This is a genomic window from Agarivorans sp. 1_MG-2023 (genome assembly GCF_030548385.1).
Classification (GTDB): domain Bacteria; phylum Pseudomonadota; class Gammaproteobacteria; order Enterobacterales; family Celerinatantimonadaceae; genus Agarivorans.
The window spans coordinates 115,343-160,103 of record NZ_JAUOSJ010000012.1 but is presented as its reverse complement, the minus strand read 5'-3'; the positions used below and the strand labels follow the sequence as shown (position 1 = coordinate 160,103).

Sequence of the window (44,761 nt, the reverse complement as noted above, 5' to 3'; positions counted from 1 at the left end):
GCCTGCGATTTATCACGTTTGGCAATTTACTCTGCGTTTTTACAAGAGCTTTATTCTACCCTTTCCCGCTTATCACTTTCTTGAACATACAAGGTAGACCAATGGTTTTTTTGGCTTGCTTCTTAGCAAGGCTGGCACCCTCACTTGTACCCACTGAGCCTATTCGCTATTTTCTGATGATGGACTACACGGGATGTTGCGCTTCCTTTCTAGCGTAGCTAGCTGCTTATTTAGGGAGTTGTTTTGTGAGATATAGAAAAGCGATTAGTAAAATAAGATTATTACTAGTAGAGAGTAAGTTCTTATAGAAAAGAAGGGTTATTCATAATTTGAATTGTGGTAGGGCTAAATGTTGGGGAGGGCTTTCAAAGCGCTAGTTAAGCGCTTTGAAGTGTTGTAGCTTAAAGCTTAAGTTCAGATAGGTATTTAGTGAATCTATCCCTTAGTTCAGGATGGCGTAATCCGAACTCAACGATGGCTTTCATATAGCCAAACTTGCTACCACAGTCATGGCTTTTTCCTACCATGTAATAGGCTTGGGTAGCTTCTTTAGTCATTAGACTGTCGATTGCATCGGTAAGTTGAATTTCATCGCCAGCGCCTGGAGCGGTTCTTTCTAGTTCATTCCAGATTTGTGCAGAGAGTACATAACGACCGACAACCGCTAAATTTGAAGGTGCGTCCTCAATAGCTGGTTTTTCCACAGAGCCTATCATGTCTGCTGATTCACCTGGCGTAAGCTTCTTGCCGTCAATATCGACAATACCAAACTTACTTACATCCTCTTTAGCAACAGCTTCAACCATTACTTGGCTAGAACCCGTTTGATTAAACTTAGCAACCATATCCGCCAAGTTTTCAGTACGAAGATCTGAAGTGGAGTCATCAAGTACAACGTCTGGTAGTAACACGGCAAAAGGTTCATCGCCAATAAGGGGGTGAGCACAGAGAATGGCATGCCCCAGTCCTTTTGCGACACCTTGGCGTATGTGCATGATAGTTACGTCTTTAGGGCAAATCGAACGCACTTCTTCAAGCAATTGGCGTTTGACGCGTTTTTCAAGTGTGGCTTCTAACTCAAAGCTGGTATCGAAATGGTTTTCGATTGAATTTTTACTTGAGTGGGTCACTAAGATGATTTCTTTGATGCCAGCGGCGATTGCCTCTTGAACCACATACTGAATCAACGGTTTGTCTACTATCGGCAACATTTCTTTGGGAATAGCTTTCGTTGCTGGCAACATCCTTGTGCCAAGTCCAGCCACTGGCAGTACAGCTTTTCGTACTCTTATGGTCATTTTCAGTCTCTTGAAAAGTAATGGTAAATGCTGGGCTAATGTAACATGTGAAAGTGACATTTTAAATTGTGATAAATCAGATCTGTGGGGATATATAATTAAAGACTTACGAGAAGAAGAGCAGTCGCCCTAGTTTATGCAACTAGCTGCGGACGATGCTTGTTTAGGAGTTAGTCGACATACATTCGATCTTTATTATCTAGGTAAATTTTCTCACCTATGCCTGGAACTAATACAATTTGCTCTACGTTTTTGAAGTTTCCATTTTGCTGACGATATTTAACAATGGCCGCTGATTTTGATATTCCTACTCCTTTTAGCCCATCAAGTTGCTCAGCGCTGGCGGTATTTAGGTTAAGTTGGGCAGTGGGTTCATTGGCGAAAGCATTGCCTAGGCCAATTGCACTGAATACTATAGCGATGAGTAGTTGTTTGAATTTCATGGTTATTCTCCTTTTTGATAAAACCATGAATAAATGTAGGGCAACAACCAAATAGGTGAATCACTCATTTGAGTGAAATTGCTAGAAAATCGAAGTGAAAGTGAAGAAAAGGCGAGAGAGACTCGCCTTTTAATAGACTAGGGAAGTACTTTTTTGAAGGGTTTAACAGTTACTTTGGCATAAACCCCTGCATCAACATATGGGTCTGCATCTGCCCAGCTCTGTGCCTCTTCGAGACTGGCAAATTCGGCGATCACTGTTGAGCCAGTAAAGCCAGCTTCAGCTGGGTCTTCAGCGTCAATCGCTGGCATTGGTCCTGCGACTAATAAGCGCCCTTCATTAAGCAAACTATTCAGTCTTTCTAAGTGAGCCGGACGAGCTTGTTTGCGCATCTCTAAACTGTTATCAACGTCTTGGGCATAAATTACGTACCACATGCTAACTATCCTTTTTCTGAGATAAAGACTCTTGCTGATCTTTAGGTAAGTGTTTATACAAATAAACAACAGTTCCTACGGTAAATACTAGTGTTAACCCGAGTAAACCAAACACCTTGAAGTTTACCCAAAACTCTTCTGAATAAGTAAATGCAATATAGAGGTTCAAGGTACCGCAGGCGATAAAAAACAATGCCCAGGCAACGTTTACTTTTGACCAAACTTGATCGGGAAGGGTCATCTCTTTACCTAACATTTTTTTAATCAATGGGCTGCCGAAAGCAAATTGACTCACTAATAAAACCAGTCCAAAAATCCAGTTGATGACCGTTGGTTTCCACTTGATAAAGTCGTCATCGCGTAAAATTAGGGTTAAGCCACCAAAAACCAAAATCAGAATAAAAGAGATGAGATGCATTTTCTCAACTTTCTTATTTTTAATGTAAGAAATAGCCAGCAATATCGCAGTTGAAATTATTAGTGCCAGGGTAGCGGCATAAATGTCCTGCATTTTGTAGACAGCAAAAAAGATAATTAGGGGAATAAACTCGAAAAACTGTTTCATAATTCCTCAGTAGTCGCGGTTAATAAAAAAGCCGCTAAAAAGCGGCTTTTGATAGTATCAAGAAGCGTGCTTAAACGGTAGCCGCTTTCATTGAGCTAGCGAAACCACGCAGGGTTTCTAGCATTAGCGGTTTGTTATCTAGGTTATTCTCGATAATTTTTACCACTGCCGAACCAGAGATTGCTCCCGCAGCGCCTGCTTCTATCGTTTCAGCAACCTGCTCGGGTGTAGCGATACCAAACCCAAGTAAGGCTGGGGGGGCATTGAATTGCTTCAATTTACTAAGCAGTTTGCCAACAGGCACGCCAGCTTTGGTTTCTGCACCAGTGACACCAGCACGACTAACTAGATAAGTATAACCTTGGCCGTACTCAGCTACTTTCGCTAAGGTTTCATCATCAGCATTTGGCGGTGCAATAAAAATGCTTTGCAAACCGTGTTTGTTAGCTGCTTCTCTAAATGGCGCAGATTCACGTATTGGTACATCGGCGACTAACACCGAATCTACGCCAGCTGCCGCTAATTTTTGGTAAAAGGTTTCAATACCGGTTGAATAGACTAGGTTCGCGTAAAGCAGCAGGCCAATAGGTACTTCTGGGTATTTTGCACGAATTGCTGTGAGCATTTCTAGGCACTTTGGCGGGGTAACATTCGAGGCTAAAGCGCGTACGTTTGCACCTTGAATGGTTGGTCCATCAGCTACTGGATCTGAAAAGGGAATTCCGAGTTCCAGCGCATCAGCACCGCCTTCCATCAGAGCATCAACAATCGCTAGGGATTGTTCCACATCAGGGTCGCCCAACGTAACAAAAGGAACAAAGGCACCTTGTTTTTCAGCGCTTAAACGCTGGAATAGATTAGCGTAACGTTGAGTCATTATAGGCTTCCTCGTTCTTCGAAAATTTCAGCCACGGTGAAAATGTCTTTATCACCACGACCCGATAAGTTCACCAGTAGAATCTGTTCTTTGTCTTTATCTTGCTCCGCCAATTTAAGGGCATAAGCTAACGCGTGGGCAGACTCTAGGGCTGGGATAATACCTTCGCTCTCTGCTAAGGCTTGAAAGGCTGCTAATGCTTCTTCGTCGGTGGCTGACTCATAACTTGCACGACCAATCGCATTAAGATGGGCATGTTGAGGACCAACCGATGGGAAATCTAAACCTGCTGAAATTGAGTATGACTCTTCAATTTGGCCGTTAGGATCTTGCATCAATAACGAGTGCATTCCAAAAAACATGCCTTTTCGACCATGTTTAAGTGGTGCACCATGCTGGTCGGTATCAATACCTTTGCCGGCAGGCTCAACGCCAATCAATTGAACGTCTTCCTCTTTAATAAAGTCGGCAAACATACCAATAGCATTGGAACCGCCCCCTACGCAGGCGATAACCGCATCGGGTAAACGACCTTCTGCTTTAATAATCTGCTGTTTGGCTTCTTCGCCAATCATCTTTTGAAATTCGCGTACAATGGTTGGGAAAGGGTGAGGCCCTGCCGCAGTGCCTAATAAATAATGGGCAGTGTCGTAACTGCCAGCCCAGTCTCGCAAGGCTTCGTTACAGGCATCTTTAAGCGTAGAAGAGCCGCTATGAACGGGAATAACTTCTGCGCCCATGAGTTTCATGCGAAACACATTGGGTTTTTGGCGCTCACAGTCAATCGCACCCATGTAAACGCGGCATTTTAACCCCAGTAACGCACAGGCTAACGCTGTAGCAACGCCATGCTGGCCAGCGCCAGTCTCAGCAATAATTTCTTTTTTCCCCATGCGTTTTGCGAGTAGAGCTTGGCCCAATACTTGGTTGGTTTTATGGGCACCACCGTGAAGTAAGTCTTCACGTTTAAGGTAAATTTTGGTTTTTGTTCCGGCAGCTAAGTTGCGACATAGCGTTAACGGGGTAGGTCGGCCAGCATATTCACTGAGCAAACCATTAAACTCTTCCAAAAACTCTGGGTCTTGCTGGGCATCAATAAATGCTTGCTCTAATTGATCGAGAGCAGGCACTAAAATTTGTGGTACAAACTGGCCACCAAATTCGCCAAAATAGGGATCTAATTTATTCATTGTTGATTCTTACTCTTAATAATTGGCTAACGTGTCCTAATCTTTGGCAGATTAGTACTGTCTAATTTTCTCAAATGCCGCTTCAATTTTTGCAGGGTCTTTTATTCCCGGAGATTGCTCTACTCCTGAGTTTAAATCTAACCCGGCGGCAGCAAACGCTAATGCGTCTTGAATGTTCGCTGGGCTTATACCGCCAGCTAACATCGCACCTTGACTGTGCTCACCTAATAATTGCCAATCAAAGGTTTGGCCTGTGCCGCCACTTTGCCCTGCGACCTTACTGTCGAACAGTATTTTGTCGGCATTGTTAGGTGCACTAGGCAGTTGTTCACTTACGCCCAGCGCTTTCCATACCAAGCTGCTATCAAGTTGCGCTTTTAGTTGTTCAATGTAGCTTTCATCTTCATCGCCGTGTAATTGCACCGCGTGAAGTTGTAACTGATTGGCTATCGTTGCTACGTTATTTACTGAGCTATTTACAAACACACCCACAAAATTAAGCGGAGCGGCTTTCACTAGCTGTTCGGCTTGCGCTAAATCTACACAGCGTGGAGATTTTTCGGCAAAAATTAAACCACCGTATACCGCACCAGCTTGGTAAACCGCTTGTACATCTTGCTCACGGGTTAAACCACATACTTTGTTTTCGCCTAAAATGAGCCTACGGCAGGCCATATCCACATCATTTTTGCTCATTAGCGAACTACCCACTAAAAAGCCGTTAGCATATTTAGCCAACTCGCGAACTTGTTGATGTTGGTAGATGCCTGATTCTGAAATAATGATTCTATCTTCAGGGATCTGCTTCGCTAGTTCAGGAGTACGGTCTAAAGTAATCGAAAGATCGCGCAAATTACGATTATTTATTCCAATCACTTTGGCATTTAACTCTACGGCACGCTCTAGCTCTTGTTGGTTACTCACTTCTGTGAGTACACCTAAGTTGAGTTTATGGGCCACGTTAGCCAATAGGCGATATTCGTTGTCATCCAATACCGACAACATCAACAAAATGGCATCAGCTTTGTAGTAACGCGCAAGGTAAATTTGGTACTCGTCAATGAAGAAGTCTTTACACAATACCGGTTGCTCAACCTGCTCACGAACTTGCGTAACGTAGTCAAATTCTCCTTGAAAATACTTGGTATCGGTAAGCACTGAAATGGCCGCTGCGTAGTTTTTGTATACGCCAGCAATTAAATCCAAATCAAATTCAGGGCGAATCAAACCTTTCGAAGGAGAGGCTTTTTTACATTCCAAAATAAACTTAGCTGGGCTGCCGCTCAAGGCTTGATAAAAGTTGCGCTCGGTGGGCTCAACTTGGTCAATAAAGCTGGCTAAAGGTTGCTGTTGCATACGCTCGGCTAACCAAATTTCTTTATCTGCCACAATCTTGTCGAGAATGGTGGCTTGTTTTTCTAGTTGTTGGCTCACTGGCTCATCTCCGCCAATTGGTTTGCTAGGGTCAATGGTCGACCAGAGGCCATTTCATCTATGGCCATTTGAACGCCTTGGGCGACGCTATCAGCTTTACCCGCTAGTTTTAGAAGCATTGCCACGTTTACTGCTACAGCGGCTTGCTGAGCGGCGGTGGCTTTACCTTGCAATAGGTCTAGGGTAATCGCTTTGTTTTCTTCTGGGGTTCCGCCTTTAATCGCCGCTAAGTCTGCTTGCTCAACCCCAAAGTCAGCAGGGTTTAAGGTATATTGGCTAATCTCACTACCATTAATCTCTGCAATTTGAGTGGGGCCATGTATTGCCACCTCATCTAGGCCAGCGCCATGCACCACCATGGCTTTTTTCATGCCCAGCTGTTGCAGGGTTAGGGCAATAGGTGAAACAAGCGCTGGATCATAAACGCCCATGACTTCCATAGTAGGGTGAGCTGGATTAATTAGCGGGCCAAGCACGTTAAAAATGGTTCGCGTTTTTAGGGTTTGGCGAACCGGCATGGCATGGCGTACCCCTGCGTGGTATTGCGGCGCAAACAAGAAACACAAACCTAATTCGTCTAAACAGCGGCGTGCTGTTTCTGGTGTCATCTGAATATTGATACCCAGTGCGGCTAATAAATCAGACGAACCTGATTTACTGGATACACTGCGGTTACCATGTTTTGCCACTTTTACCCCAAGGCTGGCTGCCACAAATGCTGAGGTGGTGGATATGTTAATGGTGTTATGGCCATCACCGCCAGTGCCTACAATATCGGCAAAGTCGTAATCAGGACTAGGAAACGGCGCTGCATTGTCTAACAAGGCTTTAGCCGCGCCAGCAATTTCTTGTGGTTGCTCGCCTTTAATTTTTAAAGCGGTAAGTAGTGATGACAATACAATAGGGTCTACTTCACCTTGAATCACTTGACTAAACACTTGCTGTGCTTGCTCGGTGCTAAGGTTTTGTCCTTGATATAGCTGCTCTAAAATAGCCTGCATTACGTTTGCTCCTGCTGTGTTGCCCAGTCTAGGCTGCGGGCTAACAACGTTGCCCCTTCGCTGGTTAAAATGGATTCTGGGTGGAACTGAAAGCCCACGACTTTATCGGCTTCATTAATTATTGCCATTGGCATCTTTTGGTAATGCGCGCTTACTGTTAAACCCTCTGGCATAGAGGTGGCGACGAGAGAGTGATAACGTGCCACCGGCAGTGGGTTGGTAAGCCCTTCAAACATGAGTTTGTTGTCGTGGTCAATGGCCGACGATTTACCGTGAACAATTTCATCGGCTTTACCTACCACGCCGCCGTAGCTTTCTACTAGCGCTTGATGACCCAAGCAAATGCCAATAATGGGCACTTGGCCTTTACACAAATCAATCAGCTCTAACATGCAGCCAGCTTGTTGTGGGTTACCGGGGCCTGGAGAAAGCACTAATACCGGTGGAGTCGGACTGTCGTCTATATGCTGTTTGATTTCACTGGCGCTCAAATGATTACGGTAAATTCGCACATCTAAACCTTGGCTACGAAACTGATCCACTAAGTTGTAAGTGAATGAGTCAAAGTTATCGAGTAAAAATACACTATGAGTCATGGCTAACGTCCTTCAAAGTAGAGCCGTGGGCGCGGGCAATGGCATTTAATACAGCAGCGGCTTTACTGCGGGTTTCGTCTGCTTCTGCTTGTGGCAATGAATCATACACGACACCTGCGCCAGCTTGAACATGGGCGACCTGATCTTTTACAAAGGCTGAACGAATAACAATACAGCTATCCATGTCACCATTACCTGCAAGATAACCTACCGCGCCACCATAACTGCCTCGGCGTTGCTGTTCTACCGAGCGAATCAGCTCAGCTGCTCTAATTTTTGGCGCACCCACTAAGGTGCCCATATTCATACATGCTTGATAAGCATGCAGTGCATCTAAATCGCTGCGTAAAGTACCAATGACTCGAGATACTAAGTGCATAACGTGGCTATAGCGGTCTACCTTAAGCAAATCGGCTACATGGCGAGTACCAGGTTCACTGATTCTGGCTACGTCGTTGCGTGCTAAATCAACCAGCATGATGTGTTCAGCGGTTTCTTTTTTGTCTAAGCGCAGCTCTAGCTCCAAGCGGCCATCTAAATCACGGTTAATTGAACCATCGTCATTAAAACCGCGTTTGCGGGTGCCGGCAATGGGGTAAATTTCTACATCTCGGCTGTTTGCAGAATATTTAATGGCGCTTTCAGGGGAGGCGCCAAACAATACAAATTCGCTATCTTGCAAATAGAACATGTATGGGCTTGGATTAGTGATTTTAAGTTCTCTATAAGCGGCTAAGCTGTCTGGGCAAGAGAGTTTGAAACTGCGAGAGGGAACCACTTGAAAGATGTCGCCTTGGCGAATGTAGTCTTTCATGGTTTCAACATTTTGGCAGAAATCACGGTCGCTAATATCTGCTTCAATTTTACCTTGGTAGCCACTAAAGTCGGGCTCAGCTTGTTGGTGATTCTCATGTTCACACAGCTCAACCAAATGCGCTAAGCGTTGGTTGATACGCGCTTGTTCATCGTCATGATAGAGTGAACCAATCAAATGGGTTACTTGTTCTTGATGATCAATGAGCAATAAGGTTTCAGCTAGATAAAATTGGTAATCTGGGCAGATGTTAGTGCTTTCGGCTACGTCTTGAAGTTGCTCGAAGCTGGCAATAAAGTCATAGGCAAATACCCCTCCGATAAATACACCCTTGTCGTGCTCGGTAAGATCGCCATAAAGGGCAATTATTAATCGCAAAGCATCGACCGGAGAATTTGCTTTTAAGCGAGAATCTTCATCTAGATTAGTGGCTGGGAGAGGGTAGTGTAGAACCAGTTGAGTGGCAGATTGTTGGGTAATAAGAGAAGCGTCGGTTTTGCTCGCTATTGCGGCTATTACTGCTTCACCATTCAGCGAAATAGCAGAGAAGTTTACTTGCCGCCCGGTGCACGTAATCTTTAGCGCCGCATCGGCCAAAATCAAACTCTGTAAATTCTCTTTACTGTCAATTTCTGAAGACTCTAGCAATACGTTGTGCTGGCTTTCTTTACACAATTCTTGATAGAGGCTTAGCGGATCGTGCACATAGCTAGCATCTATCACTTGGTTGTTTAGCTGCACCCTAGGGTGATTACTCATGGTTCGTTACTCCTGGATAAGGCCGTAGCGTAAATATAAAAAAAGCCCGCGTTAAGCGGGCTTTTTGTTGTTCTGTAAAATGTATTGGAAATACAACAACTCACACCCGTTTATTTCGGAGTGCGCCACCACCAAGATTTGTTGGTAAGAAGAAAAGTTGTCATGTTTATCCTAAGTCATTCTGATAAACTAAGTTAACTGTAAATGACATAACCAAGTCAAGAAAAATATTAGGAAATTTAATGCGATTTGATTTGCATTGCCATACTACTGCCTCCGACGGCGGCTTAACGCCAACGGAAATAGTAATGCGTGCTGAAAACATGCAAGTCGACGTTTTGGCTATTACTGACCACGATACAACCGATGGCGTGGCCGAAGCAAAAGCGAGCGCAAAACACCTACAAATTATCGCCGGTACTGAAATCTCTACAGCTTGGCATGCCTTTGACATTCACGTAGTAGGTTTAAATCTGGATACCTCAAATTCACTACTTCAACAGCATTTGCTTGAGCAAAGAGATAAGCGTGAAATAAGGGCTCAAGAGATGAGCCGCCGTTTAGAAAAGGCCGGTATCGATGATGTTTATAGTGAGGCTAAAAGCTTGGCAGGTACTGCGCCTATCACTCGCTCACATTTTGCTAAGGTATTGATAGAGCGGGGCATAGCCAGCAGTTTCAATAAGGTATTCGATAAGTATTTAAGCCGCGGTAATACCGGCTATGTGCCGAATAACTGGATGAGCATTGCCGAGGCAGTAGCGGTTATTCATCAAGCGGGTGGAATGGCAGTATTAGCGCATCCTACTCATTATGACTTATCGAATAAGTGGATCCGTAAACTGGTCGCCGAGTTTGCTGATGCAGGCGGAGACGGTATGGAAATAGCCATGCCGCAAATCTCCAAAGACCAGTTGAAGTGGCTTGCCGAATTAGCGGAACAACATGGCCTAAGTGCTTCGCAGGGTTCAGATTTTCATCATCCTTCTCCTTGGCGAGAACTGGGTAGAGGTTTACACTTACCCGAGAAATGTCAGCCTATTTGGCAGCGCTGGCAAAATCAATAATCTGCAAATGCCAATGGGGCATTCGTAATAGCAGGGATCGTTATGAGTCAATTTTTCTATGTGCATCCAGACAACCCTCAGCAGCGTTTAATGAAACAAGCTGCTAGCCTTATTAAGCAGGGTGGTGTGGTGATTTATCCCACGGATTCAGGCTATGCCATTGGTTGCCATATTGGTGACAAGGCTGCGTTAGAGCGCATTTGTCGAATTCGTCAGTTAGATAAAAGCCACCATTTCACTTTAATGTGCCGCGATTTGTCAGAATTATCGGAATACGCGCGAGTGGGCAATCAGGCTTACCGCTTATTGCGTAATAATACTCCTGGGCCATATACCTTTATTTTTAAGGGAACCAAAGAAGTACCGCGCCGTTTACTAAACCCTAAACGTAAAACTATCGGTATTCGAGTGCCCGACAACAAAATTGCCTTAGCCATGCTAGAAGAGCTTGGCGAGCCGTTAATGTCTTCGAGCTTAATTCTTCCGGGTAATGACTTGACTGAGTCTGATCCGGAGCAAATCCGTGATGACTTAGAACACCAAGTTGATCTCATTATTAATGGCGGCTATCTAGGAGAGCAACCTACAACGGTGGTTGATTTATCGGAAGATGAACCTGAAGTGCTTCGTAGCGGCGCGGGCGACACCAGCCCCTTCGAATAAATGCAAGATAAGCTTTCGCCTACTCAACAGCTAACGCTTGCCAGTGTAAATGGCGAGCCTTGGCTGGATATTCCCGATGACTTGTTTATCCCACCCGATGCTATGGAGGTTATTCTTGAGCAGTTTGAAGGGCCTCTAGATTTATTGCTGTACCTTATTCGCAAGCAAAAACTCGATATAGAACGCTTGCCAGTATTGGCCATTACCCAACAATACATGGAATACATTGAAGCCATGCGTATGCTGAAACTAGAGCTGGCGGCAGAGTACTTGGTAATGGCAGCCTTACTGACAGAAATAAAATCGCGTACTTTGCTGCCGGTTCAAGAGCATGAACAAGAAGAGCTTGATCCGCGTGCTGAGTTAATTAGGCGCTTGCAAGAATACGAACTGTACAAAGACGCGACCGAAAAGCTAGACACACTGCCGCGGCAACAACGAGATACTTTTGATGCTTTGGTGGCTAAACCCGATGAGCTACCGGTGAATGTTATCTACCCAGAAGTAACCATGGATGAATTGCTGCAAGCTATGCGAGGGATTGCTCAGCGAGTGGTTAATTTTGAGCACCACGAGATAAAGCGTGAGAAATTATCAACACGACAACGTATGAGTGACATTCTTGCTAAATTACAAGCGCATCAATTTGTTGAATTTACTCAACTGTTCTCTTTAGATGAAGGGCGTAGCGGTTTAGTGGTGAGTTTCCTGGCGATTCTTGAGTTGATTAAGGAAGGCTATATTAAGTGCGTACAAAGCCAGCCATTGATGGCGATTCAAGTCATACTTGTTAGTGCGGAAGAAGTATAGATGACAGTAAAACCCAATTTAGTGAAACTAGTCGAAGCTGCTTTGTTTGTTGCTGGCCGGCCACTTAGTGTTAAGGAACTACAAGCAACGGTATTGGCCGAGGTGGGTTTAGCTCGTACCCAGGTTAACATGATTTTGGAAGAATTAGTGCAACGTTACCAAGATTCTGGCATTGAATTAGTTGAAACAGCTTCCGGATTTCAGTTTAAAGCTCGGCAACAGTATGCTCCGCATTTGGCTAATTTATGGGCCGAAAAAGCCCCCAAGTTTAGCCGCGCCATGTTAGAAACACTGACCTTAATTGCTTATCGGCAACCTATTACTCGCGGTGAGATTGAAGCTATTCGTGGGGTTGCGGTGAGTAGCCATATCATTAGCGTGCTTAAAGAACGTCATTGGATCCGCAGTGTTGGCCATAAAGAAATACCCGGCAGACCTACCTTGTTTGCTACCACTAACAACTTCTTAGATTACTTTGGTTTGAAAGATCTGGCTGATTTGCCAGAATTAGATCAATCTTTACTTGAAAAACTGCCGCAAGACTTTCAGACTTAGCGCACTTTATCATTCGGATAAGAAAAATGAGTGAAAAACTTCAAAAAGTCCTGGCCCGTAGCGGTTTAGGCTCACGTCGTGAGATGGAAGCTGTAATAGACGCAGGGAGAGTTAGCGTAGATGGGGCTATCGCCAAGTTAGGTGACCGCATCGAAGAAGGGGCAGAAGTTAGAGTGGATGGTCGAGTTATCGACATTCAGAAAGTGGAAGATACTATTTGTCGAGTACTGGCTTACCACAAATCAGAAGGTGAGATCTGTTCTCGAAGCGACCCTGAAGGTCGTGAGACGGTATTTGACCGCTTGCCACGCTTACAACATGGTCGCTGGATTGCAGTAGGTCGTTTAGATATTAATACCTCTGGTCTGTTGTTGTTTACAACCGATGGTGAATTAGCTAATCGCTTAATGCACCCAAGCTTTGAAGTTGAGCGTGAATATGCCGTGCGTGTATTTGGCGATGTAAATGACGAAGTCATTCAAACGTTACGCAGTGGTGTGGAGCTAGAAGATGGTCGTGCTGCGTTTACCACGGTAAGGCGTCAAGGCGGTGAAGGTATCAATCAGTGGTACTCAGTAACCTTAAGTGAAGGCCGAAACCGCGAAGTGCGTAGAATGTGGGAATCACAAGGCATGCAGGTTAGCCGTTTGATTCGTGTACGCTATGGTTTAATTCCATTACCTAAAGGTTTGCCTCGCAGCGGCTGGCAGGAAATGCCTTTAGAGCAAGTTAACTACTTGCGTGGTTTGGTGCAGTTAAGCAAAGAAGAGAATACTGTTATTAAGATTGATGACAGAGTGCGTAGTAGCCAACGTATTAGAAAGTCAGTACGAAAGCATCGCTCACGTACCCAAAGCCAAGCGGCAAAAAGAAGACGATTAAAATAACAGCATATGTAAAAAAGCTCGCTAATTAGCGAGCTTTTTTATTGCAGAAGGAGTTAGTTAGCAAATATGGGCCCAGCCCCGCTAGACCACAGAATTACCGTTGAGATAAGTACTGTCACTAACATCACTAAGCCTACGGTAACTAAACTACTGGCGAAGATGAATCCGCGCTCTTCAGGGATATGCATAATAATTGGTACTCCCGTGTAGAGTAAGTAGATAGCGTAAGTAACGCCTACTAAGCCTGCCACCATAACAAACCAAGGTTCAGGATAGAGCGCTGCAAAGCCCACCATATACACTGGTGTAGCAACGTAAGCTGATAGTTCTAGAGTTTGTTGGTAAGTGGTATCGGTATTAAAGGTTTTTGCCATCCATAACGCGGCGTAGGCTAAGCACAATACCACCGTAACCAATGCTGCATACATCGCAACAGACATAAACACCGCACTTTCACTGGTGAGTGAGAAGCTATTTGCTCCTACTTTCCAGCCAATATGTACCGTAGAAAAGTAACCACAAATGGCAGGAATTAATGCCATTAATAATAAGTGAGATAAGCTCGCTCCGATCCCTTCGTGGTGCTTATCAATGTCTTGCCATTCTTCTTTTGTATGTGAAGCTAGTCCCCAAACATGACTAAATAACATAGGCGCATCCTCGCAAAATTAACATTAGTGCAACATTAATAATTAAGTTATGCGTGATGACTGCTAAGTCGTCAAGTAGTTTATAAAATAAACAAATCGGCTTTGGCGGTGCTTAATGATTGATTAGGCTAGATTTTGCGCTATTTTTATAACAAATGGCAATAGCAAAGCGCTAATGCTTAATGTTGATTTTATTGACCAAGCTCAAGCTTCTGAGCCTGACCATTCGCCGTTAAAACTAAACCGTTGTTATCAACGCTTAATATGCTCATTTGTTGATACCAATCGCCTAATACTACACGGTATTTGGTACCGCTTAATGCTAGCTGGTGGATCTCTGGGCGGTGGGTATGCCCATGAATCATGTAGTCAATTGGCTGCTCGGCAAAACGTTGCTCAACTGCTTGTTGGTTAACATCCATAATACCCAATGATTTACTGGTATTCGCTTGCTTACTTTTACTGCGAATTTTATTGGCAATGCGTTGCCGAACAAACAAGGGCAGTAGTAAAAACAGTCTTCTTAACCAAAGCTTTTGAGTGACTTCGCGGTATTCTTGATAACCTACATCGTCTGTACACAGTGTATCACCGTGAAGAATGAGTACTTTTTTGCCGTATAAATCAACAAGCTTCTCTTCTTCGAGCAATGTCATGCCGCAGCGTTTAGCGTAGGCTTTGCCAACCATAAAGTCTCGATTACCATGAATAAAGTAGCTAGGTACGCCAGAATCGCTTAGGGCTTTTAAGGCTAATTCTACTTGTTTAGCAACGGGCGTTTTATCATCGTCACCAATCCAAAACTCAAACAAGTCGCCTAGTATGTACAGCGCGTCAGCTTTTGGGGCTTGTTGCTCAATAAAGTCTAGAAAGGCCCGAATGATATCGGGCCGATCGTCACTAAGATGTAAATCCGCAATAAAATAGGTTAGCACCTAGGCTTATTCCGCAACACTTACAGATTTAATAACCACTTCTTCTAGTGGCACATCAGAGTGAACGTAACCAAAGTTGCCGGTATCTACACCTTTAATTTTGTTTACTACGTCCATGCCTTCAACCACTTCTGCAAATACGCAGTAACCCCAACCTTCGGTAGTTTCTGCTTTAAAGTCCAAAAAGGTATTGTCATTCACGTTAATGAAAAACTGAGCAGAAGCCGAATGAGGATCCATGGTGCGTGCCATTGCTAAAGTACCGGTTTTGTTTGATAAACCGTTGTTCGCTTCGTTTTTAATTGGCGCATTGGTTTCTTTTTCTTCCATGCCAGCAGCAAAACCACCGCCCTGAACCATGAAACCGTCAATAACACGGTGGAAGATAGTGTCAGTGTAAAAACCGTCGTTTGCATAAGCTAAGAAGTTTTTAGATGTTTCAGGCGCTTCTGCAGTGTTTAATTTAACAACGATATCGCCAAAGTTTGTGTGTAAAGTAACCATTTTTTCAGCCTTTTTTGGTAAGTGAACCGATTCTAAACTTTCCCATGCGCAGTGACTAGTCACAGTGCTTAAATCGGCTGTTTTTCCTTATCGGCGATGGTAGAATAGCCAGCTTAAGAATTTACCCGTAGATGGAACAGGAAAACAATTAGATGTTACAGATATACAATACCTTAACCCGCAAGAAACAAGCTTTTAAACCTTTAGAAGAAGGGAAAGTGGGTATGTATGTTTGTGGAGTGACCATTTACGACTACTGCCATATTGGCCATGCTCGCACCTTCGCCGCTTTCGATACCGTAGCACGTTACTTACGTTGGTCAGGTTATGAATTAAATTTTGTACGTAATATCACTGATGTTGACGACAAGATTATCAAACGTGCGGCTGAAAATGGCGAAAGTTGTGAAGCGCTGACTGAGCGTTTTACCGATGCTATGCATGCCGACTTTGACGCTCTAAATATGCTACGCCCAGATATAGAGCCACGTGTAACCACTCACATGCCTGAGATCATTGAGGTAATCGAGAAGCTGATAGCTAATGGTCACGCATATGTAGCCAATAGTGGTGACGTATTGTTTGAAGTGAATACTTTTGCTGACTATGGAAAGCTGAGCTTGCAGAACCTTGAAATGCTGCAAGCGGGCGCGCGGGTAGAAGTAGAAGAAGATAAACGTAACCCTTTAGACTTTGTGTTGTGGAAAAGCGCTAAGCCGGGCGAACCAATGTGGGAATCGCCTTGGGGAAACGGTCGCCCAGGTTGGCACATTGAATGTTCTGCAATGAACATGAAGCACCTTGGTGATGTTTTCGATATTCATGGTGGTGGCTCAGATTTAGCCTTTCCTCATCACGAGAATGAAATCGCCCAGTCTTGCTGTGCCCATAAAACCAATTATGTGAACTATTGGATGCACTCAGGCATGGTGCAAGTAGACAAAGAAAAAATGTCGAAATCTTTGGGGAACTTCTTCACCATTAAAGACGTGCTAGAAGTGTACGACCCGGAAACCGTGCGTTACTTCTTATTGTCTGGCCACTACCGCAGCCAATTGAACTACTCAGAAGATAATCTTAAGCAATCTCGCTCAGCACTAGAGCGTTTATATACCGCTATACGCGGAGTTGAACTGCAAGATATTGCGGGAGAAAAGGCCGAAGTTTACCGAGCGCAATTTAAAGTGGCGATGGACGATGACTTTAATACGCCAGAAGCCTTACCGGTATTGTTTGAGTTAGCCAAAGAGATTAACCGTGTTAAAGAAAGCGATCTGAAGTTGGCTGGGCAATATGCCAGTTTGTTACTTGAGTTAAGCAGCGTACTAGGTGTTCTTAATCAAGACGTAGATAGCTTTTTACAAGGTGAACACGATAGCGAAGTAGCTGAGATTGAAGCACTGATTGTTGCCCGTAATGAAGCCCGAGCTAACAAAGATTGGGCCGCGGCAGACATTGCGCGTAATCGCTTAAGTGAAATGGGCATTGTGCTAGAAGATGGAGCGGGCGGAACTACTTGGCGTAAGGCTTAGATAAAGTATTCAAACTAACAAAAGGGCAGCTTAGGCTGCCTTTTTTACATCTGGTATTTATCTAGCAGGCGTTGATATTGCTCGGTGGCTGTGACTTTTGACAGTGCTCGGCGAAATCGTTCTAAATACTCAGGGTCTGTGCCTTGACTAAAGGCGTAACAACCTTCAAGTTTTCCAAGTGGATAAACTGATTCAAACAACTCTTCTTCAAAACCTAAAGCTGCAGCGGTTTGGTTAATTACTTCTGGTTCAGACGCTATCACGTCAACTCGCTCACGCTTTAACATTCGTAGGGCTTTCTCAAGATCATCAGTTAACGATATCTGTTCAAACTCTACACCTTTATAGAGCAACAACTGTTCACCAACACCGGCTTTCATTGCGCCATATAAAATTTTTGAGTCAGAGCCAACTTCGTCTATTTCTATGGCGCGTGACTTTAAGGCAATTAACTCGATATCAGAGGTGGTGATTGGGCAGGCCCAATGAAACATGTGTTCTCTACGCGGGCTGCGCATAGTCAAAAACAAGGCCATATTAGGCCGATGTTGCAGTAAGTAGTAGGCCTTTTCCCAGGTTTTTACTTTAATCGGTTGTGGGTCTTCGCCCATTTCCTGCCAAACTAAGCGCAGTAATTCAACCGAAATACCGGTTAGGTGAGCGTCTTCAACGTAGTTAAATGGGCGGAGGTTTTCCGTTACAAAATTAATTGTGGTCGCCTTAGAGGCTAAGGGCAGTAACAAACAAATTGCCAATAAGTAACGGCCGAACATAAGCTATCCTAGTCAAGTTCCTTGTTTAAAATTAGCTTACTTTTGATTAAGTTGCATTAGAAAAGGCGAATACTTTGAGTAAAGTACTCGCCAGTTTTAACTATTGGTCGTGGAACTCTTCGCAGGCTTCTAAGGTATTTTGAATCAAGGTGGCTACTGTCATTGGGCCAACGCCGCCCGGTACAGGCGTAATAAACGCTGCGTTTTGACGCGCTACTTCGTACTCAACATCGCCGGCTAGTTTTCCGCTATCTAAGCGATTAATACCTACATCGATAACCATCGCTCCTGGTTTAATCCACTCACCAGGAATAAATTGCGGCTTGCCAACGGCAACTACCACTAAATCAGCGCGGCGCACGTGTGCTTCTAAGTCTTTAGTGAAGCGGTGACATGTGGTGGTGGTGCAACCCGCAAGTAGCAACTCTAAGGTCATTGGTCGACCCACAATGTTCGATGCACCAACCACTACGGCTTCTAAGCCATAAGGGCTTACACCGGTAGATTCGATTAGTGTGATAATGCCTTTAGGGGTGCATGGACGCAAAGCGGGAATGCGCTGGGCTAAGCGGCCAATATTGTAGGGGTGAAAGCCATCAACGTCCTTATCTGGACGGATACGCTCAACCACTTTGGTTTCATCGATGCCTTTTGGTAGCGGTAGTTGAACTAAAATACCGTCTATTAGTGGGTCATCGTTTAGTTTGTCAATCTCTGCTAATAGCGTTAGCTCATCAGTATTGTCATCTAAATCGATTGATTTAGAAATAAAGCCAACGGCCTCACATACTCGGCGCTTACTGCCTACATATACTTGAGAGGCGGGATTATCACCCACCAAAATTACCGCGAGTCCAGGAGCACGTTTTCCTTCAGCGACTCTTTGCTTTACCCGTTCAGCAACCTTATCTTGAACTTGCTGGGCTATTTTTTTTCCATCAATTATTTGTGCAGACATTGATTCTTCTTTAACGAATGATTGGCGATGTTAGAGGGCGCTATTTTGGCATGATAGGCGAAAAAATGTCAGATTTTTTTGAAGAGAATTGTGGCTTTATTAGTCACGGAATGAAAAAGCCCGCTTTAAGCGGGCCTTTAAGATTACGCTGCTACCCAAAGCAACACGGCAATAACCTGGGGAGATAAGATGCGTAAACACATCACCAAAGGGTAAACAGTGGCATAAGCAAGCGCTGAAGCACCAGAAGTGCTGTGAATTGAGTTAGCAAAAGCTAAGGCTGGTGGATCGGTCATTGATCCAGCCATTAAGCCACATAAACTGAGATAGTTAACTTTAAGTATGTAACGACCAATAAACCCAATGATTAACAATGGGATTAAGGTGATAAACGCGCCGTAGAACATCCAACTTAAGCCGTCACCCTCTACTAAGGTTTCAATAAAGTTAGCGCCTGAGTTAATTCCTACCACCGCTAAGAACAACACAATACCTATTTCTCGTAAGGCCAAGTTGGCACTCGGTGGCATAAACCAATATAAGCGACCTATACTACCGATTCGGGCTAATATAATGGCTACAATTAGCGGCCCACCGGCTAAACCGAGTTTAAGAGGGGCTGGCAAACTTGGAATAGCCAAAGGCATAGAGCCTAACAATACACCCAAACCAATGCCTATAAAGATAGGTAGCATTTGTACGTGTTGTAGTTTACTGCGCACATTACCGAGGCTTTTTGCCACTTTTTCGATGTCTTCACTGGGGCCGACAATATTTAAAATGTCACCAAACTGTAAGATGGTGTCTTTGTTGGCAACTAGCTCCACACCGGCACGGTTTAGTCGCGAGATGATAACGTCAAAACTGTGTTTTAAATCGAGTTCACTAAGTTTTTTACCAAGAATACGTTCTTCAGTAACCACCACCCGTTCACTACGAAGTAGTGTACCTTTGGTGGATAATGACTCGCTAATTTCCTGGCCAATAATCAATGTGGCCTGGTCTAACTTAATCCGGCTGGGCCCAACTAAGTGCAGATAGTCGCCTTTGTGCATAAGCATGTCGGGACTAGGGACTTTAAGCTCGCCATCCGATTTAACTCGCGAGCAAATAACATCTTCACCAATAAGCTTACTTAAATCAGAAAACGCTAAGCCATTCAAATTGGGGTTTTCAATGATGACATTGATGTCTAATAGGCTTTGCTTCTTTTTACCTTTAGCGTTGTCAAACTCTTCAGCTTCTTTATCTATGTCTATTCTAAAGGCTAAGCGAATAATCCACATCGTTAGTAAGATGCCTAGAATGCCGAAGGGGTAAGCCATGGCGTAACCCAAACCAAGCACAGTTGTGTCCTCGGTTGCCATGCCTAGTTCTTGCAATATTTGCTGCCCGGCCGCTAAAGAGGGGGTATTGGTTACTGCGCCACTATATATGCCTAAAAAGACATTTAAAGGAAGATCGAAGATATAATGTAAGGCTACGACGGTCACACCGCCAAGCAATACAATGCCAACGGCGAGCAAATTAAGCCTTAGTCCACTGGCTTTTAAGGAAGCAAAGAAACCTGGACCTACTTGAATACCAATAGTGTAAACAAACAGAATAAGGCCAAATTCTTTAATAAAGTGCAGGGCATGGGGGTCGAGGTGCCAACCAAATTGCTTAATAAAGTGGCCAACAAATAAGCCGCCAAATAATACGCCGCCAATGCCTAAGCCAACACCGCGAATTTTTAAGCCACCAAACCAAAGGCCAATAACAGCCACGGCCGATAAGACCAAGATGGATAACGCTACATCACTCATGAGATTCCATTCCAACTGTAACAATTGAGTTGTGTTTAATGTGTGTTTTATAAAACAGCCAAAGACTACTACTTTAGTCGTATTAGCCTTTTGATTTGGATTAACAAATAACAATGATCTTAATAATCACTTGTTGCGTTTAGAATGAGGAGAGTGCTGTAAGCTCATCTAACCTTTATAGAAGGTAAGTTGATGATAAATGGAGCGCGATACTGTCGAAAACCACTCAATTTGGCTATGCTGTAACCAATCGGTAAATAAGCGTTAAAAACTGTTTGACGCTGACCATCCAAGTGGGTAGTATTCGCCTCCGTTGAAGGGCACAAAGCAGTGCTTTAAACAAATCGGTGATTAGCGCAGCTTGGTAGCGCATCTGGTTTGGGACCAGAGGGTCGGGAGTTCGAATCTCTCATCACCGACCAAATTTTAAAGCCTAGTGTTTACACTGGGTTATTTGACGCTAAAGATGCGCCCTTAGCTCATCTGGATAGAGCAACGGCCTTCTAAGCCGTAGGTAGTAGGTTCGAGTCCTACAGGGTGCGCCAAATATGTGCTTTAATTAGCACGAAAAGTTTGTGGTGGGTATAGCTCAGTTGGTAGAGCCCCGGATTGTGATTCCGGTTGTCGTGGGTTCAAGCCCCATTACTCACCCCATTATTCGACTACATTGCCATAGCAATGTTGCGAAAATAGTTTTGCGGAAGTGGCGGAATTGGTAGACGCGCTAGATTTAGGTTCTAGTATCGCAAGGTGTGAGAGTTCAAGTCTCTCCTTCCGCACCATTATTGGTGTAAGCGTGGGTAACGCTTAAAACATACCAACAAGTTTTCGGTGATTAGCGCAGCTTGGTAGCGCATCTGGTTTGGGACCAGAGGGTCGGGAGTTCGAATCTCTCATCACCGACCACTACATTAAGCCTCGTCAGCAATGACGAGGCTTTTTTGTATTTGTAAGCTGCTGTGGTGGGTTTAGGCATAAAGTCGGGCGTTCGCTTTTAAACTTTGCTCATCACAGATCACTAGATAAAGCCTTGTCAGTAATGACGGGGCTTTTTTGTATTTGTTACTCAGTATTTACCACTCATAACTCTCATCATGTGTTATCAGTTTACTCTCAGTAAATAAACTTGTTCCGGTAAAGCGTTCTTGATATTCGATCCGTCTACCTAGACGTATTTCATCTACTCCATTGAGGTCTATGTATTATTTGTGGGCTTGGAGTAAAAAACTAAATCAGCCCTTAGGCTGATTTAGTGACAAATTGTGTTAAACAAATCGTTTACGATTAACACTGCTTAATAGTATTAAACCAATACCAAATATTGCCAGTGTAGCGGGCTCATCTACAGCGTATATTTGCATTTCGCCGGTGATGCTGACATCTCGAAACGCTGCCGTTGAATCACCTGTATAAAGGATCTCCTCCCCTCCGGCGATATTAAAATCCCAGCGCCAAGCTACGTCGCTACCTTGCTTCCATAAGTCATATATAGAAGTGATAGTATCGTTTACTTTAATATTGAAGAAGCTTGTGGCTAAGTCGCTATCAACAGTGTCGTCATACCAGTCATAGTTGAATAAACCATCTATATGGCTATTACCTACTTCTAGGTGGCCACCGGTGACCAGAAGCTCAGCAATTTTGTGGGTTTCTCCGTTTAACTTATTGTGAAGGTGGAAACCAAAGGTTTTATAGTCGTCGTAATATGATACGCCGTTAGCATAGCCTCCTGAAACACCTTCGTATTCGAGGTCTAGCACCCAATCAGTGCCTAAGCCTTGTGTATCCAGACTAGCCGTATAGGGTAATAAGCCCATTAGACCGCCCGTGCCATCATTGCTAAATTGAGAATTGTCATTGTGCTTACAAATCGTACCTACACAGCTACCCCCGGTTAAAGTGGATTTCGATTCGCTAACAACGCTAAGCGCTGATGCGCCATCAGTTAATCGTGAGTTATCAGCAAATGGGTCTAGGTAGATAGTTGCAGCAAAGCTAGTAAATGATGTGCTAGCAAACAATGCAGTAGCGATTATCTTTTTGTACGTTTCCATGGTCTATATCCTTTTAATTTTTTAGTTGTTTTATATCCTTACAAATACTGCGTGATTACGGCTGCATTAAGTGCGCCAAACCCACAAGTGATTGATTTATCACTAAGTGGTGTGACCTTTTGATGGTTGTTTTGTGATTGGTGTATAAGATGCTGACATTAAAAATGGTTTGATGTTTCTTGTGTGTTGCGGTGGTGTTAACTGATATGGCTTTTAGTTGAGCTGTTTGGCTGTTGAATTAGTGAGAATATTTAGGCCTTTCACGAGGTCGTTTAAGGCAACTAACAGCCGCTAGTGATTAAATCGTATTGCGGAGGTGTAGTATCATTACTGGCTTGAGTATATTGAAAATAGCAGTTGTCGTCGGTGACTTGGCCGTTATCGTTTCTATCGTAACCTAGGTAAGTAAAAGCAATCCCTTGTTCCTGTAGTACAAAGGTATCGTCAATATCAATACGCTTAGTAATGTCGGTATTGTCTAAATAGCGCCATTTTAAGCGCACGTCTGGGCTATCGGGGTTAAACACATCAAAGTTACCATCACCATCCATATCAACGTCGATTAAATCCTCACGGTTGGCAACTTGCTGGGCAACATAGCTGGGCATATAAGATTTTAGTGTGAGTAGATCGTTAGCGGCCTTAACGCTTACCTTGATCTGTTCAATAGTTTTAATCCGCGCGTCGCTGGAAAGGTTTAAGTACTTGGGGGCAGCGGTAACCGCAAGAATGCCAAGAACAATAATCACCACAACTAACTCGATTAACGTAAAGCCTTGGTTCTTCATCTATCCCTAATAATTGCACTTGGTTTATTGGGGGAGAGTATAAAAGTTAGTAATCGCCTTGCCTAGTCTTCTAGAGTCGTTGGTCTATTTTTGTGCGGCTGAGCTAACAATAAGCAAGCAATCTATCATTTAGCGCCAAAGGCTTGTTTTATGCGTTTTGGGGTTTGTGCGTTTAAAATCGCCAAACGGGTATGCGTAGCAGCAAATATTTACGCGATATCTGTGATTATCGAGCAAACAGCCTCGACCTTGACCGAAACCATGGCTATAATGCGGCGTTTTGAAATTATGGGCCCTTATTCAAGGACAGCTAGTTCGCAGTAGTGGACAGCTAAACTCCCATTGTTTACGTAAGTAAATTGTCAGCAGGGTGCTGACTATAGCCGAGGTAATAAAATGCAGGTTTCAGTAGAAACAACTCAGGGCTTGGAGCGTCGTGTTACGATTTCGATTGACGCTGCGCAAATCGAACAGCAAATTGAGCAAGCGCTTAGTCAAGAATCACGTCGTGCTCGCATCGACGGTTTCCGTCCTGGTAAAGTGCCAGTAAGCGTAATTAAGAAGCGTTACGGTGCTGCGATTCGTCACGATGTGACTGGTCAAGCTATGCAACGTTCATTCTACGAAGCAATCATTCAAGAAAAACTAAACCCAGCAGGTGCACCAGCACTTCAGCCTGGCGACACCAAAGATGGTGAGTTTAGTTTTAGCGCTACGTTTGAAATCTTCCCAGAAGTTGAAGTTTCTGGCTTAGATGCAATCGCAGTTGAGAAACAAGTTGCTACAGTAAACGAAAAAGATGTTGATGCAATGATCGACACTTTACGTAAGCAACAAGCTACTTGGAAAGAAACCAAGGGCATGATTAAAAACGAATTCCGCGTAAACCTAGACTTCTTAGGTAAAATTGACGGTGAAGAATTCGAAGGCGGCAAAGCAGAAGGTTTTGACCTAGCTATGGGCGCTGGTCGTATGATTCCAGGTTTTGAAGATGGAATCATGGGTAAGAAAACTGGCGAAGAATTCACTATCGAAGTGAACTTCCCTGAAGATTACCACGCTGAAAACCTAAAAGGTAAAGCGGCTACTTTCGATATTAAATTAAACAAAGTAGAGAAGCCTGAACTTGCAGAAGTTAACGAAGAATTCGTTAAACTATTCGGTATTGAGTCTGGTGAACTAGACGCACTTAAAGCTGAAATCCGCAAGAACATGGAGCGCGAGCTAGAGCAAACGCTTAAAGCGGGTGTTAAAGAGCAAGTGTTAGCTGGCCTTATCGAGCAAAACGAAATTGACGTGCCTGCGGCGCTAGTATCTCAAGAAATTGAGCAGCTACGTAAGCAAGCTATGCAACGTTTTGGTGAAAATGCACAAAATGCTCCTGAGCTTCCTGATGAGTTATTCACAGAGCAAGCGCAACGTCGCGTACGCACTGGTTTGCTACTAGGTGAGTTAATTAAAGTTAACGAACTGAAAGCTGACGATGAAAAAGTTAAGCAACATATTGCTTCTTTCGCATCTGCTTACGAAGATCCAACAGAAGTTTTAGAGCACTATGCTAAAAACGAAGAGTTGATGAACAACGTTCGTAACGTAGTGTTAGAAGAACAAGCGATTGAATTTGTACTTGATAAAGCAAAAGTAACTGAAAAAGAAGTCGCTTTTGACGAAATTATGAACAAGCAAGGTGCAAACTAAGGTCTAATTTGACTTAGCCACCTTTATCTCGCATATAATGGCTCGTATGTACTACATACGAGCCATTTTTTTTAAGGAAGAGCGCATCAATGTCTAAAGAAGTTAATCAGTCTGCATTCGACCCCATGGCGGCTTTGGTGCCAATGGTTATTGAGCAAACCTCTAAAGGGGAGCGCTCTTTTGATATTTATTCTCGACTACTGAAAGACCGAGTTATCTTTTTAACTGGCCAAGTGGAAGACCACATGGCTAACCTTGTGGTTGCTCAGTTGCTATTTTTGGAATCAGAGAGCCCAGAGAAAGATATCTTTATCTATATTAATTCGCCGGGCGGCTCTATTAGCGCTGGCATGGCAATTTACGACACTATGCAGTTTATCAAACCAAATATTAGTACGGTTTGTATGGGAATGGCGGCCAGCATGGGCGCATTCTTACTGGCTGGTGGCGCAAAAGGTAAACGTTACTGTTTGCCAAATGCTAAAGTAATGATTCACCAACCTTTGGGTGGTTATCAAGGTCAGGCATCTGATATTGAAATTCATGCAAATGAGATCATTAAAACAAAACGTCGTATGAACGAGTTGTTAGCCGAGCATACCGGACAAAGTTTTGATACTATCGCTGCAGACACCGATCGCGATAATTATATGACGGCTGAACAAGCCAAGGAATATGGTATCGTCGACGATATTTTTGCACGTCGTGAATAATTAGTATTGTTTCACGGTCTGTACAGATAGAGCATAGTGAAAATAGCATTCTTAGCGGATTGATTTACACTGTAGATAAGAGCTAAGAGTGTTACATAGTTTGAGGTTAACGAATGACAGATAAGCGCAAGGGTGATGGAGATAGCAGCAAGCTGTTGTATTGCTCCTTCTGCGGTAAAAGCCAGCATGAAGTGAGAAAGCTGATTGCCGGTCCCTCCGTCTATATTTGTGACGAATGTGTTGAGTTATGTAACGACATTATTCGAGAAGAAATAAAAGAAATATCGCCGAAAAAAGAAGGCAATGCCTTACCTGTTCCCAAAGAAATTAGGGAACATCTTGATGACTACGTTATTGGCCAAGACCATGCTAAAAAAGTATTAGCGGTAGCGGTGTATAACCACTATAAGCGCTTGCGTAATGGTGATGTAGCCGACGGTATCGAGTTAGGTAAGAGTAATATCCTACTGATTGGTCCAACAGGTAGTGGTAAAACACTGTTAGCTGAAACGCTGGCTCGCCTGTTAGATGTGCCATTTACAATGGCTGACGCCACCACATTGACCGAAGCAGGTTACGTGGGTGAAGACGTAGAAAACATTATTCAGAAGTTACTGCAAAAATGTGATTACGATGTTGAGAAAGCCCAACGCGGTATTGTTTACATCGATGAAATTGACAAAATTTCTCGCAAGTCAGATAACCCATCGATTACTCGTGATGTATCTGGTGAAGGTGTACAACAGGCCTTGCTTAAGCTAATCGAAGGTACAGTTGCATCAGTGCCTCCTCAAGGCGGGCGCAAGCATCCTCAGCAAGAGTTTTTGCAGGTTGATACCTCTAAAATCTTGTTTATCTGTGGCGGCGCATTTGCCGGTTTAGATAAAGTGATTGAGCAACGAGCTTCAACCGGTACTGGTATCGGTTTTGGCGCAGAAGTAAAAGGCGAAGCGGATAAGAACTCGTTAAGCGAGACCTTCTCTAAGGTTGAACCAGAAGACTTAGTAAAATACGGTCTTATTCCTGAGTTCATCGGCCGTTTACCAGTAGTTGCTACGCTAACAGAGTTAGATGAAGACGCCTTGATTCAAATCTTAAGTGAACCTAAAAACGCGCTAACTAAGCAATATGGTGCGTTGTTCAAACTCGAAGATGTTGAATTAGAGTTCCGTGAAGACGCATTACGGGCGATTGCTCACAAAGCTATGGAACGTAAAACCGGTGCTCGTGGTCTACGTTCAATTGTTGAGGCAGTACTGCTTAATACCATGTATGACTTGCCATCGATTGATAACATTTCGAAAGTGGTTATCGATCAAACAGTTATTCAAGGTGAGAGCGATCCTATCTTGATTTATAGCAATGAAGATAAAGCCGCTAGTGCTGATTAATCAGTATTCACGCTAAATAAAAAGCCAGTCTAAAGACTGGCTTTTTTGTACCCGGTGTTTAACGTTTTTGCCATACCAGCAAGAGGTTGTTTGCTGGCATGTCAATTTGCTCGCATAACTCTAGCCTACCAAGCGCTCCCCAGCTTATCAGCTCCTCAATGTCTCGTAGGCCGCCGTAACCTCGTTGTTGCAACATCTGGTCAAATGCTTGGTTACTTTGGCTGCTGTAAGCGCCTGCTTGCTTAAATGGCCCATAATGAAAGAAGTAGCCGTTAACGGGCAAGCCTTTGCCAATGGCTGAATACATCTGTTGCACAATGGTTGGGCTCATTATGTGCGCGGTATTTGCGGTATACACTGCATCACACTCGCAAGGCCAGCTGTCTTGGCCAATTTGGTAATTAAGCGGTTGAGTTTGGCGGTTTAACTCAAAGTAGCTGTGCCAATATTCAATGGCTGCTAAGTTGGCTTGTTGATCTGAGCACTGCCAGTGGAGATGTGGGCAGGCTTTAGCAAAATATGCCGCATGTTGGCCAGTGCCTGTGCCAATCTCTAATACTCGTTGTGACCTTACTAAACGAGATGCTAACTGGCTGAGTATAGCCTGTTTGTTATTCTCGGCCGCTTGGTTAAAAAACTCAGCGGGGTGCCGATTAGTCTTCATCTGGCGCTTTATGTAAATAGGCTTTTGCCGAGAGCTCTTTATTATAAGTGTCTTCTTTTAGCTTCACTTTATACTGCAGACCAGCTTTGGCTAGCATGTGTGCAGCAATCGGTGCTGTAATAAATAAAAACATCGTGATGAGAAATTCTTTTAAGTTCAACCGGCCTAAGTCGAAACTAAAATACACCATAGAGGCTATTAGGATACAGCCTACTCCCAAAGTGCTAGCCTTGGTTGGGGCATGCAAGCGGGTGAAATAATCAGGAAGCTTAGCTAGCCCAATAGAGCCAATCAACATGATAATAGCGCCAAGCACTAGCAGAATACTAACCACAATTTCTAATATATTGGTCATCGCTTAGTCCTATTCTATGATGTCGCCGCGAAGCAAGTATTTACAAAAGGCGGCGGTACTTACAAAGCCTAATAACGCAATTAACAAAGCGCTCTCGTAGTAACTGGTCGTGCCTTGATAAAGCCCAAGTAAAATAATTAGCGCGATGCTATTTATGTACATGGTATCTACTGCGATGATTCTATCGGGAGTTGTTGGCCCCACAATTAAACGCCAAGCATTTAGCGCCAGAGCGATACAGATTAAGCCGCTAGCAAACAAAGTGGCATAACTTAACATTGGAATATCTCCTTAATCGGCGCTTCATAGCGTTGCTTGATTTGAGCAATTAGCTTTTGTTCATCTTCTAAGTGCAATACATGCACATAAAGCCATTGCTTATCATTAGATAGTTCAACACTACAAGTACCAGGTGTTAGTGACACACTACTAGTGAAAATGGTCAGTGGCAGTGGTTCGCTAATGGTAATTGGTACGGCAATAAACGCTGGTTTTAGGTGTCGATTACTTTGTAGCACGCGTTTGGCGACTTCGAAGTTGGAGACAATGATGTCTTGCACCAAGCGCAGCAAATAGAGTAGTACCTTTAGCGGGTTTTTAGCCACTGGTTCTTTTTCGCTAAGGGGGGCAACAATCCAAGGAATAACGATGGCAAATACCGCTCCAAGTACCATGTGGCCACGACTAAACTCATGCAGTATTTGCCAGACTAACCAAAGCAATAAACTGTGATAGGGAGTAGGGAACCAAACAAACTTACTTTTCTTACTCATTATTTGGCTACCTCATTAAGTTGTTGCAAACTCAAACCTGCGTTGAGCTGCTCGGCAGCTAATTGTGCGTAATCGCTGATAGGCCCTCCAAAAATCACCATCAGTGGCAACAGTGCAAGCAAAATACCAATGGCTAAGTACTGGATAGGACTTCCTTGCAACGCGGTGGTGTTTTCACCGCTGGTTCGCCAGAACAATGAAGTGCCCGCGCGCGACAAGGCAATTAGCGAGATCAGTCCGGCGCCTAAAATGAGTGACCAAATCCAGGCCATTTGCTTGGTATCAGTTACCGATTGCAGTATTAAGGCTTTACCCACAAAGCCAGACAGCGGTGGCATACCAATCAAGGCAATAGCCAGCAACGCAAATACAAAACCTAACTTAGCAGATTGCGGCATCGCTCTAGCGGTAACAAAGCGGTCTTCAGCTTTGCCTCGTTGTTGTTGAATCAAGCCAGCGAGTAAAAACATCGCTGCACAAGCTATCGTACTGTGTACTAAGTAGTAAATGCCGGCTGTGCTAGCTTGTACGCTGTTTAAAGTAATTGTTACTAACAAGGTGCCAACCGAAACTATCACTAAGTTGCTACATAAAACCCTTAAGCTTTGGCTCGCTAACACCGAAATCGCACCAATTGCTATAGTAGCCAGTGCTATCGGCCATAGCCATGGCAACGCGATGTTAGCCAGTTCGCCAGCTTGGTTGCCGAACATGACCCCATGAACGCGCCAAATGCTGTATATGCCTACTTTGGTCATAATCGCAAATAGAGCAGCCACCGGCGCGCTGGTATTTGCATAAGCCTTGGGTAGCCAAAAGTGCAGTGGCAGCATCGCGGCCTTTAAGCCAAATACTGCAAGCAATAGCAATGCGCCAGATTTAGTAATCATCAGCTCATTATTAGAAAGATGAGGGATCTTGTCGGCCATATCGGCAAAGTTCAGGGTGCCTAAGGTGCCGTAAAGGGTGCCTAAAGCAAACAAAAATAATGACGAGCCAATAAGGTTTAGGAATACATAATGTATGTTTGCCTGAACCCGTTGTTTGCCCCCACCGTGGATCATCAGTGAGTATGAAGCAATTAATAGCACTTCAAAAAATACAAACAAGTTAAAGGCATCGCCAGTTAAAAATGCTCCGTTAATCCCCATTAGTTGGAACATAATTAAGGGGTGAAAGAAGGCCCCGTTTTTATCTTCGCCAGCACTTGCGTAAAGGATGACGGTAAGCCCTAAAATAGCGCTTAAGGCGATCATTAACGCTGAAAAAGCATCAGCAACTAACACAATGCCAAATGGAGCAGACCAGTTACCTAATGCGTAAACTTGAATACCAGTACTTTGCACTTTTATCAGCAGCATCGCGGCTGCTATCACCATCAATACACTGGTCGCAATGGTGAATACGCGTTGTTTATTCAGCGCACTACTCATGCTAGGGAAGAGCAAAATAACCCCGGCAAAAAATGGCAGCAGGATAGGAAAAATAACTAAATGATCTAATAAGCTCATTAGGCTTTATCCTCCCGCGCTAGTGGGTCTACAGGGTCATCACCATCAACGTGGTCATTGCCTAAGTCTGCGCGTCCACGCATTGCTAAAATCACCGCAAATGCGGTCATGGCAAAACCAATCACAATGGCGGTAAGCACTAAGGCTTGGGGGAGCGGATCCGCATAGTTTTCTGAGCCATTAAGCACCGCTGGCGAACCTATGGTTAAACCCCCACTGGCAAATAAAAATAAGTTAACGGAATAAGACAGCAAGGTAAGCCCAATAACTAAGGTAAAAGTATGGCCACGTAGCATCAAAAATATGCCACAGGCACTCATAAATCCTACACACACCGAGTAAACGAGTTCCATTATCTTACTCCTACGGTGAGGCGTTCTTTGGTGGTGAGCTTGCCTAAGTTGGCTAAAATCAACAATGTTGCTCCAATAACGGTGAGGTAAACGCCTAGGTCAAATACCAAGGCACTGGTTAATTCAAACTTACCTATCCAAGGGAGCGAGAAGTAATCGAACCACGAGGTTAAGAAAGGTCGTCCAAAGGCCCAGCTGCCTAAGCCGGTAATTGCAGCTGTTACCAAACCAATGGCGATAAAGTAGTGGTAACTTACGCTTACTCGTTTGGTCATCCAATCTACGCCATGCGCCAAGTATTGCTGAATGAGAGCAATGGAGGTGATCAGTCCAGCAATAAAGCCACCGCCGGGTAAGTTATGACCACGCATGAATATGTAGGCCGAAATCAACAAGAATAGCGGTAACAAACTCTGTGAAATAACCGATAGAAGCACCGGGTATTTATCGGTGGCCCACAAGCGACCATCGTGATCCTTGGTGCGCATTGACAAACGCATGCGTGCAATCAATTTGTAAATACCTAAGGCTGCAATACCCAATACGGTAATTTCACCAAAGGTATCAAAGCCCCTAAAGTCCACCAAGATTACGTTAACCACGTTAGTCCCACCGCCGCCGGTTTTAGCGTTAGCGATAAAGAACTCTGAAATGCTATCGAGCGGGCTAGTCATCAGCGCAAAACAAATACTCCCAATGATACAGCCGATTAAAGAGGCTACCGCCAAGTCTCGAACAAAGTGGCTGGGTCGGCTTTTACTGGTAGGGGTGTGTTGGGGGAAAAAGTACAAGGCCAGTAGTAATAAAATCACCGTTACAATTTCTACCGACAGCTGAGTTAAGGCTAAATCTGGGGCTGAGAAGTAAGCAAAAGTAATTGATACCACTAAACCCACTAGCGACAACATGAGCAAAGCAATTAAACGATAGTGACTCCAAATTACCGTCGCCAACGAGCCTGCTACAAGCAATACAGCGGCAATGGCTACAGCACCGTTTAGCGGGTATTCCGCTTGAGAGCCTCGAGTTGTATCCAAATCTAATAGTGGCGGGGCAATTAAGGCTAAGGCAAAAAAGCATAACCAAAAGGCGTAACGCTGCAGCGAGCCAGATTCTAAGGTTTGATTCACTTTTTGTGCCCAGCGCACGCAGGCTTGAATTGCACCTTCAAATTTTATTTTGGCATCAATGGCAGGGAACAAGCCTTCAAACCTAAACAAGGGCTTACGGTTTAAGTAAATCGCCAATCCACCGGCAATCGCTAAGCCACTCATTAGTAAAGGAACGTTGAAACCGTGCCATATCGCCAAGCTAAATTCAGGCAATGGATGGTTTAACACCGCTAACGAAGCACTATCTAGCAATGGCCCCACGGTGTAGGCAGGGAAGATACCGACGACTAAACACAGGGCAACTAATATTTCTACCGGCACGCGCATGTAACGAGGTGGCTCGTGCGGCGTTTTGGTTAAACCTTTAGGTTCACCGTTAAAGAATACATCGTGAATAAAGCGCAGAGAGTAGGCAACCGCAAAGGCACCGCCAATGGTGGCTAATACCGGAATTAACCAAGACAAAGATCCTAAAATGCTTTGGTCGAGAGTCTCGGTAAAAAACATTTCCTTGGATAGGAAACCATTGAGTAGCGGCACCCCAGCCATTGAGGCAGAAGCAACCATGGCTAAAGTGGCAGTAATCGGCATGTACTTCCATAAGCCATTGAGTTTACGCATATCGCGCGAACCTGACTCGTGGTCAATAATACCGGCAGCCATAAACAGCGAGGCCTTGAAAATAGCGTGGTTAATAATGTGGAATACCGCGGCAATTGCAGCCAACTCCGTATTCAAACCCAGCAGCAATACAATTAAGCCCAAATGGCTAATGGTTGAATACGCCAGTAAGCCTTTTAAGTCGTGCTTGAATAAGGCTGTATAGGCGCCTAGTAGTAAGGTAAATAAACCGGTTAACGATACCACCACAAACCATACTTCGGTACCTGCTAACACAGGGTAGAAGCGCGCAAGTAAGAAAATACCGGCTTTTACCATGGTAGCCGAGTGCAAGTAAGCACTTACCGGAGTGGGCGCTGCCATGGCGTGTGGCAGCCAAAAATGAAAGGGGAATTGCGCCGATTTAGTGAATGCACCAAGTAAAAACAAACTTAGAATAGCTATGTAATAAGGGTGTTGTTGCACAAGTTCTGCGCTGTTAAGCACCACATCTAGTTGGTAACTACCGACAACTTCGCCTAATAAAACAATACCCGCTAACAAGGCTAAACCACCAGCCCCGGTAATGGTTAAGGCCATGCGAGCGCCTTTACGCGCGTCACTACTGTGCGACCAAAAACTGATCAGCAAAAACGAGCTAATGCTAGTGAGCTCCCAATAGAACCAGAGCTGCAGCATATTGTTCGACATAACAATGCCTAGCATTGCCGTCATAAACATAATTAGGTAGCAATAAAAGCGGCCCATATGGTCTTTTTCAGACAAATAATAACGGGCGTACAAGATAACCAGTAAACCAATGCCTAAAATGAGCAGGCTAAATAACACCGACAAACCGTCTAGGCGAAAGGAGAGGCTAAGCCCCAGCAAGGGGATCCAGTCAATGCTTTGAGTAAAAGCCTGCCCATCAAGCACCGCTGGTAAATCAAATAGAATTAAGCCTAGCGCTAATGCAGGAAGTAAAGCGGTAGCTAAAGCACAGGTGCTGCGATTGAATTTATTAGTTAGCAAGGGAATGATAATCCCTAGCATGGGTAAGAAGGGTACCCAAAAATAGTGCATTTTGGCTTAGCTCCGGTCGCTAATTGTTTGGTAATTATGAAAAATAATAGTCATTAATTGAATGAATATCCACGCTTTGTTGAGACTAGTCTACTTAAGTTACCGCTGTAATTATACGCTTGTTTTTGGGCTTGAGCTTAGGGGGGGAGAGACATAGACTATTGAGTAATCAACAATAAAATTATGGCTTTACTCGATGTTGAACAAGATTTTATATAGTTTTGCTATTTTGTGGCTGAGCCTACATGCTCAAATTGGCGCAAGCGCTGACTTAGAAAAATCAAGCTGGCCTCTGCAGCAAGCAAGAATAGAGGCCTTGTTACACAGCATTGAACAAACTGATTTGGTGTTTATTCGCAACGGCTCTGAGCACAATGCGGAACAAGCAGGTGCCCATTTACGCATGAAGTTAAAACGCGGACAAAGCAGTTGGTTTGCCCCCAGCAAAGAAAAATGGACTGCTGAAATGTTTATCGACAAACTGGCCACTAAATCCTCTTTGAGTGGAAAAGCCTATATGATTCGCTTGGCCAATGGCGATCAAGTTCCCTCTGCTACTTGGCTATACCAGCAATTAGCGGTATATGATCAGCAGGCTACACGATGAGTAAAACCAACTACCACCAAAAGTTTGTGCCGGTTATTCGCTATTTAGAGAAAAACTACGATCAAAATCTCAATCTAGATGAAGTGGCCAAGCTGGCTCATTTATCTCCTTATTATTTTCATCGCATTTTTAAAGCGGTCACCGACGAAACTCCGGCAGATTTTCTACGCCGTTTAAAACTAGAAAAAGCAGCGAGTCAGCTCTTCTACCATAAAGAACCCGTTACTAAAGTAGCTTTGGATTTTGGTTTCTCTAGCTCTCAAGCTTTGGCTAAAGCCTTTCGAAGTTACTTTGCCATTAGCCCTAGCGCAGTCAGAAGCTGCAAAGATATGGATACCTACACGCAATTACTGCGAGACAGCAAGATTGGACACCTACTGCGCAACAATGGACACGCTTTAGAACACGCCTCGCAATATGCTAGCTCTGCAAATCAATCAAGGAGTGTAGCAATGAAAACTGAACATTTTGATCAAAAAACCTTAGCTTACGTTCGAGTCACCGGCCCCTATGGCGAAGGCTACGATGTTGCCACTGAAAAGCTATATGGCTGGGCAGGACCATTGGGATTAGCCAAGGGTGAATCAATATTCATTTATCACGATAACCCTGAACTGACCCCTGCGGATAAATGCAGAACTGATGTTTGTTTAGCAGTGCCAAGTGATGTAAATCCTCCCGCGGGCATAGAGTTACAAACTTTACCGAGTGGCCAATACGCCAGTATTCGCAAAACGGTGACCGAGAACAGCCAATACGCTTTGTTCTGGCAGCAACTCATGACCCAAGTGGTTAAGACGGAGCTTACCGTAGATAATCGCCCCTGTTTCGAGCTATATCATCACTATGATATGGATAGTCACCATGCCGACGTGAGTTTTTGTACTTCAGTAAAATTGTAAGCCAAGCATGTGCTTTTGAGTTCATTTTTGCAGTCCTTCAGGGCTGCTTTTTTTGTTAGTACGCATCTGTCGTTCAATATCCATGTTGATGGTGAATCAGTATTTGAGAGTGTTTTGTCACATGACCTCACGTAAGTACTGAAACAAACTAGCGTGTAAATTCATCTTCAGAATGAATTTGTGAGTGCCTACAAGTTATCCTCAAACAGTTGGTTTTTTTACTATTTATAAACATTTATTCTGGTTAGCCTAAGTCTGGAAAATAAGTGAGCGAAGGAAAGCAAGACCATGGGAAACCTAAAAAAATTAGTTTTAGTTGGAATGTTTAGTAGTGCAGCTGTCATGCTCAGTGCGTGTGGTGGAGAAGGAAGCTCTATTGGTGCACCTAGCGATGCTGAAGTAGAGCTAGACGCCAGCTACTACACCGATACCTATGGTTGGAATGCCAGTGGCGGTATGGCGCAAACTCAACTTGGCCGTGGGTTAAATTTAGGTAACTATTTAGAAGCACCAAATGAAGGTGAATGGACCGGTGGCCGCTTGCTGGTAGAGCAAGACTTACAAATCATCGCCGATGCAGGTTTTAAAACCGTGCGAATACCGGTGCGCTGGTCGAATCATGCAGGTGAAAACACCCCTTACCAAATTGATGCCAGCTTTATGGCGCGAGTTAAACAAGTGGTGGGTTGGAGTTTAGCGGCTAACTTAAAAGTGGTGCTAAACGTGCATCACTACGAAGAAATGATGAACGACGGCCAAAACCAGCAAGAGAACCACATACTGCGTTTAGTGGGCATGTGGGCGCAAATTGCCGAAGCTTTTCCACTTAGTGAATATGATGAGGACAGCCTTGTCTTCGAATTACTGAACGAGCCAAACGGCACCATTGGCTACGATGATTGGAATGACATTATCGGGCGACTCACACAGCTAATTTGGACCACCATGGCCGATGAGCAAAATAATGGTACAGAGCAGCGCACCATTATGATCGGCACTGCTAACTGGGGCCATCCAGACGGGTTAACTCAACTCGATTTACCCAGCAGCGTAAGCGCTGATAACACCATTATTACGGTGCATTACTACGAACCTTTCCATTTTACCCACCAAGGAGCTGATTGGGTTCAAGGAGCTGACGAATGGATTGGCACTCCATGGTTGGGTACCGCATCCGATCAACAACCGCTTATTGATTTGTTCGACCGAGTAACCGCTTGGAACGCTGGAGCGGGTCGAGGTTTCGAAATCTTCATGGGTGAATATGGTGTGTTCTCACAATATTCAGATCCTGATCATCAACGCGCCTGGACAGCATTTATTGCTCGTGAAGCAGAGAAACGCAATATTAGTTGGGCTTACTGGGAATATGCCTCTGGTTTTGGAGCCTATGATCCAGAAGCTGGAGAATGGCGCAGCGCCTTAATTGAAGGACTCATTCCCGCTCAACCGTAGAGTTACCCACAATTGCCTGGCCGCCCTCCGGCTAGGCAAACGTAGTTTACCCCGCTAATTGTCTTTTTTCGTTTGTTCACATTATCTTATTGCTAATCAAGCACTATAGTTTCTGTATCTGTTAAGAATATAACTTTCAAATTCAAGCCATTAGCCGCTCATACTAAGTGGTTTATCTGTCCTGTTATTAGTGAAATTAGTGATGAAAATGATGCGTTGGTTAAAGCGAAGCCTTATTAGCTTTGCGGTTTTGTTAGGCATTTTGCTACTTCCCATTGTTTTGTTAGTGGTAGGCATAAAAGTAGAAATTGGCGATAGTCGCCAGTTCGTCACCAACTTACTGTCTGAGCAATTGCAGCGTGATGTGCAAATAAGCGGCGAGATTAATTTGGAGCTGTCTTTTAGACCGGCAATAAACGTAGAACAAATTGAAATAGCGAACCCCATCGGCTTTAGCGAACCCTACTTTGCTCAAGTTCGCCAAGCCAGTGTGCAAATAGATGTATTGCCGTTGCTTCGACGCCATCTGCAGATCGACCAAATTCTATTAGATGGTTTTTATCTCGAGCTAATACGAGCAGAAAACGGGGAAAACAATTGGCAGTTTGCGGCCTCTAATACCTCTTCTCAAGCAACATCAGCAAAAAAAACTGGCAGTGAGCAAACTCAAGAGGGGCGTTTTTCTTGGCAAGGGATTAACTACAGCTTCGACATTAAAGAACAAATTCTGATTAGTGATGTCAGCATTAACTACCGCGACCAAGCTGCCGAAGCAGTACTTAACTGGCACCTAGAAGAATTAAAACTTACCTCTATTGATAGCGAAACGCTGGCCATGACTGCTTACGGCAGCATGTTAGATGAATCGTACTCTGCGGATTCAACATGGCAGTTAGAGCCCTTATTGCAAGGCCGCGCTGGCGATATTGCGTTAAACATGCAAGTGGCCGACGCCAAGTTAGGCCTTAGTGGCAAACTTGCCCCACAGAGCGACCAAAACAGCTATATGGAGCTGAACGTAGATTGGCAAAATGCACAATCTATTGGTCGTTTGTTGGGGGACGATCTAGCGCAGCTTGCACCAATAAAGCTGGCCACTCGCTTTGATGGAAAGCCTGGTCAATATAGCTTATCCCCCATTAGTGCTCAGCTTGCCTCAAGCATTTTTAAAGGAGAGCTTGCGTTAAGTGGCCAAGAGCCCCTAGAGATTAACGGTAAGTTGAACATTGATAAGATTGATTTAGCGCCTTGGTTGGCAGAGTTACCAGATGAGACGGCTAGCAAACCGTTAGCAGACAATGAACTACCGCAAGTTAATTCGGCCGAACCGCAAGCGCAATTGGCTGGCGCTCAAAACGCCGAGCCTGAAGAAGAAACCTTGCCGTTATTGCAGATTATTCGTTATTGGTTTAATCAAGCTAACGCTGATTTATCCTTAACTATTGGCAGCATAGAAGGGCTTCCACAAGAAATAGCAAATGTTAGCGTTGGCCTTAAGGTTGAGGGAGAAAGTTTAAAAGCACCCCTGCGGGCAGTGGTAGACGATATACGTTTTCGCGGCAATCTGAAAGCTAGCATTAAAGACGATAGTTTAAATACCTCTATGCGCTTAGTCGCGCAAAAGTCCCCATTAGATAAACTCGCGAGTCGTATTCCCATGCTTGCGGGCAGCACCGGTAATATTGGGCGTTCGGTACTCAGAATTAATGCCAAAGGCATTACCGTGGCAGAGCTTTTTGCTAATAGTCACTTCAATTACAAAATTGAAGATAGCCAAATGCTATTGCCTGCTGGCACTGCCTTCAACATTAAACAAGCCAGTTTAACGGCGAGTGTCGATAGTGAAGTCAGCATTAATATCGACGGTATATTATTAGATATTCCTGTTAAGGCCGAGCTTAAAACCAGTCCTTTAAGAGCTATGCTAAATCAACAAGCTTGGCTAGTGAACATGCAGCTAGATTCTCCGGCGATAGAGATGCAACTAAGCGGTGAGCTGCCTAGCGGAAAGTGGCAAGACGGTGCAAGCGTAGAGCTTAATGCCAGTGGTTCTCAAATTGGCTTGTTAGCACCCTGGTTAGGGCTGGATAAACAAGCAAAAGGGGCGATAAAGCTGGCGTTAGATATGCAAATAGCCCGTGGCGAATCAAAACTACAGATTCGCCAGTTACAAATAGCCGATAGCCAAGGTTCTTTGGAGGCTTCATGGAACAAAGCCAAAACCGCGCAAGGTTTAGTCAGTATAAAATCAGATTGGCAGAAAATAGATGTTGGCCAACTAACGGCGTTACTCCCCAACGATGAACCCAAAAGTACCGCCAAAACACCAGCCGAAACCGAGCCAAGCCTTACTCGCCAAGAGTTGAAAACGATTGATATTCGAGTGCCGATATTGCCTCAAGGCTTTGCCATTCATGATGCTGATTTGGCGATAAGCATTAACAAACTGTTATTGGGTGATCATCAACTAGAAAACGTGAGCTTTTCGGGTTTAGCACGTGACGGTTGGCTACAGAAAGCACCATTTAGTGCCGAATTTGCTCAAAGTAAGTTCTCTGGTAATGCAGTATTAGACTTACGTTCATCACCATTAACGTTAGATTTTGCTGTTGCATCTAAGCAGCCAAATATCGGCCAATTGCTTAAACAATTTAATATTGCTGAACAAGCTGATATTCGTTTAGACAAAGCTGAATTCAATTTAGCCTTAAGTGGCGATAACATTGCTCAACTACTGGCGAGTACCGAGTTAAGTGCAAAATTAAGCGGCGGATATTGGACATTGGTAGACCCAAACACCCAAGCCAGCGCACGCGTAGAGCTTAGCGAGGGCAGTGTAAGTGCCAGCCCTAACAAACCGCTGCAGCTAGCGCTAAATGGCCAGTTAAAGCAGTTGCCACTAGCACTGTCTATCCGCACCTTAAGTTTGGCAGAATTTACTCAAAAACCAGACGCTTTACCTATTGAATTAGACCTAGATTTGGCTGAAGTAGCCTTACACGCTAAGGCCAATTTACCTCGCCCCATTTCTTTGCAAAATCTTAGCTTAGCGGTAGACATAAGCAGCCCAAAACTGAGTTTATTAGACAGCCTTCATGGCATTCAACTGCCGCCCTTTGGCCCAATTAAACTGGCTGGTGAGTTAGTGCTTAGCCCGCAAGGTTACGCCATTAACAAAATGCTTTTGTCAGTGGCAGAGAGTGAGCTAAGTGGAGCTGCTAGCTTAGTCACCACTAGCGCCAAACCCATGTTAGACATTGCGATCAGTGCCAATAACATTCAGCTAGACGATTTTAAAACAGGCGGTTGGCAAGGCTGGGCAAACGATACAAGTTCTGAGTCACCGGCAAGGCCTGAGTCCGCCTTAAAAATATCGGACCAACAAGCCGCCACAAATCCAGAAACCGAGGAAGGTGCACAGGCTTTGTTGAGTCAGCAGGTGTTTGAACAGCTAAATGCCAAGTTTCGTTTAGACGTAGAGAAGGTGCAGTCGGGAGATGACTGGTTAGGTCAAGGTCAATTGTATTGGACCTTACAAGATGCGCGTTTTCAATTAGCACCTTTATGGCTGGCCTTACCTGGCGGGGAGATCCACTTAAGTGGCGAACTTAGTACCCAAGGCGCGGGTTTTTACAGTGAGTTAACAGCCAAAGTTGAAAACTTTGATTACGGTTTGCTGGCGAGGCGAATTAAACCCGATACAGAGATGAACGGTGAGGTAAGTGTCCATTTAGATGTAAATAGCCGCTTTGAAACGCCACAGCAATGGCTAGAAAACATGAACGGGCAGGTGGGGTTTGGCGTGTGGCCGCAACAGTTTGAAGCAGGCATTATGGATTTATGGGCGGTGAGCTTAGCTAGCGCAGTAGTGCCAGAGTTAGACGATTCAGAAAAATCCGTCCTCAATTGCGTGGTTGCAGTTTTTGATAGTAAAGATGGCCAGTTAGCCCAAAACGTGTTGCTTGCGGATACCTCACGTATGCGAGTACTGGGTGAAACCCAAGTAGATTTCGACCAGCAACAGGTCAATATGATCCTGCGGCCACAAGCCAAACGGGCGCAAATATTTGGCTTATCTACCCCTGTTCAAGTGAGCGGTAGCTTTGAAGACTTTAAGATTGGTGTAGCTAGTGGCGGACTTATTGGCACTACTCTGCGTTTTGTTACCAGCCCAGTGGTATCGCCATTACGCTGGATTGTAGAAGCGCCGTTAGACGCCGATGGTAGCGAGCTGTGCAGGCAAGCTTGGCAGCAGGCTAAGCAGGTAAACGCTGCTGAGTAGCCATTGATGAGAGTGGATATCTTAATTTGTGCGTTGCTTCATAAGCCCAGTGCTATTGAGTTGCGAACTTAATGTTAGTGGCTAGGCTTATTACAGCGCTCTCATAAAAAGGACCTCTATGCGATTGTTTGAAGGATTGAAACGCCCCGCATTAAGTATTGCTATTGCCGCTTGTTTATCTTTTCCGGCCCTTGCCGAACTCTCTATCTGTAACCGGCTTACGGTAACGGGCAATGCCGAATACCCACCTATATTGTGGCGCGACCAAAACAACCCTGGTCAGCTAACAGGCCTAGCCATAGAGCTGTTAGAACTAGCATTAATGGATACTGGTATTACAGTTGACGCTAAAGATCGCGGCGTATGGGCTCGCGCCTTACAAGAAGCAAAACATGGCGAAGTAGACATGTTAGCCGGCGCGTTTTTAACCGAAGAGCGGCAAACTTACATGGATTACATAGTACCGCAGTTTAGTGATGTACCCAGTGTGGTTTGGACAAAAAAAGGTAAAGAGTTTGATTACCAAAAATGGGAAGACTTATTAGAGCTGCGAGGCGGTACGCTAATAAATAATAGCTTTGGCCAAGACTTTGACAGCTATTCGAAAAAGAATTTGGCCATTCTTACCAGCGCCACAGCTGAACGTTCGTTCGCTATGTTATTAGCTGAGCGTTTTGATTATGTGCTGTACGAGCTTTATCAAGGCTTAGCCATTTTGGAATCGGCGGGGCTAAAAGGCCAAGTGACTCCCTTAGAAAGCCCTATTTCAGTAGAAGGGCTCTATTTTACTTTTTCAAAAAAATCAGGCTGTAATAGCGAGGCCTTGCGTCGGCATTTAAGTGAGCGGGTAGCCCAGCTATCGGAGTTTGGTACCTTTGAACGTTTGTTTGATAAACACATGCAAGAGTGGCTTAAGCAGCAGCAACACCAAGGGGTTACTCCAGAAAACTAAGAATGGTTGGATGTTTGTGAATAATGGCACAGCACTGCACGTTACTCACTACGAAACTGCTTAGGTGTTTTGCCATAGGCCTGCTTAAAGCGTTTAGCAAAATAGGCGGGGCAATTAAAGCCTACATTATGCGCGACTTCAGTAATTGGGCGGCTAGATTCAATTAACTGGTTAGCTGCTTGTTGTAAGCGGTAGTGCAACAAGTATTGATTAGGGCTGCTTTTTAACGCGCTGCTAAACAAACGATAACACTCACTTTCACTAATATTGGCGGCCTTACTCATGTCGGCTGTAGATAGACTGTCGCGATAATGCTGGTGGATAAACCCTAATAAAGCTTGAACTCTACCCTGTTGAACCGACGATACCTGCGAGCTCGCCAAAATGCTTGGCTGATTTTCGCAAAATAGCTGCCAAAACCTCATTAGGTGTAAGTTTACCGCCAGCTCATAAGTAGCGTTTTTCTGTTGGCTGGCAGCAAAGGCCTGCTCTAACTCTTTAATGGCGCGGCTTTGCCAAGGGCTATTGGCAGAGAATTTATAATAGGGTAATTCACTATTGGTTATCACCGGGTACACATAGTGCTTATATACGCGGCTATTTTTAGCGCCGCCAATTAACTGTGGGGCTAATACAAAGTTTAAAATTCGGCAATCTTGCTCGCCAATTTGAGTCATTTTGTGCAAGGTGCCAGCATTCACAAACACCGCATCGCCAACCGTTAATGGGGTACTTCCGCCGACACATTCTAGCAGTGTGCTGCCAGCAACAACTTGCACTAGTTCTATTTCATCGTGCCAATGCCAAGGTACTTCGCCGCCAATAAACTCAGAAAATCTTTCGTCATAAAATGCGCAGGGGAAATCATCGAAACCATGATGGGTTAACTCGCGGCCTTCTGCATCGGTTTGAATGTTGTAAATTTGCATTTCATAACAACTTGGGAGCTTTGTTATAGTTTAAGAGAGTATTTAGCTACTAAGCAATAGTTATTGGGAGTATCGTTCTTATAAACCACTCCAGAGCCCTGTTTGATGTTGTTACTACTTGCCATAATCTACTTAGCCTTTATCAGTTTAGGTTTACCCGACTCATTACTGGGCTCGTCTTGGCCGATTATGAGTGGCGATCTTAACTCAAATCTCGAGTTTGCTGGGGTCATCGCCATTGTTGTTAGTGCTGGCACCGTGGTCTCAAGCCTGTTATCTAGCCGAGTTACCCATTACTTTGGCACAGGCAAAGTGGTGGCGGTAAGTGTATTGATGACCGCCATTGCGCTTTATGGCTTTAGTTATGCTGATAATGTTTGGCTGCTAGTATTACTGGCAGTGCCGTTGGGCTTAGGCGCTGGCGCGGTAGATGCCGCTTTAAACAACTTTGTCGCGCTTAACTACAAAGCCAAACATATGAATTACTTACATTCCTTTTGGGGAGTAGGGGCCACCGCTGGGCCGCTAATTATGGCCATGTACTTAAGCCAACAACAGGGCTGGCGAGAGGGTTACACCACCATTTCTTACATTCAGTTTGCTTTGGTGGCCGTGCTTTTACTGGCACTCCCTTTATGGAAAAAAGCCGCCAGTGAAGCATTAAGAGCTGGTGGCGAGCCGCAAGCTTTAATCAGCAATAGCAGTGCCTTAAAGATTAAAGGTGTGAAACTACAGCTACTCACTTTTTTCTGTTATTGCTCTTTAGAGGCGGGTACCGGTTTGTGGGCGGCCAGTTACTTAATTACTGAAAAGGGCGTGAGTGCATCGGTTGCCGCATTTTGGACAGCTATGTACTTTTTAGGTATTACTCTTGGGCGTTTTTTCTGTGGTTTTATTGCCGAGCGCGTAGCAGAAGACAAACTGATTAGAGTGGGCGTAATCACTATTTTTGTAGGCGTAGTATTGTTACTTGCGCCTATTTCACCGCTAGTCTCTAAATTGGGGCTGATTCTTATTGGTTTAGGCTGCGCGCCTATTTACCCCAATATTATTCACCTCACGCCAGTGCGTTTTGGCAAACAAGCCTCACAGGCCATTATTGGTTTGTCTATGGCCTGTGCTTATGTGGGTACTACTTTAATGCCACCATTGATTGGTGTGATTGCCGGTTCAACATCGTTTATAGCGCTGCCAATAGCCTTGTCTATCTTTAGTGGTGTTATGTTATTTAGCACCGAACGGCTAAAATTGTGGCCGAAAACTAATGCATCTCAGTCTGCTGAAGCGCCAGTAAAGTAGTCTCAAAAAATTGAATAGTAACGGTAAATAAAAGTGAAAAGGTAGTGATATGAGCAATAAACACGTTGGTGATTTAGTGCTAAGCCAAAGCCAAATTCAGCAGGGCGTAAGCAAAGTAGCAGAGCAACTTAATCAAAAATACCAAGGCGATAGTGCGGTTATTATTAGCGTAGTACCGGGTGGTATATTGTTTACCGCTGATTTGGTGCGAGAGCTGAGCTTTGATATTGGCATGGATACTATCTCTTGCCCGCATACACCGGGCGACAGCAATAACAACTCCACCATTGTATTCCATCAAAATATCACGATTGAGAACCAGCATGTGATTGTGGTTGATGACGCCATCGAGTCGGGCGGCACCATGAAGCGCTTGGTGAGTTACTTAAGCGAGTCTTACTCGCTCAAATCCATCAGCATTGCCACCTTGTTTGTAAAGCCTGGGCGAGTAGATATTCCGGTAACCCAGCACTATGCCTATGAAATGCCAAACAACGACATGTTAATAGGCTACGGACTACCGTGGAATAACCTCCACCGTAATATTCCCTACCTTTCGAAGCTGATTAAATAAGTCTGTGCCTCAACCATTTTTTGATAGTCATCAGTGATATCTGATGACTCGTGGTTTGATTATCAATGACGGCGAGAAATTTAAACCAGATATTGAAATACTAACAGGCC

The 44,761-nt window shown here is 44.4% G+C and carries 42 protein-coding genes and 5 tRNA genes; 21 read left to right on the top strand and 26 right to left on the bottom strand.

Going from position 1 to position 44,761, the window contains the following annotated elements:
* Positions 1–401 precede the first annotated feature (401 nt).
* From galU to Q4592_RS17045, 10 genes are all read right to left on the bottom strand, one after another.
* On the bottom strand, positions 402–1,298 hold the full coding sequence (gene galU / locus Q4592_RS17090) for a UTP--glucose-1-phosphate uridylyltransferase GalU (protein WP_303515400.1): 897 nt from the start codon (positions 1,296–1,298) through the stop codon (positions 402–404).
* Positions 1,299–1,468: 170 nt separating this feature from the next.
* Positions 1,469–1,741 (bottom strand): helix-hairpin-helix domain-containing protein, encoded by a 273-nt coding sequence (locus Q4592_RS17085; RefSeq protein ID WP_303515398.1) that lies wholly within the window; start codon positions 1,739–1,741, stop codon positions 1,469–1,471.
* Between the two features lie 137 nt (positions 1,742–1,878).
* Positions 1,879–2,178, bottom strand: coding sequence for a YciI family protein (locus tag Q4592_RS17080; protein WP_303515395.1), 300 nt, complete (start codon positions 2,176–2,178; stop codon positions 1,879–1,881).
* 1 nt (position 2,179) lies between these two features.
* Positions 2,180–2,743 (bottom strand): septation protein A, encoded by a 564-nt coding sequence (locus Q4592_RS17075; RefSeq protein ID WP_303515393.1) that lies wholly within the window; start codon positions 2,741–2,743, stop codon positions 2,180–2,182.
* Between the two features lie 70 nt (positions 2,744–2,813).
* Entirely contained in the window at positions 2,814–3,620 is an 807-nt protein-coding gene (trpA, locus tag Q4592_RS17070; protein WP_303515391.1) for a tryptophan synthase subunit alpha, read from the bottom strand.
* Positions 3,620–4,810, bottom strand: coding sequence for a tryptophan synthase subunit beta (gene trpB / locus Q4592_RS17065; protein ID WP_303515388.1), 1,191 nt, complete (start codon positions 4,808–4,810; stop codon positions 3,620–3,622). The genes trpA and trpB overlap by 1 nt, the downstream gene beginning before the upstream one ends.
* A gap of 51 nt (positions 4,811–4,861) precedes the next feature.
* Positions 4,862–6,244 (bottom strand): bifunctional indole-3-glycerol-phosphate synthase TrpC/phosphoribosylanthranilate isomerase TrpF, encoded by a 1,383-nt coding sequence (gene trpCF, locus Q4592_RS17060; RefSeq protein WP_303515385.1) that lies wholly within the window; start codon positions 6,242–6,244, stop codon positions 4,862–4,864.
* The gene (trpD, locus tag Q4592_RS17055; RefSeq protein WP_303515382.1) at positions 6,241–7,245 is read right to left on the bottom strand and encodes an anthranilate phosphoribosyltransferase; all 1,005 of its coding nucleotides are present in this window, start codon (positions 7,243–7,245) and stop codon (positions 6,241–6,243) included. Before trpD ends, trpCF begins: the two co-directional genes overlap by 4 nt.
* Positions 7,245–7,841, bottom strand: coding sequence for an aminodeoxychorismate/anthranilate synthase component II (locus Q4592_RS17050; RefSeq protein WP_137675350.1), 597 nt, complete (start codon positions 7,839–7,841; stop codon positions 7,245–7,247). Before Q4592_RS17050 ends, trpD begins: the two co-directional genes overlap by 1 nt.
* Positions 7,831–9,414: an anthranilate synthase component 1 gene (locus tag Q4592_RS17045; protein ID WP_137675351.1), complete on the bottom strand. Its 1,584-nt coding sequence runs from the start codon at positions 9,412–9,414 to the stop codon at positions 7,831–7,833. The genes Q4592_RS17050 and Q4592_RS17045 overlap by 11 nt, the downstream gene beginning before the upstream one ends.
* A 242-nt stretch (positions 9,415–9,656) precedes the next feature.
* Here Q4592_RS17045 and Q4592_RS17040 point away from each other — a divergent pair, with 242 nt between their 5' ends.
* The 5 genes from Q4592_RS17040 to rluB are packed head-to-tail and all read left to right on the top strand — an operon-like array spanning position 9,657 to position 13,396.
* On the top strand, positions 9,657–10,481 hold the full coding sequence (locus Q4592_RS17040) for a PHP domain-containing protein (RefSeq protein WP_303515377.1): 825 nt from the start codon (positions 9,657–9,659) through the stop codon (positions 10,479–10,481).
* A 42-nt stretch (positions 10,482–10,523) separates the two neighbouring features.
* Positions 10,524–11,144, top strand: coding sequence for an L-threonylcarbamoyladenylate synthase (locus Q4592_RS17035; RefSeq protein WP_137675353.1), 621 nt, complete (start codon positions 10,524–10,526; stop codon positions 11,142–11,144).
* Positions 11,145–11,954, top strand: a complete 810-nt coding sequence (locus Q4592_RS17030; protein ID WP_303515376.1) for a ScpA family protein — start codon at positions 11,145–11,147, stop codon at positions 11,952–11,954.
* Positions 11,955–12,509: an SMC-Scp complex subunit ScpB gene (scpB, locus tag Q4592_RS17025; protein ID WP_137675355.1), complete on the top strand. Its 555-nt coding sequence runs from the start codon at positions 11,955–11,957 to the stop codon at positions 12,507–12,509.
* Positions 12,510–12,535: 26 nt separating this feature from the next.
* Entirely contained in the window at positions 12,536–13,396 is an 861-nt protein-coding gene (rluB, locus tag Q4592_RS17020) for a 23S rRNA pseudouridine(2605) synthase RluB (protein WP_137675356.1), read from the top strand.
* Positions 13,397–13,449: 53 nt separating this feature from the next.
* Here rluB and Q4592_RS17015 read toward each other — a convergent pair whose 3' ends face one another.
* From Q4592_RS17015 to Q4592_RS17005, 3 genes are all read right to left on the bottom strand, one after another.
* Positions 13,450–14,046 (bottom strand): Yip1 family protein, encoded by a 597-nt coding sequence (locus Q4592_RS17015; RefSeq protein ID WP_137675357.1) that lies wholly within the window; start codon positions 14,044–14,046, stop codon positions 13,450–13,452.
* 191 nt (positions 14,047–14,237) lie between these two features.
* Positions 14,238–14,981, bottom strand: a complete 744-nt coding sequence (gene lpxH, locus Q4592_RS17010; protein WP_137675358.1) for a UDP-2,3-diacylglucosamine diphosphatase — start codon at positions 14,979–14,981, stop codon at positions 14,238–14,240.
* 6 nt (positions 14,982–14,987) lie between these two features.
* Complete coding sequence (locus Q4592_RS17005; protein ID WP_303515371.1) at positions 14,988–15,485, bottom strand: peptidylprolyl isomerase; 498 nt, start codon at positions 15,483–15,485, stop codon at positions 14,988–14,990.
* A gap of 152 nt (positions 15,486–15,637) precedes the next feature.
* Here Q4592_RS17005 and cysS point away from each other — a divergent pair, with 152 nt between their 5' ends.
* Positions 15,638–17,017, top strand: a complete 1,380-nt coding sequence (gene cysS, locus Q4592_RS17000) for a cysteine--tRNA ligase (protein ID WP_303515370.1) — start codon at positions 15,638–15,640, stop codon at positions 17,015–17,017.
* A 44-nt stretch (positions 17,018–17,061) separates the two neighbouring features.
* Here the strand turns inward: cysS and Q4592_RS16995 are convergent, their stop codons facing one another.
* The 3 genes from Q4592_RS16995 to Q4592_RS16985 form a co-directional block, all read right to left on the bottom strand.
* Positions 17,062–17,790, bottom strand: coding sequence for an ABC transporter substrate-binding protein (locus Q4592_RS16995; protein WP_303515368.1), 729 nt, complete (start codon positions 17,788–17,790; stop codon positions 17,062–17,064).
* Between the two features lie 100 nt (positions 17,791–17,890).
* Positions 17,891–18,748: a bifunctional methylenetetrahydrofolate dehydrogenase/methenyltetrahydrofolate cyclohydrolase FolD gene (gene folD / locus Q4592_RS16990; RefSeq protein WP_137675362.1), complete on the bottom strand. Its 858-nt coding sequence runs from the start codon at positions 18,746–18,748 to the stop codon at positions 17,891–17,893.
* Positions 18,749–18,891: 143 nt separating this feature from the next.
* Positions 18,892–20,556, bottom strand: a complete 1,665-nt coding sequence (locus tag Q4592_RS16985; RefSeq protein ID WP_303515367.1) for a putative transporter — start codon at positions 20,554–20,556, stop codon at positions 18,892–18,894.
* 345 nt (positions 20,557–20,901) lie between these two features.
* Here Q4592_RS16985 and Q4592_RS16980 point away from each other — a divergent pair.
* From Q4592_RS16980 to Q4592_RS16960, 5 genes are all read left to right on the top strand, one after another.
* A tRNA-Pro gene (locus tag Q4592_RS16980) sits at positions 20,902–20,978 on the top strand.
* A 46-nt stretch (positions 20,979–21,024) separates the two neighbouring features.
* Positions 21,025–21,101: transfer RNA gene (locus Q4592_RS16975), tRNA-Arg, on the top strand.
* A 33-nt stretch (positions 21,102–21,134) separates the two neighbouring features.
* Positions 21,135–21,210 (top strand) — tRNA-His (locus Q4592_RS16970).
* Between the two features lie 43 nt (positions 21,211–21,253).
* Positions 21,254–21,338, top strand: a tRNA-Leu gene (locus Q4592_RS16965).
* A 47-nt stretch (positions 21,339–21,385) separates the two neighbouring features.
* Positions 21,386–21,462: transfer RNA gene (locus tag Q4592_RS16960), tRNA-Pro, on the top strand.
* Positions 21,463–21,821: 359 nt separating this feature from the next.
* On the opposite strand, the gene Q4592_RS16955 is transcribed toward Q4592_RS16960, so the two are convergent.
* Positions 21,822–22,610: a hypothetical protein gene (locus Q4592_RS16955; RefSeq protein ID WP_303515366.1), complete on the bottom strand. Its 789-nt coding sequence runs from the start codon at positions 22,608–22,610 to the stop codon at positions 21,822–21,824.
* Positions 22,611–22,891: 281 nt separating this feature from the next.
* Entirely contained in the window at positions 22,892–23,398 is a 507-nt protein-coding gene (locus tag Q4592_RS16950) for a prepilin-type N-terminal cleavage/methylation domain-containing protein (protein WP_303515365.1), read from the bottom strand.
* 396 nt (positions 23,399–23,794) lie between these two features.
* Between Q4592_RS16950 and tig the strand changes: the two genes are divergently transcribed.
* The 3 genes from tig to clpX all read left to right on the top strand — a co-directional run bounded on the left by tig (position 23,795) and on the right by clpX (position 27,200).
* Positions 23,795–25,096 carry a trigger factor gene (tig, locus tag Q4592_RS16945; RefSeq protein ID WP_137675366.1) on the top strand — a complete coding sequence of 434 codons (1,302 nt, stop codon included), beginning with the start codon at positions 23,795–23,797 and terminating at the stop codon, positions 25,094–25,096.
* An 89-nt stretch (positions 25,097–25,185) separates the two neighbouring features.
* Entirely contained in the window at positions 25,186–25,809 is a 624-nt protein-coding gene (gene clpP, locus Q4592_RS16940) for an ATP-dependent Clp endopeptidase proteolytic subunit ClpP (protein ID WP_137675367.1), read from the top strand.
* A gap of 113 nt (positions 25,810–25,922) precedes the next feature.
* Entirely contained in the window at positions 25,923–27,200 is a 1,278-nt protein-coding gene (gene clpX / locus Q4592_RS16935) for an ATP-dependent protease ATP-binding subunit ClpX (RefSeq protein ID WP_137675368.1), read from the top strand.
* 58 nt (positions 27,201–27,258) lie between these two features.
* Here the strand turns inward: clpX and Q4592_RS16930 are convergent, their stop codons facing one another.
* From Q4592_RS16930 to Q4592_RS16900, 7 genes are read right to left on the bottom strand one after another with little or no spacing between them, the layout of a single operon-like run.
* Positions 27,259–27,864: a DUF938 domain-containing protein gene (locus tag Q4592_RS16930; RefSeq protein WP_303515361.1), complete on the bottom strand. Its 606-nt coding sequence runs from the start codon at positions 27,862–27,864 to the stop codon at positions 27,259–27,261.
* Entirely contained in the window at positions 27,854–28,219 is a 366-nt protein-coding gene (locus Q4592_RS16925; RefSeq protein ID WP_303515359.1) for a Na+/H+ antiporter subunit G, read from the bottom strand. Before Q4592_RS16925 ends, Q4592_RS16930 begins: the two co-directional genes overlap by 11 nt.
* A 9-nt stretch (positions 28,220–28,228) precedes the next feature.
* On the bottom strand, positions 28,229–28,498 hold the full coding sequence (locus Q4592_RS16920; RefSeq protein WP_137675140.1) for a K+/H+ antiporter subunit F: 270 nt from the start codon (positions 28,496–28,498) through the stop codon (positions 28,229–28,231).
* A complete protein-coding gene (locus Q4592_RS16915) occupies positions 28,492–28,992 on the bottom strand; it encodes a Na+/H+ antiporter subunit E (protein ID WP_303515356.1) in 501 nt (166 codons plus the stop codon). Before Q4592_RS16915 ends, Q4592_RS16920 begins: the two co-directional genes overlap by 7 nt.
* Positions 28,992–30,503, bottom strand: a complete 1,512-nt coding sequence (locus Q4592_RS16910; protein ID WP_303515355.1) for a monovalent cation/H+ antiporter subunit D — start codon at positions 30,501–30,503, stop codon at positions 28,992–28,994. Before Q4592_RS16910 ends, Q4592_RS16915 begins: the two co-directional genes overlap by 1 nt.
* Entirely contained in the window at positions 30,503–30,856 is a 354-nt protein-coding gene (locus tag Q4592_RS16905) for a Na+/H+ antiporter subunit C (RefSeq protein ID WP_137675143.1), read from the bottom strand. Before Q4592_RS16905 ends, Q4592_RS16910 begins: the two co-directional genes overlap by 1 nt.
* Positions 30,856–33,651, bottom strand: a complete 2,796-nt coding sequence (locus Q4592_RS16900; protein WP_303515351.1) for a monovalent cation/H+ antiporter subunit A — start codon at positions 33,649–33,651, stop codon at positions 30,856–30,858. Before Q4592_RS16900 ends, Q4592_RS16905 begins: the two co-directional genes overlap by 1 nt.
* Before the next feature lie 196 nt (positions 33,652–33,847).
* Between Q4592_RS16900 and Q4592_RS16895 the strand changes: the two genes are divergently transcribed.
* From Q4592_RS16895 to Q4592_RS16875, 5 genes are all read left to right on the top strand, one after another.
* A complete protein-coding gene (locus Q4592_RS16895; protein ID WP_303515349.1) occupies positions 33,848–34,258 on the top strand; it encodes a DUF5329 family protein in 411 nt (136 codons plus the stop codon).
* Positions 34,255–35,160: a GyrI-like domain-containing protein gene (locus tag Q4592_RS16890; protein WP_303515346.1), complete on the top strand. Its 906-nt coding sequence runs from the start codon at positions 34,255–34,257 to the stop codon at positions 35,158–35,160. Before Q4592_RS16895 ends, Q4592_RS16890 begins: the two co-directional genes overlap by 4 nt.
* A gap of 288 nt (positions 35,161–35,448) precedes the next feature.
* Entirely contained in the window at positions 35,449–36,615 is a 1,167-nt protein-coding gene (locus Q4592_RS16885) for a glycoside hydrolase family 5 protein (protein ID WP_303515345.1), read from the top strand.
* 208 nt (positions 36,616–36,823) lie between these two features.
* On the top strand, positions 36,824–40,897 hold the full coding sequence (locus tag Q4592_RS16880) for an AsmA family protein (RefSeq protein ID WP_303515343.1): 4,074 nt from the start codon (positions 36,824–36,826) through the stop codon (positions 40,895–40,897).
* A gap of 118 nt (positions 40,898–41,015) precedes the next feature.
* Positions 41,016–41,849 (top strand): ABC transporter substrate-binding protein, encoded by an 834-nt coding sequence (locus tag Q4592_RS16875; RefSeq protein WP_303515341.1) that lies wholly within the window; start codon positions 41,016–41,018, stop codon positions 41,847–41,849.
* Positions 41,850–41,890: 41 nt separating this feature from the next.
* Here the strand turns inward: Q4592_RS16875 and Q4592_RS16870 are convergent, their stop codons facing one another.
* Complete coding sequence (locus tag Q4592_RS16870; RefSeq protein ID WP_303515340.1) at positions 41,891–42,778, bottom strand: AraC family transcriptional regulator; 888 nt, start codon at positions 42,776–42,778, stop codon at positions 41,891–41,893.
* 105 nt (positions 42,779–42,883) lie between these two features.
* Here Q4592_RS16870 and Q4592_RS16865 point away from each other — a divergent pair, with 105 nt between their 5' ends.
* Entirely contained in the window at positions 42,884–44,077 is a 1,194-nt protein-coding gene (locus Q4592_RS16865) for a sugar MFS transporter (RefSeq protein ID WP_303515339.1), read from the top strand.
* Positions 44,078–44,126: 49 nt separating this feature from the next.
* A complete protein-coding gene (locus Q4592_RS16860; RefSeq protein ID WP_303515337.1) occupies positions 44,127–44,651 on the top strand; it encodes a phosphoribosyltransferase in 525 nt (174 codons plus the stop codon).
* Positions 44,652–44,761: the final 110 nt, after the last annotated feature.

Bases quoted from the DNA above. Each gene is read 5' to 3' on its own strand.
- Q4592_RS16995 (WP_303515368.1), bottom strand. From the start codon at position 17,790: ATGTTCGGCCGTTACTTATTGGCAATTTGTTTGTTACTGCCCTTAGCC.
- Q4592_RS16925 (WP_303515359.1), bottom strand. From the start codon at position 28,219: ATGACCAATATATTAGAAATTGTGGTTAGTATTCTGCTAGTGCTTGGC.
- folD (WP_137675362.1), bottom strand. From the start codon at position 18,748: ATGTCTGCACAAATAATTGATGGAAAAAAAATAGCCCAGCAAGTTCAA.
- trpD (WP_303515382.1), bottom strand. From the start codon at position 7,245: ATGCAGGCTATTTTAGAGCAGCTATATCAAGGACAAAACCTTAGCACC.
- Q4592_RS16880 (WP_303515343.1), top strand. From the start codon at position 36,824: ATGATGCGTTGGTTAAAGCGAAGCCTTATTAGCTTTGCGGTTTTGTTA.
- Q4592_RS16930 (WP_303515361.1), bottom strand. From the start codon at position 27,864: ATGAAGACTAATCGGCACCCCGCTGAGTTTTTTAACCAAGCGGCCGAG.
- Q4592_RS17030 (WP_303515376.1), top strand. From the start codon at position 11,145: ATGCAAGATAAGCTTTCGCCTACTCAACAGCTAACGCTTGCCAGTGTA.
- Q4592_RS16985 (WP_303515367.1), bottom strand. From the start codon at position 20,556: ATGAGTGATGTAGCGTTATCCATCTTGGTCTTATCGGCCGTGGCTGTT.
- cysS (WP_303515370.1), top strand. From the start codon at position 15,638: ATGTTACAGATATACAATACCTTAACCCGCAAGAAACAAGCTTTTAAA.
- Q4592_RS17050 (WP_137675350.1), bottom strand. From the start codon at position 7,841: ATGACTCATAGTGTATTTTTACTCGATAACTTTGACTCATTCACTTAC.
- Q4592_RS16860 (WP_303515337.1), top strand. From the start codon at position 44,127: ATGAGCAATAAACACGTTGGTGATTTAGTGCTAAGCCAAAGCCAAATT.
- Q4592_RS16950 (WP_303515365.1), bottom strand. From the start codon at position 23,398: ATGAAGAACCAAGGCTTTACGTTAATCGAGTTAGTTGTGGTGATTATT.
- rluB (WP_137675356.1), top strand. From the start codon at position 12,536: ATGAGTGAAAAACTTCAAAAAGTCCTGGCCCGTAGCGGTTTAGGCTCA.
- trpA (WP_303515391.1), bottom strand. From the start codon at position 3,620: ATGACTCAACGTTACGCTAATCTATTCCAGCGTTTAAGCGCTGAAAAA.
- Q4592_RS17085 (WP_303515398.1), bottom strand. From the start codon at position 1,741: ATGAAATTCAAACAACTACTCATCGCTATAGTATTCAGTGCAATTGGC.
- Q4592_RS16875 (WP_303515341.1), top strand. From the start codon at position 41,016: ATGCGATTGTTTGAAGGATTGAAACGCCCCGCATTAAGTATTGCTATT.
- Q4592_RS16885 (WP_303515345.1), top strand. From the start codon at position 35,449: ATGGGAAACCTAAAAAAATTAGTTTTAGTTGGAATGTTTAGTAGTGCA.
- Q4592_RS16870 (WP_303515340.1), bottom strand. From the start codon at position 42,778: ATGCAAATTTACAACATTCAAACCGATGCAGAAGGCCGCGAGTTAACC.
- Q4592_RS17075 (WP_303515393.1), bottom strand. From the start codon at position 2,743: ATGAAACAGTTTTTCGAGTTTATTCCCCTAATTATCTTTTTTGCTGTC.
- Q4592_RS16955 (WP_303515366.1), bottom strand. From the start codon at position 22,610: ATGGAAACGTACAAAAAGATAATCGCTACTGCATTGTTTGCTAGCACA.
- Q4592_RS16920 (WP_137675140.1), bottom strand. From the start codon at position 28,498: ATGTTAAGTTATGCCACTTTGTTTGCTAGCGGCTTAATCTGTATCGCT.
- Q4592_RS16900 (WP_303515351.1), bottom strand. From the start codon at position 33,651: ATGCACTATTTTTGGGTACCCTTCTTACCCATGCTAGGGATTATCATT.
- Q4592_RS16890 (WP_303515346.1), top strand. From the start codon at position 34,255: ATGAGTAAAACCAACTACCACCAAAAGTTTGTGCCGGTTATTCGCTAT.
- clpP (WP_137675367.1), top strand. From the start codon at position 25,186: ATGTCTAAAGAAGTTAATCAGTCTGCATTCGACCCCATGGCGGCTTTG.
- Q4592_RS17045 (WP_137675351.1), bottom strand. From the start codon at position 9,414: ATGAGTAATCACCCTAGGGTGCAGCTAAACAACCAAGTGATAGATGCT.
- Q4592_RS16865 (WP_303515339.1), top strand. From the start codon at position 42,884: ATGTTGTTACTACTTGCCATAATCTACTTAGCCTTTATCAGTTTAGGT.
- Q4592_RS17035 (WP_137675353.1), top strand. From the start codon at position 10,524: ATGAGTCAATTTTTCTATGTGCATCCAGACAACCCTCAGCAGCGTTTA.
- Q4592_RS17040 (WP_303515377.1), top strand. From the start codon at position 9,657: ATGCGATTTGATTTGCATTGCCATACTACTGCCTCCGACGGCGGCTTA.
- scpB (WP_137675355.1), top strand. From the start codon at position 11,955: ATGACAGTAAAACCCAATTTAGTGAAACTAGTCGAAGCTGCTTTGTTT.
- Q4592_RS17015 (WP_137675357.1), bottom strand. From the start codon at position 14,046: ATGTTATTTAGTCATGTTTGGGGACTAGCTTCACATACAAAAGAAGAA.
- Q4592_RS16915 (WP_303515356.1), bottom strand. From the start codon at position 28,992: ATGAGTAAGAAAAGTAAGTTTGTTTGGTTCCCTACTCCCTATCACAGT.
- clpX (WP_137675368.1), top strand. From the start codon at position 25,923: ATGACAGATAAGCGCAAGGGTGATGGAGATAGCAGCAAGCTGTTGTAT.
- Q4592_RS16905 (WP_137675143.1), bottom strand. From the start codon at position 30,856: ATGGAACTCGTTTACTCGGTGTGTGTAGGATTTATGAGTGCCTGTGGC.
- trpB (WP_303515388.1), bottom strand. From the start codon at position 4,810: ATGAATAAATTAGATCCCTATTTTGGCGAATTTGGTGGCCAGTTTGTA.
- Q4592_RS17080 (WP_303515395.1), bottom strand. From the start codon at position 2,178: ATGTGGTACGTAATTTATGCCCAAGACGTTGATAACAGTTTAGAGATG.
- Q4592_RS17005 (WP_303515371.1), bottom strand. From the start codon at position 15,485: ATGGTTACTTTACACACAAACTTTGGCGATATCGTTGTTAAATTAAAC.
- tig (WP_137675366.1), top strand. From the start codon at position 23,795: ATGCAGGTTTCAGTAGAAACAACTCAGGGCTTGGAGCGTCGTGTTACG.
- Q4592_RS16895 (WP_303515349.1), top strand. From the start codon at position 33,848: ATGTTGAACAAGATTTTATATAGTTTTGCTATTTTGTGGCTGAGCCTA.
- Q4592_RS16910 (WP_303515355.1), bottom strand. From the start codon at position 30,503: ATGAGCTTATTAGATCATTTAGTTATTTTTCCTATCCTGCTGCCATTT.
- galU (WP_303515400.1), bottom strand. From the start codon at position 1,298: ATGACCATAAGAGTACGAAAAGCTGTACTGCCAGTGGCTGGACTTGGC.